Genomic DNA, 57,487 nt, shown 5'->3' on the forward strand with positions numbered 1-57,487 from the left:
CTCGCCCCGGGGCCGGCCGGCCCCGGGGCGGCCCCGCACCCACGGCGCCCAGCACCCACGGCCCGCCCGCACCCACGCATCGTCTGCGGCGGGCCCTCGCGAGCCGGCCCGTGCGCGGCCGGCTCGCGCGTCTTCGGGAGCCCGGCAGGCGTCCCGGGAATGGCGGCGGCCCCCGGATGCGTTCCACCGCGAGCGGAGGTCCCTCCGCGCTGCGGGAGCAGTCGCCACGAAAGCCTGGAGAGTAGAAGAGTCATGCGCGTCGAGATCTGGAGCGACATCGCCTGCCCGTGGTGCTACATCGGCAAGGCCCGGTTCGAGAAGGGCCTGGCAGGGTTCGCCCATCGCGACGAGGTCCAGGTGGTCCACCGCTCCTTCGAGCTCGACCCCGGACGTGCCAAGGGCGACACCGCGCAGGTCATCGACATGCTGGCGCAGAAGTACGGGCGCACCCGTGAGGAGGCGCGCTCCATGGAGGCGAACGTCGCGGCCAACGCGCAGGCCGAGGGGCTCGGCTACCGCACCGAGGGACGCGACCACGGCAGCACCTTCGACATCCACCGGCTGCTGCACCTGGCCAAGGCGCGCGGCCGCCAGGACGAGCTGCTGAGCCTGGCCTACCGGGCGAACTTCGCCGAGGAGCGTTCCGTCTACGACGACGAGGTGCTGGTCGAGCTGGCCGTCGAGGCCGGTCTCGACGCCGACGAGGCGCGTGCGGTGCTCGCCGATCCGCAGGCGTACGCGGCGCAGGTGCGGGCCGATGAGCAGGAGGCGGCCGAACTGGGTGCCAACGCCGTGCCGTTCTTCGTGCTCGACCGGCGCTACGGGATCTCCGGCGGCCAGCCCGCCGAGGTCTTCGCCCAGGCACTGGAGCAGGCGTGGAAGGACCGCCCCCTGACCGCGATCGGCGGGGACGCGGCGGCCTGCGACGCCGAGGGAGCGTGCGAAGTTCCGCAGGCCGGCGGCCTCGCCTGACCCCGGTGGAGCTGCACGCATAAGCGTTGCTTGGGTGTACCCCTTAACTCTTCGTGATTGACTATGAGTCGTGGGGGACCCAGGCTGGCCCCATGATGATCTCTACGCTCAGCCGTGCGGTGGCCGCCGAGTTCGCGCCGGAGACCGCCTACCTCAACACCTCCACCTGCGGGCTCCTGCCCCGCCGTACCGTCGACGCGGTGCGGGTCCTCGCCGAGGAGAACACCACCGGCCGCCGGAACGGGGCGGGCGACTTCGAGGCGGTGGACCGCGCCCGGGACGGTTTCGCCCGGCTCGCCGGCGTCGACGGAGGCCGCGTCGCGGTCGGCAGCTCGGTCACCGTCCATGTCGGCCTGATCGCCTGCTCGCTGCCGGCCGGTTCCGAAGTGCTGGCGCCCGAGGGGGAGTTCAGCTCGGTCGTCACGCCCTTCGCAGTGCGTGGCGACCTCCGGATGCGGTACGTCCCGCTGGCGGAGCTGGCCGCAGCGGTGCGCCCCGAGACCGCGCTCGTCGCCTTCTCCTCGGTCCAGTCCGCCGACGGCCGGCTCGCCGACCTGGACGCGGTGCGGGCGGCGGCCGCCGCCCACGGGGCCCGGACGCTGCTGGACGCCACCCAGTCAGCGGGCTGGCTGCCGCTCGACGCCGGGGCGTACGACTACACGGTCGCGGGCGGCTACAAGTTCCTGCTCTGCCCCCGGGGCACGTCGTTCCTCACCGTCACCGAGGAGGCTCAGCACTCCCTGCCCCCCGCCTTCGCCGGCTGGGTCGCGGCCGAGGATCCGTGGGGCAGCACCTACGGGCCGGTCGCCAAGCTGGCTCCCGACGCCCGCCGTTACGACGAGCCGCCCGCGTTCCTCGCGTACCACGGCGCCGAGCACTCCCTCGCGCTGCTGAACGAGATCGGCATCGACGCCGTCCACGAGCACGCCACCGGGCTCGCGGCCCGCTTCCGCGACGGACTGGCCGCGCTGGGGCGGGAGGCGGTGCCGGCCCCGACGGCCGTCGTCGCGGCGCCGGGGCTCGGTGACCGGGCGCCCGAACTGGCGCGGGCCGGGGTGATGGTGTCCAACCGGGCCGGCAGTCTGCGGGCGGCCTTCCACCTGTACAACACCGAGGCCGACGTGGACCGTGCGCTGGACGTGCTCGCGCGCTGAGGCCGTCAGCGGAACTCCGGGCAGTCGGACGTCTGTCGGCACAGGTTCTCCTCGACCCTGCCCAGCAGCCTGGCCAACTCCGCGCGTTCGCCCGCGTCCAGCCCGGCGAGGGTGTGCTCCTCCAGATTCGTCCAGGCCCGTTCCACGTCGGAGAGCAGCGCGCAGCTGCTGTCGGTGGCCTCGACCAGGACGGCCCTGCGGTCGTCCGGGTCGGGGCTGCGGCGGACGTGCCCGGACTGCTCCAGGCGCTGGAGCATCTTGGTGACCGTGGACGGGTCCAGGTCGACCGCCTTGATCACCTCGGACTGGCGGACCGCCCCCGCCTCCCAGAGGTACATCATCAGGAACTCCTGGCCGGGGTAGAGGCCGGCGCCCTTGAGCAGCTTGCCCGCCGCGATCCGGTGCAGCCGCGCGACCCGTGACACGGCATGGCTGACCGGGCCGCCGCGGGCGGCGCCGGGCAGCTCGGTACAAGGGGGTTCGGAGGTCATCGCGGGCTCCTCGGGTGGAGAGGGGGCGGCCTTCCGGCTGCCGGGTGCGGTCCCCGCAACTTTACCTTGGTCGGCCAAATAAATGCGCTACAGTGGCACACGCCGCAGATGGTTGGCCGACCACATAGTTTTGTTTGGCCGACCACGTATCTCTCTCCCTGGGGGCTTCCGATGTCCACCGCATTCGACTCGCTCGATCTGGCCGGCACACCGCTCGCCAACCGCATCGCGCTCGCGCCGATGACCCGCAGCCGGGCCGGCGAGGGCGGGGTGCCCACCGAGCTGACGGTCGAGTACTACGCCCAGCGCGCCTCCGCCGGGCTCCTCATCACCGAGGGCATCCAGCCGTCGGCCGTCGGCCAGGGGTACCCCAGCACCCCGGGGCTGCACAGCGACGAGCAGATCGCCGCCTGGCGCAAGGTCACCGACGCCGTGCACGACAAGGGCGGCAGGATCTTCGCGCAGCTCATGCACGCCGGCCGCATCGGCCACCCGGTCCTGCTGCCGGACGGACTCACCCCGGTCGGCGCCTCCGCGGTCGCTGCCACCGGGCAGGTCTTCACCCATGAGGGCCCGAAGGACTTCGTCACCCCGCGCGAGCTGACCGACGCCGAGGTCCGCGAGACGATCGCCGACTACGCCGCCGCGGCCCGGGCCGCCGTGGACGCCGGCTTCGACGGAGTGGAGCTGCACGGCGCCAACGGCTACCTGATCCACCAGTTCCTGGCGCCCAACTCCAACCTGCGCACCGACGCCTGGGGCGGCTCCGTCGAGGGCCGGATCCGGTTCGCCCTGGAGACCGTGCGCGCGGTCGTCGCCGAGATCGGCGCCGCACGCACCGCGATCCGCCTCTCGCCCGGGAACCCGTACAACGACATCGACGAGCCCGCGCCGGAGTCCACGTACAGCGCGCTCGTGCAGGCGATGGAGCCGCTCGGGCTCGCCTATCTGCACCTCGTCGAGGCCGCGGCCGAGGACCGGACGCTGACCGAGATCCTGCGCAAGCAGTTCAACGGGACCCTCGTCCTCAACCCGGCGAGCGAGGGCCCGACCGGGCCCGGGGCGCTCGCCCTGATCGAGGACGGCGTGGCCGACATCGTCTCGTACGGCGTACTGTTCCTGGCCAACCCGGACCTGCCGGAGCGGCTGCGCGCGGGCGGTCCCTTCAACACCCCGGACGGCGCCACCTTCTACGGGGGCGACCACCGCGGCTACACGGACTATCCCGTGCTGGGGGCGTGACGTCCGGCTGAGGGGGCGTGGGGGCAGGTCGCCCGCACCCCTGACTCACGGGACCTGCGGTGTGCGGGTCCCGGCGCACGGCGGGCCCGTCCTCAGGACGGGCCCGCCGCGTCTGTCCGCGAGGCCGCTAGGCCTTCTTCAGGGTGAAGTCGGTGGTCACCGTTCCCTTCTTGACGACCTTGACGGTGGCCACCGTCGGGGCGTAACCGTCCTTGGCGACGATCACGGTGAGGGGGTTGTTGCGGGCGTCGAGCCAGAGGGCGTAGTGGCCGTCCTTGTCGGTGATCAGGGTGTACGAGGACGCCCACGAGTCGATCTGGACGGTCGCCCCCTTGAGGGGTGCCGTGGTGCCGGTGGACGACTTGCCGAGCACCGTTCCGGTGATCTTGCCCCAGGTGTTCGGCGGGGCCACCGTCATCGTGACGGGGACCGACGCCACCGGGTAGGGGGTGTTGGCCGAGATGCCGATCTGGGCCGTGAACTCACCCGGCTGGGTGATCTCGTCGACCGAGGCGTTCACCGCCACCGCGACCGAGACGCTGTCTCCCGGAGCGAGTTTGACCTCCGAGGGGTCCAGCGACAGCCAGCTGACGTCCGAGCCGCTGGTCTGGTCGTAGCCGGCGAGCAGTTCCACGGCGGTGGACGGGGTGCTGGGAGCGTTGGCTCCGCCCACCTTGTAGAAGCCCGGGGCCCCGCCCCCGCGGTAGGTCGCCACGTCGGCGTTGGGCAGGGACGACCAGGTCCCGGCGGCCGGGTCGTAGGCGTACCCCGCGTTGGTGAGGGCGCCGTCGCTGACGCCGGACGAGATCAGCAGCAGACCGTTGGCCGCCGTGGAGGACGAGGCCCACAGGGGCTCCGGCATGTCCGGCAGGGCCGACCAGGAATCGGCGGCGGGGTCGTAGACGTATGCGGACTGCAGCTCACCGGCGCTGGTGGTACCGCCGGAGCAGTACAGCAGCCCGCTGATGGCGCCGCAGGACTGCCAGGCGACGTTCTCCGGGTAGTTCGCCGCGGTGGACCAGGAGTTGTCCGCCGGGTCGTACACGGTCACCGACCCGGAGCCGCAGGTGGTGGTGCAGCCGCCGACGGAGTAGAGCTTGCCGTTCAGCACCGCGGAGCCGGAACCCGCCAGCGGAGCCGGGGAAGGGGCGCCGGTGGTCCAGGTGTTGGAGGCGGGGTCGTAGATCTCCAGCTTGGCGTCCGGGGCCCCGTTGGCGCCCCAGCCGCCGACGGCGTACAGCTTCCCGCCGATGAAGCCGCGGGCCGGAGCCTCCCGGGTGTCGGCCGCGTCGGCCAGCCGGTTCCAGCCGCTCGCCGCGTCGTAGGAGTAGAGCGAGCGGGTGTCGTCCGCACCGTCGTAGCCGAACGCCGAGTAGATCTTGCCGCCGTCGGCGACGACCGCGTTGTCCATGATGGCGTCGGGCAGGTCGGCCACCGTCTGCCAGGCGTCGCCGCCTTCGGCCGGAGCGACCGCGGCGGACTTGCCGGCCCGGCCCTTCGCCGACAGGGGTGAGTAGTCCCCCTTCTTGCTGATCAGCGGCGCACCCGAAGCGGCCGGTGTGAAGGCGCCGCTCTTCTCGGCCAGCTTGACGGTGGCGTCGGCGCCACCGGTGTTCTTGATCGTGACGGTCCTGGTCGCCGAACCGCCCCAGGCGACCGGGGCGGTGACCGCGGCCGGGGTGACCTTCAGACGCCCGGCCTTGAGGGAGAAGTTCTTGGTCACGGTCGAGTCGGCGGCGAAGGTGACGGCCTTGGAGGCGCTGGTGTACTTGGGTTTGGCGGCGGTCACGGTCTGCTTGCCGACCGGTGCGAAGGCCCAGTAGAAGCCGTCGCCGAGCGCCGCGTCGTCGGGGGTGGCGGCCGAGGTCGCGCTCACGGCGCCGTCGCCGGTGCCGTCGAGCGTGCTCCCGGTGATGCCGTCACCGGTGTTGGCGTCGGTGACCTGCCCGACCACCAGACCGCCGGGGACGGCCGAGACGCCGCGGGAGCCGAGGAACACGTCGTCGAGTTGCCACCACCAGCTGAACTTGCCGGTGAAGTGGAACCGCACCCGGACGTCGGGCTTGCCCGCGTAGTCGGTGAGCGGGAGGGTGACCTTGGACCCGGTGACGGCGGTGGTGTGCGAGGAGACCGTGGACCAGGTGGCGCCACCGTCCGAGCTCACCTCGACGTCGGCCTTCTGGCCGGAGTACGGCTTGTAGCTGGTCCGGTAGCTCAGCTCGGGCAGATCCGTGCCCGAGAAGTCGTAGGACGGGCTGGTCAGCGTGGAGTTCTGGACCTTTCCGCTGCCCGCCTTGTCGCTGTCCACGATGGCGAAGGCGCCCTTGCCGCCGGTGGTGTTCGTGCGCTTGCCCGGGTCGTCGAACTGCCAACCGCCGGTGGTGCCCTCGGCGTTGGTGACGGTCCAGCCCTCGGGGGCCGACGTGGTCGAGTCGAAGGGCTCGGTGGTGCCCTCGTCCGACACGGTGTACCCGGCCGCGGTGCCCGCCCAGGCGTCCACCGGCAGGCCGACGTTGGCGGAGACCGCCGAGTCGCCCACGGTGATGTCCTTGGTGGCGCTCCGGTAGCCCGGGTAGTTGCTGGTGACCTTCAGTTTGTACGACGTGCCGGCCGGAAGGTCGACCGAGTAGGCGCCGGTGACCGGATCGGTCTGGACGGGCGCGCCGGGCATGTTGTCGACAGTGACCGCGGCGTAGAGCGGCCAGCCGTGGCCGGACCCGTCGGTGACCTTGCCGGAGACGGTCCGGGTCGGCACCGGGGTGAGCGCGAGGCTCTTGGTCACCGAGCCGCCGTCGGTGATCTCGACGCCGGAGAAGGTGGCCGTGGTGTAGCCGTAGGCGGCGACCGTGAGGTCGTAGGTGCCGGGGGTCAGGGTCAGCGCATAGGCGCCGTCCGCGCCGGACGTGGCCCGGGAGTCACCCGCAGTGATCTCCGCGCCCGCGACCGGGGCGCCGGTGGCGCTGCTGGTGACGGTGCCGCTCAGGGCGCCGTGCGGACCGTTGCGGAAGGCCTGTACGCCGTTGGGCGTGCCGAGGCCGGTCGGCCCGTCCCAGCCGGCACCCGCGGTGCACAGCTTGGCCGGGGTGCAGGAACCGTTGTCGCCGTCGACGACGTCGTTCAGACCGCTGCCGTCGGCCGCGTAGGGGTAGGCGGCCGGGTAGGAGCCGGCGGTCGGCGTGCCGGCCGCGGCGTACACCCCGGCGATGATCGGTGACGAGGCGCTGGTGCCGCCGTAGACGGCCCACCCGTCGCCGCCGTAGGTCTGGTAGACCGAGACCCCGGTCAACGGGTCGGCGACCGCGGAGACGTCGGAGACCGCGCGCTTGCCGCAGTCGGTGCCGACGTCCTCCTGCCAGGCGGGCCTGGCCTCGTAGACCGAGCAGCCCGAGCCCGGGCCGCCGTAGCTGTTGAACCAGACCGACTCGGTATAGCCGCGAGCGGTGGAGGAGTCCTGCTCCAGGGCGGTGCCGCCCACGGAGGTCACGTACTGGGACGCGGCGGGGTAGGAGACCCCGTAGGCGCTGTCGCCGGAGGAGGCGACCACGGCCACACCCGGGTGGTTGTAGTGGGCGTCGAACTCGGTGGTCTCCGACGGGTCCTCACCACTGCCCGGAGTGCTGGAGTAGCCCGTGCCGTACGAGTTGGAGACGTACTTGGCGCCCTGCGCGACCGCTTGGTCGACGGAGGCTCCCATGTCCTCGAAGCTGGCGGAGTCGGCCTCCACCAGGACGATCTTCGCGTACGGCGCGGCGGCCGAGACCATGTCCAGGTCGAGCGAGATCTCACCGGCCCAGCCGCTGTTGGGCGAGGGGTAGTCGGTGCCGCCCCGCTGGTCGACCTTCTTGAAGCAGCCGTTGTCCGTGGTGCAGGCCGGCAGCCCGTACTGCGCCCGGTAGACCGCGAGGTCCTGCTCGGCGGTCGGGTCGTCGTAGGCATCGACGATGGCGATCGTCTGCCCCGCCCCGCCGTCGGCCGGCAGGTTGTAGGCGCCCTGGAGCGCGGTCGCGCCCCACCCGCTCGGGGTGGCGGCGAGGGGCTGAACGCCCTTCTCGCCCGCCACGTCGGTGCGGCGCAGCGCGAAGCAGCGCACCTGGCCGGGCCCGGGTTCGGCGCAGGAGGCCTCCACGGACGGTTTGGCACTGATGTCAGCGTTCGCGGAAGCCGCCGCGGTCGCCGCCGGGGCGGTGAGACCCAGGACGGCGAGTGCTGAAGCGCCCACCAGGGCGGTCAGCCCTGTCCAGGCGGGTCTGGCGCGTCTGAAAACCGGTCTGGATATGCCGGTGACAGTCAATTGCGTGTCTCCCATGTGATGCACGGGTCGACCACACGCTTTTCAGGTCGACGGCGAATGGTTTTCGCCGGTCACCACTTAGCCGTTATTCGGCAGGCATATGTCAATGAGGCGATCGTTAATTATTTATTTCTCGCGGATCGAAGTGGATCATTTTCGAGCGAATCGAGAGGAAAGAGACGCCCGGTCGATTTCAATGGTCTAGGCATGGGGCTTGTCGTCCTCGGCGCCCCGGGCGCGGGGGCCGGGCGGGCGGCGTGGATCCGGCACCAGGGGGAGCGATGCGCCTCATTTCGGCCCCAGGTGGGGCCCTGGCGGGCGACATCGGGCCCCTCGCGGCCGGCGGCGCCTGGTCGCAAAGCGCTCCGAAGTCGCCAGGGTGAGGGGTGTCGTTCCGGCCACTCGGCGACGGTTCCACCGGTCCGGGCGCGCTGCGAAGGGGCGGCGACCGGCGCACTCGCCTTGGGCGCACGGTTGTGGTGAGCATTTTCGGACATCATCTGTGTATGGGGCACGGGTGCGCCGGATATCTGCTTGCCGAAAATTAATGGAGAATGCGACTCCGCTTCGTGGATTCTGCGGGTCGGTCCACCGTCCGGGCGGAACTGCGCTAAAAGGCGGAAGCGTCGAAAGGTTTATCCGCGGCGGTCCGGTGAAGATACCGGCAGGGCGGCGGCGTCAAACCCGGCTCGGCGGACCTCTGCGCGGGAAGGGGTGCGCCCGGTGCGCGCGAGCCCGGTGCGGGCCGGAACGGCCGCGCCGCGCCCTCCCCGCGGGCCGCGGGCGGCAGGCCTCGGTAGGGGTGGGGCGCCGCTCGCCGTTTAATGGTCTGGACCACTTCGCTGAAGGCGTACGGGCGGCCGTGGTCGGGGGCGGCGCCGCGACGCCGTCGGCAGCTTCGAGTTCCTCCGGACCGGCCGGCGCCCTGGGCGCTGACGGAAACGGCCCCGGCCGGCTGGAGCGGCGCACCGCCGAAGGACTTTCCAGCCCCGGCCGTGACGATCCGCCGTCGGCGCGGCCGGGCGGGGCCGTGGCGACGCCCGCCCCCTCGCGCGGCGCCGGGGCTCCGCCGCTACGCCGAGTCGCGGCGCACGAGCTCCGTGGGCAGGATCACCGCGGCCGGGTCCTCCCCGCCGATCTGCGCCAGCAGCACCCGTACCATCTCGGCGCTGATCCGGTCCCACGGCTGACGGATCGTCGTCAGCGCCGGCCGGGAGGCGAGCGCCGCGGGGGAGTCGTCGAAGCCGCCCACCGCCACGTCCTGCGGCACCCGGCGCCCGGCCTTCTCCAGCGCCGCGAGCACGCCCTGCGCCATCAGGTCGGAGGCGACGAACACCGCGTCCAGGTCCGGGGCCCGCTCCAGCAGCAGCCGGGCCGCCGCCTCGCCGCCGGCCCGGCTGTAGTCGCCCGGCACGATCAGCGCGTCGTCGGCGGGCAGCCCGCGGTCGGCCAGCATCTCGCGGTAGCCCGCGAGCCGCTCCACCCCGCCCGGGGTGTCCAGGGGGCCGCTGACCGTGCCGATCCGGCGGCGCCCCGACTCGTACAGGAAGCGCACCATGTCCCGGGCGCCGTCCCGGTCGTCGGCCGCCACATAGCTGACCTTCGAGCCCTGCCCGAGCGGCTTCCCGCAGGCGACCAGCGGGACCCCTGCCTCGTGCAGCTGGGCGGCGACCGGGTCGCCCGAGTGGCTGGAGACCAGCAGGACCCCGTCCACGTGGCCGGCGATGTACCGCATGTTCCGGCGGCGCTCCGCCTCCGTACCCGCGATCATCAGCAGCAGGGGGATGTCGTGCGCCGCGAGCGCGCTGGTGCAGCCGCGCAGCAGCACATTGAAGTTCGGGTCCTCGAAGAACCGCTCCTGCGGCTCGGTGAGCAGGAAGGCCACCGAGTCGGAGCGCCCCGTGATCAGCGACCTGGCGTGCCGGTTGACCGTGTAACCGGTCTTGCGGATGGCGGAGTTGACCGCGTCCAGCGCGGTCGGGCTGACGTTGTGACCGCCGTTCAGCACCCGGGAGACCGTGCCCCGGGAGACCCCGGCCTCCCGCGCCACGTCATGGATCGTCGGCGGCCGGCGGCGTCCCGTACCGGTCTGTTCTGTGCGGCTCATGGTGCGTGATCTTTCATCAAGTGGCTTCCTGGCGGGGCCCGTCAGGACTTTACGGCCCCGGAGAGCAGGTCGAGGCTCCAGAACCGCTGGATGACCAGGAACAGGGCGATCAGCGGGACGATCGCCAGCAGCGCCCCCGTGATCACCAGCGTATAGAGGGCAGGGGTGGTGGACCCCTGCTGGAGCAGCGTGAACAGCCCCAGCGTGACCGGGAACTTCTCGTCGTCGCCGAGCATGATGTACGGCAGCAGGAAGTTGTTCCAGATCGCGACGAACTGGAAGAGGAAGACGGTCACCAGGCCCGGCAGCATCATCGGCAGCGCGATGGTCCGGAAGATCCGCCACTCGCCACCGCCGTCCATCCGGCCCGCCTCGATCACATCGCCCGGCACGGCGGCCGCCGCGTAGATCCGGGCGAGGTACACCCCGTACGGGGAGAGGATCACCGGCAGCATGACCGACAGGTAGGAGTCGGTCAGGTCGGCCTTCGCCATCAGCAGGTACTGCGGCACGGCCAGGATCACCGGCGGCATCAGCACCCCGGCCAGCAGGATGTTGAAGATGCTCTCCCTGCCGCGGAAGCGGTACACCGCCAGCGCGTACCCCGACACCGCGGAGACACCGGTGGACAGCAGTGCCCCGACGCCGGCGTAGAGGGCCGAGTTGGCCATCCACTTCCAGTACACGCCGTCCCGGTACGCCGAGAGGTCGGCGACGTTGTCCGCGAAGCCGGAGCCGGGCAGGAAGGTGAAGGTGGAGAACAGCTCGCTGCCGGACTTGGTCGAGGCGACCAGGATCCAGGCGACGGGCAAAAGACAGTAGAGGGCGCCGAGCAGCAGGGCGGCGGTGGGCACGAGGGCGAACCGGCGGGGGGCCGCGGGCAGGCGCCTCAGGTGCGGCGTGGTCACTGGGATGCTCCCTGCTTCGTACGGGAGTTGGCCGCCTTGAGGAAGCCGAAGGACAGGGCCAGGGTGACGACGGCGATGATGACCGCCTGGGCGGCCGCCGTGTAGATGTCATTGTTGACGAAGGCGTCCTGGTAGACCTTCATCAGCGGACTCCACGTGGTGGACAGGGAGTTGGTGAGCGGCTTCAGCGTCGTCGGCTCGTTGAAGACCTGGAGCGTCGCGATGATCGAGAAGAAGAAGGTGAGCACCAGGGACGGCGCCACCATCGGGACCTTGATCCGGAGCGCGATCTGCCACTGCGAGCAGCCGTCGAGCCGGGCCGCCTCGAAGATCTCGGCGGGGATCGCCCGCAGCGAGGTGTAGATCACGATCATGTTGAAGCCGGTGCCGCCCCAGACCGCGATGTTGGCCAGGGCGAGGTAGAGCGGCCCGCCGTCGAGCAGATCGGGCTGCGGCAGCCCCGCCTTGTCCAGCAGGAAGTAGAACGGACTGACGTCGGGCAGGTAGAGGAAGCCCCACATCAGGGCGGCGACGACGCCCGGGATCGCGTACGGGAGGAAGATCGCCAGCCGGGTGAAGCCGCGCAGCCGGAGCCGTTCGGTGTCCAGGAGCAGGGCGAAGAGCAGCGCGAGGCCCAGCATCACCGGCACGACGATCGCGCCGTAGCCGAGGATGCGCAGCGCGCCGTGGAGCAGCTCGGAGTCGGAGAGCGCGTCGGTGTAGTTGGCGAACCCGGCCCAGATCTCCTGACGGGCGCCCTTGCCGAGGCCGAGGCCGCTGACCTCGGTACGGCGGAAGCTGAGGTAGAGCGCGTAGCCGATGGGCAGGGCGAAGAAGAGCAGGAACAGCACGGTGGCGGGGATCAGGAAGGCGTACGGGGCGCTCTTGACCCCGTACGGCTTCCGGCGGCGTGCGCGTGTCACTCGGAGACTCCGAAGCCCTGCTTCTTCAGGTCGGCGACGGTGGCGTCCTGCATCGCGGTGAGGGCGGGCGCGAAGTCCGACTTGTTCTTGGCGGCCTCGGCGAAGTTGTCCTTGAAGGCGGTGTACGCGACGTTCACGTTCGGGCCCCAGGCGGCCGGGGCGGTGCCCCGGGCGATCTTCGCGGCCTCGGTGTAGAAGTCCGGCTGGTTGGCGAAGTAGGCCGGCGGCTTCGCGAGTGCGCCACCGGTCTGGGCCGCCGTGGCGGCGGGGTAGACGCCGCTCTCCTTCACGAGCGCGGCGAGCGCGGCGGAGTCGGTGTTCAGCCACTTCGCGAAGGTGGCCGCGGCCTCCTTGTGCTTCGAGTCGTTGGTGACCGCCGTGGAGGAGCCGCCCCAGCTGCCGGTGGCGCTCTCGCCCGCCTTCCACTGGGGGAGCGGGGCCATGGCCCACTTGCCCGCGGTGTCGGGGGCGGCGGTGGTCAGCGTGCCGGGCGCCCAGACCGCGCTGACCCAGGCGATCTGCTTGCCGGTGTCGAGCGCCTTGTTCCAGGCCGGGGTGTACATCGGCTGGTTGTCGATGGCGCCCTCCTTGACCAGTCCGCCCCAGAAACTCGCGACCTTCCGCGTGGCCGGGTCGTCGATCGCGACCTTCCACGTGTCGCCGGAGGTGGTCCACCACTGGGCGCCGGCCTGCTGGGCGAGGCCCGCGAAGAGGCCGGAGTCGTTGGAGGAGAAGGTGGTGAGGTCCTTGTCCGGCGCCTTCTTCTTCAGCGCCCGGGCGGTCCCGGCGAACTCTTCCCAGGTCGTGGGCACGGACAGGCCGTACTGCTTGAACAGGTCCTGGCGGTAGTAGAACATCAGCGGGCCCGAGTCCTGCGGCAGCGCGTACAGGGCGTCCGAGCCCAGCGTCGCCTGCTGCCAGACTCCGTCGGCGAACTCGCCCTTGGCGTCGCCCGCCTCCTTGGATATGTCGGCCAGCACGTCGTTGGAGACCAGGGTGGGGAGCGCCTGGTACTCGGCCTGCACCAGGTCGGGGGCCTTGTGCGCCTTCGCCGCGGTGATGATCTTGGTGACCAGGTCGTCGCCCGACGCCTGCTTCTTCACCGTGACCGTGATCCCGGCCTTCTTGCCCTCGCCCTTGTTCCAGATGTCCGCGACCTTGTCCAGGCCGGGGGCCCAGGCCCAGTAGGTGAGCGATACGGGGCCGGAGGCGGCCGGGCCGTCGCCGCTGCCGTCGTCCGACGAGCCGCAGCCCGTGAGCAGGGCGGTGGCGGCGAGCACGGCGGCCGTGGACGCCGCGACGATGCGGTACTTCATGGATGTCTCCCCTGACGAGAAGCGAGGGTGCAGCGCTGAAGTGCGCTGTGAGCGTTCACAGTAGAGAAACGAAACCGACACTTGTCAATGGTTGATGCTGTGCGGTTATGTTGGCTCTGCGCCGCCGAGAGGGTGTGTGCACGTTCCCAGAAGTTGTACCAAAGAGCCCAGGAGACGCCCATGCCGCACACCCCTCGCGCGACTGCCCCGCAGGGTCTGCACCAGCTGGCCTTCGGCGGCGACTACAACCCCGAGCAGTGGCCGGAGGAGGTCTGGCACGAGGACATGCGCCTCATGCGGGAGGCCGGCGTCACCATGGTCAGCGTCGGCATCTTCTCCTGGGCGCTGCTGGAGCCCGAGCCGGGCCGTTACGACTTCGGCTGGCTCGACCGGCTCCTGGACCTGCTGCACGTCAACGGCATCCGCGCCGACCTCGGCACCCCCACCGTCGCCCCGCCCGCCTGGTTCTACCGCGCGCACCCCGAGGCCCTGCCGGTGAGCAGGGAGGGCGTCCGCTACGCCTTCGGATCACGCGGCGCGATCTGCCACAGCAACGCCGACTACCGGGCCGCCGCGGCGAACATCACCGAACAGCTCGCCCGCCGGTACGGCGGCCACCCGGCCCTCGCCCTGTGGCACGTCCACAACGAGTACGGCGTCCCCGTCAGCGCCTGCTACTGCGAGAGCTGCGCCGCCCACTTCCGCCGCTGGCTCACCGCCCGCCACGGAGACGTCGAGGCCGTCAACGCGGCCTGGGGCACCGCCTTCTGGGGCCAGCGCTACCGCGGTCTCGACGAGATCGACCCGCCCCGCACCACCCCCACCGTCGGCAATCCGTCGCAGCAGCTCGACTACGCCCGCTTCGCCGACGCGACCATGCGCGAGAACTTCTGCGCCGAACGCGACATCCTGCACCGGCTCGCCCCCGGCATCCCCGTCACCACCAACTTCATGACCGCCCTCAGCCAGTGCGACTCGGTGGACTACTGGGCCTGGGGGCGCGAGGTCGACCTCGTCACCAACGACCACTACCTGATCACCGACGGCCGCCGCACCCACGTCAACCTGGCCATGGCCGCCGACCTCACCCGCTCGGTCGCGGGCGGCTCCCCCTGGCTGCTCCTGGAACACTCCGCCGGCGGCGTCAACTGGCAGCCCCGCAACCCCGCGAAGCGCCCCGGCGAGATGGCCCGCAACAGCCTCGCCCATGTCGCCCGCGGCTCCGACGGCGCGATGTTCTTCCAGTGGCGGCAGTCCCTGCGGGGCGCGGAGAAGTTCCACTCGGCGATGCTCCCGCACGCCGGAACGGACTCCCGCATCTGGCGCGAGGTCACCCGCCTCGGCGCCGACCTCGGCCTGCTGAACGACATCCGGTCCACCCGGACCGTCGCCGACGCGGCCATGGTCTGGGACTGGCAGTCCTGGTGGGCGCAGTCCCTGGAGTGGCGCCCGAGCCAGGACCACGACGCCCGCGAGCGGGCCGACACCTTCTACGCCTCGCTCTTCGACCGGCACCTCACCGTCGACTTCGCCCACCCCGACGCCGACCTGTCCGGCTATCCGCTGGTCGTGGTCCCGGCCCTCTACCTCGCCACCGAGGAGACCGGCCGCAACCTCCGCCGCTACGTGGAGGGCGGCGGCACACTCGTCGTCTCGTACTTCTCCGGCATCGTCGACGCCGACGACGCCGTGCACCCCGGGCCGTACCCGGGCGCGCTCAGGGACGTCCTGGGCCTGACGGTCGAGGAGTTCTCCCCGCTCGCCGAGGGCGGCACCGTCCGCCTGATCACCCCCGAGGGCGCCCCCGAGGGCCCCGAGCTGACCGGTGACCTCTGGTCGGACGTGGTGATCCCGCGCGGCGCCGAGACCATGTGGTCCTACGCCGACGGCATCCCGGCGGGCCGGCCCGCCGTCACCCGCCACCGCCTCGGTGAGGGCGCCGCCTGGTACGTCTCCACCCGGCTCACCGGCGCCGGCCTGGACGCCGTGCTCGACCGGGCCTGCGAGGACGCCCGCATCGCACCCCGCACCGGCCTCCCGTACGACGTCGAGGTGGTCACCCGCACCGGCGACAGCGGCACGTACCTCTTCGTCATCAACCACACCGGGGGCGACGCGAAGGTGCCGCTCGACGCCCCCGGCACCGAACTCCTCACCCGGGAACCGGCCACGGGCCACCTCGCCGTCCCGGCGGGCGCCGTCCGGGTGGTCCGCCTCGACGGCTGAGGACGCACGACCCCGCTTCCCCACGCACTTCCCGCGCAACGGTCGAAGGGACATCGACGATGTACGGAACGACGCACGGCAAGAAGAGAGCGGCGGTGCTGGCGGCCTCGCTCTCCGGCATCCTGCTGGCCGCACTGCCCGCACACGCGGCCACGACCGCCACCACCCCCGTCAACACCGGTTTCGAGTCCGGCGGCTCCGGCTGGTCGACCTACTCGGCCGGCGGGCAGAACGCCGCCTCCTTCACCGAAGCGGGCGGCCACAGCGGCAGCACCCGGCTCAGTCACTGGTCCGCCTCCGCCTACACCGTGGAGACGTACCAGCACCTCACCGGGCTCGCCGGTGGCACGTACACCCTGAGCGCCTGGGTCCGCTCAGGGGGCGGGCAGAACTCCGCCTACATCGCCCTGCGCGACTGCGGCGGCGCCGAACAGCGCACCGACCTGCAGCCCACCGCGAACGGCGCCTGGATCCGCCTCGTCACCTCGGTCAAGGTCACCGGAGGTTCCTGCACGATCAGCCTGAACTCGGACGCCCACGCGGGGGAGTGGGCCAACTTCGACGACATCACCTTCGGCAAGGGGTCCACCGGCATCAGCGTGAAGGGCGGCGACCTCTCCACCCTCCCGAAGAACGAGGCGCACGGCGCCGTCTACCGCGGTGCGAGCGGGAACACCGGGGACGCCATGGGCCTGCTGAAGTCCGCCGGGATGAACTACGTCCGCCTCAAGGTGTGGGTGAACCCGGCCGACGGCTACAACGACAAGGCGCACGTCCTGGCCATGGCCAAGCGCGCCAAGGCGCTCGGGATGAAGATCCTCGTCGACTTCCACTACTCCGACGCCTGGGCCGACCCGGGCAAGCAGAACAAGCCCGCCGCCTGGGCCGGCCACGGCTACGCCCAGCTGAAGAAGGACGTCTACGACCACACGTACGACGTGCTCGACGCGCTGAAGGCCCAGGGCACCACCGCCGACATGGTCCAGACGGGCAACGAGATCAACGGCGGAATGCTCCGGCCCGAAGGGTCCACCGACAACTGGACCCAGCTCGCCGGTCTCCTCACCTCCGGCGCGAACGCGGCGAAAGCCGTCTCGTCCGGCACGAAGGTGGCCCTGCACCTCGCCAAGGGCGGCGACAACGCGGGCACCCGCTGGTGGTTCGACAACGCGGTGGCGCAGAAGGTGCCGTTCGACGTCATCGCCCTCTCGTACTACGGGTACTGGCACGGATCGCTCTCCGATCTCCAGACCAACCTCGACGACGCCGCCTCCCGCTACGGAAAGCCGGTGATGATCGCCGAGACCGCCTACGCCCACACCCTGGCCGACGCCGACGGCCTGGAGAACAACATCGCCACCGCGGACCAGCTCGTCCCCGGCTACCCGGCCACCCCCGGCCGGCCAGGCGGCCAACCTCCGCGACGTGATGAACGTCGTCGAGGCCGTCCCCGGCGGCCGGGGACTGGGCGTCGTCTACTGGGAGCCTGCCTGGACCGCCGTCAGCGGCAGCGGCTGGGACCCGGCCGACCCCGCGTCCGGCAACGCCTGGGAGAACCAGGCGCTGTTCGGGTACGACACGAAGCTGCTGCCGGCGGCGAAGTGGTTCTCCCACCGCTGACGGCTACAGCGGGGCGCCGTGCCACTTCCACGAGGTGACCCGCTCCCGGCCCGGCAGATCCGCGCGGCCGGTGGACCAGAGCAGGACGGTCCACCGGTCCTCGTCGTCCGGGGCGCCGGGGAAGAGCCGGGCCAGCACCCGGTCGCACAGATCCCGGGGCGGGGCCCAGGAGAGCGACAGACCGGCAGCGACGTCGTACGTGTGCACGAGGGTCTCCACGATGCCCATCGCGGCGAAGCCCTCCGGGTCGGAGACGCCGTAGGAGTGGAAGGAGCGGACATCGGGCGAGGCCGTCCGCACCATCGCGGCCAGGAGGGCGCCGCTCGCCTCCAAGGTCTGCAGCAGTCCGGTGGTTCCCGCCTCCGGGTCCGCGAAGATCGCGTTCCAGGGGCCGCCCTCGCGGTCCGGAGCCCAGCGATAGGGCACCTCGCTCTCCAACGAGGGCTTGCGCGGCCCGAGTTGAACGGCATACGCGAAGAGGTCGTCGCTCAGGTGCTCCACGGTCTCCCAGCAGTCCCAGGTGAGCGTCCCCGCGGGTACGTGCCAGTCCCCGGCCGGCGACTCCTGGAGCGTGTCCACCGCCAGCCGCACCGCGGCCGTCACGTCGTCCGCCGTGACCGGCAGCCTCGTCCCGGTCAGCCGCGCGCGCTCACGCGCACCGCACTCCACGCAGAACTCGTTGCCCTCCGGATCGGCCAGGGTCACCCACCCCCGCCCGTTCGGCCTGCGGTGGTCACCGACGAGGGTGGCGCCGAGGGCCAGCAGCCGCTCGACCTCCTCGTCCCGGGTGCGGTCGGGCTGGACGTCGAGGTGGACGCGGTTCTTGGTGCTCTTCGGCTCGGGCACGGTGACGAACAGCAGGGCGGCGCCGGGCGTCTCGACGAGGGCCTCGGGGTCTCCGGGGAAGTCGTCGTCGGCGAGGGACGCGCCCAGCACCTCGGCCCAGAACGTGGCGAGTTGGTAGGCGTCGGCACAGTCGACGGTGATGTGGTGTACGTGTGAGGTCATGCGGTCACTGTCTCCGCTGACCCGTCCGCAGTCCAACGAGTTGAGACGCCAGGCCTCATCCGCGTCGGTCCGGAACCCGTTGCGCACCCGCTCGGATGCCGCCCGCTGACGGTCCCGGGCGCACGTGCTGGGAGACCGGCCCGATATCGGCCGGGAGCCGGTCCGCAGCCCGTGCCTCGGTCATTCCCTCTCCTCCCGGGTGTACAGCCGCCGCTTCCTCCCCTCCTTCTCCGGGCCCCAGTAGTCGGCGTATTCCTTGTCGTCGACCCTGCCGGAAACCCGGAAGATGCCGACGCCGGAACTGGGATCCTTCACCTCGAGGGAGCGTTGACTGCCCTTTTTGTCAATGTAATCCACCTTCAGGTGGTATTCGACATACTCTTTGCCCAGGAGTTTCGCCTCCACGGCCATGACGAAACCCTCTCCCGCCTTGAGGACCTGTGACTGACGGGTGAAGTAGGGCTTTCCGTTCTGGGTGAATCTGGGGTACCGGTTGTCCAGGTTCAACTGGACCGGAACCGTGTCCGAGGCGACACCGCCCAGGGGTTCGATCATCGTGGTGCGGATCGCCTCGGAGCGGCGGGTGATCACGGGGACGATGTCCACCACCCGGACCGGGGAGGCCGATACGTTGGTGACAGCGACCTTGTACGCGGTTGTCGTGGTCGAGGTGGCCTTGATCTTCCGGAGCAGGTGGTCCCAGGCCTCCGGCGTCGTCGCTCCATTGATCAGCACGGCTCTGTCCGCGGCGCTGGTCACGCGCTGCTCCGAAACCAGGAAGGTGCCGCCCTCTTCCGGTATGACCACCACCTTGACCGGTACCGCAGGCTCCGTGTGGGGCGCTGCCGAAGCCGCCGGCTTCTTCTCGTCCGACAGCACGTCGACGACGAATCCCTGAATCGACGAGCCCAGGCCCGTGATGAAGCTGACGATCACGGCGGACACGCCGGCCAGAACCGATGCGGCGATCACCGTACGTGCCGAGTTCCGGTCGGGGTCCGGCCTTCCCGCGGTTCGCCTTCGTTCGGACACCCGCCGCAGGCGGTCACGCTGATCGGTCCGTCGCACCATGCTGCCCCCGCCTCCGGAAAAGTGTTGATCCTAACGCGGTGCACGACGGCGGCGCCTGGATTTGTGGAGGGGGAGCGCGCGGCGAAGGGGCGGGACACAGGGATGTGTCCCGCCCCGACCAGCCTTCCTGCGGGCCTACTTCACCGGCGTGAAGTCACGCGCCCCGATGAACTCCGGGCGCCGGATCGGCGCCGCGAAGGGCTCCTGGGCCGTGTTCTCCACGCTGTTGAACACGATGAAGACGTTGCTGCGCGGGTACGGGGTGATGTTGTCGCCCGAGCCGTGCATCGCGTTGCAGTCGAACCAGGTCGCCGAACCGGCCTTGCCCGTGAAGAGCTTGATGCCGTGCCGGTCGGCCATCTTCGTCAGCGCCTCGTCGGACGGGGTGCCGGCGTCCTGCATCTGCAGGGACTTCTTGTAGTTGTCCTTCGGCGTCTCGCCCGCACAGCCGAGGAACGACTTGTGCGAACCGGGCATGATCATCAGCCCGCCGTTGGTGTCGTAGTTCTCGGTCAGCGCGATCGACACGGACACGGCCCGCATGTTCGGCAGACCGTCCTCGGCGTGCCAGGTCTCGAAGTCCGAGTGCCAGTAGAAGCCCGAGGCGCCGAAACCGGGCTTGACGTTGATCCGCGACTGGTGGACGTACACGTCCGAGCCGAGGATCTGCCGGGCCCGGCCCACCACGCGCTCGTCGCTGACGAGCCGGGCGAAGACCTCGCTGATGCGGTGGACCTCGAAGACCGACCGTACGGAGTCCGACTTCGGCTCGATGATCGAGCGCTCGTCGGCCCGCACCACCGGATCGGCGATCAGCCGCTCCAGCTCGGCGTGGTAGCCGGCCACCTCGTCCGGGGTGATGAGCTGGTCGACGGTGAGGAAGCCGTCGCGCTCGAAGCCCTGGAGCTCCTTTGCGGAGACCGGACCCGGCGCGCCCGGCGCGGACCAGATGACCGGGTCCTGGCGGGGAGTGGTCATCTCGGCGGCGCCGCGCGAGGGGTACAGATCGGCACGTACGTCAGTGGTCATGGGCATTCAGCCCTCCTCGGTCAGCAGCGGGTAGACACCGTTCTCGTCGTGCTCCTCCCGTCCGGTGACGGGAGGGTTGAAGACACAGATACAGCGGAAGTCCGTCTTCGGGCGCATGGTGTGGTGCTCATGGCCGTTGAGCAGGTACATCGTGCCGGGAGTGATCCAGTGCTTCTCACCGGTCTCGTCATCGGTGAGCTCGGCCTCACCCTCGACGCACAGGACCGCCTCGATGTGGTTGGCGTACCACATGGACGTCTCGGTGCCGGCGTACATCGTGGTCTCGTGGAGCGAGAAGCCCACCTTCTCCTGGGCGAGCACGATGCGCTTGCTCTCCCAGGTGCCGGAGGCGGCCTTCACATGCCGGTCGGTGTTCTCGATGTCACTGAACGATCGGACGATCACGGGGGGTCGGTGCCTTTCTCTCTACGGTGTTTCTCATCGGGCCCGCCCGGGGCGGGCCCGGGTCAGGCGGTCTCGCGGACGCAGCGGGCCAGCGTGCGCAGGCCCTCGTCCAGTTCCTCGGGGGAGATGGTCAGCGGCGGCAGCAGCTTCACGACCTCGCTCTGCGGGCCGGAGGTCTCCAGCAGCAGCCCCAGCTCGAACGCGCGGGCACAGACGGCGGACGCACGCGTCGGGTCGTCGAACTCCAGGCCCCACACCAGTCCGCGCCCGCGGAACCGCGCGCTGTCGTGCTCACCGCAGACCGCAAGCAGCGCCTGCTCGATCTGCTGGCCGCGGGCCAGCGTCTGCTTCTCCATCTGGCCGTCGGCCCAGTAGGCGTCGAGCGCCGCGGCCGCGGTGACGAACGCCGGGTTGTTGCCGCGGAAGGTGCCGTTGTGCTCGCCCGGCTCCCAGACGTCCAGCTCGGGCTTGAACAGGCAGAGGGCCATGGGCAGTCCGTAGCCGCTGATGGACTTCGACAGCGTCACGATGTCCGGGGTGATGCCGGCCTCCTCGAAGGAGAAGAAGCCGCCGGTCCGGCCGCAGCCCATCTGGATGTCGTCGACGATGAGCAGCATGTCCTGGCGGTGGCACAGCTCCTGGAGCGCGCGCAGCCACTCGGCGCGGGCGACGTTGATGCCGCCCTCGCCCTGCACGGTCTCCACGATCACCGCGGCGGGCTTGTTGAGCCCGGAGCCCTGGTCCTCCAGGAGCCGTTCGAACCAGAGGAAGTCGGGGACCTGGCCGTCGAAGTAGTTGTCGAACGGCATCGGCGTGCCGTGCACCAGCGGGATGCCGGCCCCGGCCCGCTTGAAGGCGTTGCCGGTGACGGCGAGTGAGCCGAGGGACATGCCGTGGAAGGCGTTGGTGAACGAGACCACGGACTCGCGGCCCTTGACCTTGCGGGCCAGTTTCAGCGCGGACTCGACCGCGTTGGTGCCGGTCGGGCCGGGGAACATCACCTTGTACGGCAGGTCGCGGGGCCGCAGGATCACGTCCCGGAACGTCTCCAGGAAGGCCCGTTTGGCGGTGGTCGCCATGTCGAGGCCGTGCGTGATGCCGTCGCGCTCGATGTAGTCGATCAGCGCGCGCTTCAGCACCGGGTTGTTGTGGCCGTAGTTGAGCGAACCGGCTCCGGCGAAGAAGTCGAGGTAGGAGTGGCCGTCCTCGTCGGTCAGCCGGCTGCCCTGCGCGCGGTCGAAGACGGCCGGCCAGCCGCGGCAGTAGCTCCGCACCTCGGACTCCAGCGTCTCGAAGACGCTCAGGTCCGGGGGAGTCATGCCGTAGGTCTGCCGGTTGAGAGCGGAGGGGGTCATGGTCACAGCGGGTCTCCTGCGTGAGGGGGGTGTGACGGGCGGCGGTGAAGGTGACTGCGACGGGCGGCGCCCGCCGGAAGAGGTACCTGCTCAGGCGTGGAACGGGCCGATGCTGTAGAGCACTTCCGGCAGGTGAGCGCCGTCGGGGAACAGGCCGCCGTCGAAGAGCACCTCACGCTCCAGGCCCACGTCGTGGCGCTGCGCGTAGGAGGTGAACAGGCGGTCCGATGCCTTGTTGTCCGGGGTGACGGTCGTCTCGACCGAGGCGAGGCCCTGCTCAGCCGCGACGCGCGCGGTCAGGGCGTCCAGGAGCTTCCCCGCCAGGCCGGTACCGCGGTGGCCCCGGTCGACGGCCACCTGCCAGACGACGAGCGTCTCGGGGCGGTCGGGCCTGATGTACCCCGTCACGAAGGCGACCGGGGAGCCGGTCTCGTCGCGGGCGACCACGGAGGTCGCCGCGAAGTCACGGCACCACAGCAGGTAGCTGTACGAGGAGTTGAGGTCCAGGACCTCGGAGTCGCGGGCTATGCGCCAGATCGCGGCTCCGTCCTCCACTCGCGGGGTGTCGATGGTGATGAATTCGCTTCGGGCACGGGCAAAATCTGCTGGTGCGGCGGTCATGCGAATTGAATTTACCCAGCAAATTTCTAAATTGCATCGGCCCAGAGGGTTGGGCGGTGCGATGTGTTGTGTTATCACGCGTGCGGGTGCACCGGCGCGAAACCGTTGCGCTTTCTTCCGATTTGAGGGGTATTTTTCCGGCATAACGCCGCCTGTGTGGAGTCGGTCACAAGGGCGTAACTCTCTCAAGACGCAACCGAATTGTGGAGATCGAGCACCCGGAAAACTGGGGTGTTTAGCCTGCGGTAAAGCGGGCAGAAGAATGCGGGGAGCTGCCCCGGATAAGGCGGCTCCCCGCATAAGTGGATGACATCGGAATTCAGGCGGTGGCCCAGGTTTCCGAAACGGCTTTACGGGCAGCCTCCAGGTCGACCTGCCGGCCGGTGTCGGCCAGCGCCGCACCCAGAGCCGCGAGCGAGGAGAGCACCGCGCCCCGCGTCGCGTCCACCCCGTAGTGATTGACCCGGATCATCTCCTTGGACAGCGCCCCGCCCCCCGCGATCAGCGGCAGCGACGGGTCGGCAGCGAGGGCCTGGGCCACCAGGCCCGCGGCGTCCACACCCTCCGGCGCGCGCAGGGTGGTCGCCACCGGCGCCGCGTCCCGGGCCTCGTGCACATACGGGGCCAGACCGCCGCCCAGCGCCACCGCACCGGCCCGGGTGGCCGCGGCGGCGGCCGCGTGACGGGCCATCAGCGCGTCCAGGCCCTCCGTCTCGATCCGCTCCACGCAGGCCTCCAGGGCCAGCATCTCCAGCTGGGCCGGGGCGTGCGGCAGGGCCTTGCGGCCGACGTCGATCCAGCGCTCCTTCCAGTCCAGCAGGGAGAGGTAGGAACGGCGCGGCGCCCGCGGGTTGGCGGCCATCCGCTCCCAGGCGCGTGCGCTGACCGACACCGCGGACACCCCGGCCGGACCGCCCATCGCCTTCTGCGCCCCGATCACGCACAGGTCCACGCCCCACGCGTCCGGCAGCAGCGGCTCGGCGCCCACGGAGGCGACGGCGTCCAGCATGAACAGCGCCCCGTGCGCCCGGACGGCCTCACCGATCTCCGCGACCGGGTTGGTGTTGCCGGTGGCCGCCTCGGCGTGCACCAGGGACACGAAGTCGATCTCCGGGTGCGCGGCCAGCGCCTCGGCGACCTGGCCGGCGGTGACGGCCGTGTGGAAGGGCACCACCAGGTCGACGACCTCGGCGCCGCAGTCGCGCAGCCAGTTGCCGAACGTCTGTCCGTACGGCCCCGTGACCACGTTCAGCGCCGTCGAACCGGGACGGGCGCCGCCCCTGATGCAGCCTTCGAGGGGGAGGAGCGCCTCGCCCTGCATGATGACGACGTCCTGCTCGGTGGCGAGGAGACCGGCCACGCGCCGCTCGATCGCCGCGAAATGCGCGGCCGTGAGCGGGGTCAGGTCGAGGAAGGGGTGCGTCACGGTGGTGCTCTCTTCGGGATCGGATCGGTGTGCGGCCCGGCCTGGGGACCAGGCCTGGACCGAGGGTACCGAGCCCCTGACGGAGAGCCCGGGCCCGGCCGCCGGAACGTGCCGGACGGGGCGCGGCGCCCGGCCCGGTGCCTCGTACAGTGCTGTCCATGAGCGATCACGAGGCGCCGCGGGTGCTGCAGGTGAAGGGGCGGGTGCTCGTCGGACCCGAGGAGGTGAGGGACGAGCTCTGGGCGGTCGACGGACGCGTCTCGTACGAGCGGCCCGCCGGTGCGGACGACGCGGTCGTCGTCACCGGCTGGGCCCTGCCGGGACTGGTCGACGCCCACTGCCACGTCGGACTCGACCACCACGGTGCCGTCGACGCGGCGACCACCGAGAAGCAGGCCCTCGACGACCGGGAGGCCGGCGCGCTGCTCCTGCGCGACGCGGGCTCGCCCGCCGACACCCGGTGGATCGACGACCGCGAGGACCTCCCCAAGATCATCAGGGCCGGCCGCCACATCGCCAGGACCCGGCGTTACACCCGCAACTACGCCCACGAGATCGAGCCGGACGAACTGGTGGCGTACGTCGCGCGCGAGGCACGGCGCGGGGACGGCTGGGTGAAGCTCGTCGGCGACTGGATCGACCGCGAGGTGGGCGACCTGACCGCCTGCTGGCCGCGCGCGGAGGTGGGGGCGGCCATCGCCGAGGCGCACCGGCTGGGCGCCCGCGTCACCGCGCACTGCTTCGCCGAGGACTCGCTGCGCGATCTCGTCGAGGCCGGCATCGACTGTATCGAGCACGCGACGGGGCTGACCGAGGAGACCATCCCGCTCTTCGCCGAGCGCGGGGTCGCGATCGTCCCCACCCTGGTCAACATCGCCACGTTCCCCTCGCTCGCGCTGGGCGGGGAGGCGAAGTACCCCCGCTGGTCCGCCCATATGCGCCGGCTGCACGAGCGCCGCTACGACACGGTGCGCGCCGCGTACGACGCCGGAGTGCCGGTGTTCGTGGGCACCGACGCCGGCGGGGTGCTCGCCCACGGCCTGGTGGCCGACGAGGTCGCGGAACTCGTCAAGGCGGGCATCCCGGCCCTGGAGGCGCTGTCGGCGACGACATGGGGTGCCCGCGCCTGGCTCGGCAGGCCGGGTCTCGAGGAAGGCGCCCCCGCCGACCTGGTGGTGTACGACGAGGACCCGCGGGCGGACGTGCGCGTGCTGGCGGCCCCGCGCCGGATCGTCCTGAACGGGCGGGTGATCGGCTGACCCGGGTGCCCCGGGCACGGACGCGCGCCCGGGACGCGCGGGGTTGACCGGCAGTTACCCGGAGCGCTCCGGCTCGTTGAATCACTTCCCCGCACTTCCCTGGAAGGGTCGTCCGGGCCGTCCGCGCTCGGTGAAACGGGTGAACTCAAGGAACGCACGTGCCGGAATAATCGAATACAGACGCGAAAACCCCCCTTTGGGGTGAACTCACCTCAGGTATCTGCCAGTTCACCCTCTGTGCGTAAAGATTCACGGAGTCGAGGCCACCGGTGCCCGCGATGTCCCCCATTGGACGGCGCCGGTGGCTCCATGTCTCTTGTGGGGGTTCCACCATCTTGAACAGCAACACCTTCCGCCTCGCCGCCCTGGCGGTCGCCGCCGCTCCCGTCGCCCTGCTGGTCGCCGTCCCGGCACAGACCGCCACCGCGGCCACTGCCGCGACCACCACCCCGACCACCGGCGACGGGAAGGCGAGCGCGGTCGTGCTCCGTACCGCACTCGACGTCTCGCTCCTGAACAAGGCGATCGATGTGCCGCTCAAGGCCACGCTCAACGAGGTGCGGGCCCCGCGCAGCGCCGAGGAGACCGCGCTCACCGTGAAGCTCGACGGGGTGGACCACGGAAGGCCGGTCGACGTGCTGCGGGCCGATGTGGCCACGGCGAAGGCGACCGTGAACAGGCACCGGGCCGAGGGCTACAGCAACGTGGTGAAGGCCCGGTTGCACCTGCCCGGCCTGCGGGTGCTCTCGCTGGTCGAGGTCGAGCAGGTCACCTCCAAGGCGGTCTGCGAGGCCGGCCGCAAGCCGGTCGCCGAGTCGAACGTGCTGGGGCATGTGAAGGTCCTCGGCCAGCGCGTCACCCTGACCGCCGGAGGCACCACGAAGATCGCGGTGAAGGGGGTCGGCGCGGTGACGCTCGACCTGTCGAAGACGAGCACCACCTCGCGCACCGCGGCCGCGGTGGCGCTCCGGCTGAAGGTGTCGGTCAACCCGCTCGACCTGAACGTCGCCGACGTGAAGGGCGAGGTCACGCTCGCCGAGGCCACCTGCGAGACGCCGAAGGGGGGCGGCACGGGCGGCGGTGACAACGGAGGCGGCCACAACGGCGGCGGTGACAACGGAGGCGGCCACAACGGTGGGGGAGACAACGGGGGTGGCCACAACGGTGGCGGAGACAACGGCGGTGGTGACAACGGGGGTTCGACCGACGGCGGGGCCGGTGACGGCGGGTCCACCGACGGGGGTTCGAGCGACGGCGGGTCCACCGAGGGTGGTTCGAACGGCGGCGGGTCCACCGGCGGCGGATCCGGCACCGCGGGTTCCACGGCCGGTGACACCGGCGGTGACGGCGGCGACGTGAAGCCCCAGACCGGTACAGGTCACGCGCCCCAGGCCTCCGACGCCGATCTCGCCGAGACGGGCAGCAGCTCCACCACGCCGTACATCGCGGGCGGAGCCGCCCTGCTGCTGGCGGCCGGCGCCGGTGCGACGGTCGTGGCCCGGCGTCGCGTGCGGGACTGACCCGGGGGGCGAGCACCGGAGCCCGAGGGGGACGGCCGGGGGGCCGTAGGGGAAGAAGGGGGGATGGGGGTCGGTGCTCCGAGAACGGAGCACCGCCCCCCGCCAAGTCCCGTGAGACAGCGGTCAGCGGGTCACCGGGTCAGCGGCCGTCCGCGGCCGCAGGTCGCCGGCCGCGCCCGCCCCGGCCCCTCACCGGCTGACGGTGGACAGTGCCTGGAGGGCCTGGTCGAACGCCTGCAGGAAGCGATTGGTCGTCGCGCGGTCCCGCACCGCCAGCCGCAGCCACTCGTCGCCGAGCCCCGGAAACGTATCGCCACGCCGGGCGGCGAAGCCCAGCATCCGCAGCCGCTCGCGTATCTCGGCGGCCCGCTCCAGCCGGACCAGCACGAACGGCCCCTGCGCCGGTTCCACCACCCGTATCTCGGTGAACTCCCGCAGGCCCGCCACCAGATGGCATCGGTCCACCGCGATCCGGTCCGCCGCCGCGGCCGCCTCGGCCAGCGCCCGCCGCTCCACACACGCCTCGGCCGCCGCCAGCGCCGGGGACGACACCGGCCACAACGGCTGCGCCTCCTCCAGCGCACGGATGATCTCCGGCGCAGCCGCCACGTAACCGATCCGCAGCCCGGCGAGCCCCCACGTCTTGGTGAGGCTGCGCACGACCACGAGCCCCGGGACGTCCGTACGGCCGCACAGCGCCTCGCGCTCGCCCGGCACCGCGTCCATGAACGCCTCGTCGACCACCAGCGTCCGCCCGGGACGGGCCAGCCGCTCCAGCACGGCCGCGGGATGCAGCACGGACGTCGGGTTGGTCGGATTGCCGACCACCACCAGGTCCGCGTCGGCCGGCACGTCCGCCGGATCCAGCCGGAACCCCTGGCCGGCCCGCAGCAGTACCCGTTCCACCTCGTGCCCGGCCGCGCGCAGCGCCGCCTCCGGCTCGGTGAACTGCGGGTGGACCACCACCGGCCGCCGGGCCGGCAGCGCCCGCGCGATCAGCACGAAGGCCTCCGCCGCCCCCGCCGTCAACAGGAGCCGCTCCGGCGACAGGCCGTGCCGGGCGGCGACCGCCGCACGCGCCGAGCGCCCGTCCGGGTACGCGGCGAGTGAGCCGAGGGACGCGGCGATCCGCTCCTTCAGCCAGGCCGGCGGGGTACCGGCCCGTACGTTGACGGCGAGATCGGTCAGATCCCGGCCCCGTCCCCGTACTTCCGCGTCCCCGTGATGACGCAGATCGTGCGTGCCCGCGCCTGTCGCGTCGGGGCTCTCAGTGGGAGTGTGCATGACCGCCATGGTGAGTGTGGGGGTGATGGCCGTCGTCGTCAGGGTGGAAGTGCGGCTGCTGCGGCAGTCCCACCTTGTCCTCGAAGCCCGGCAGCGCGATCCGGTACACGCAAGTGTCGCAGTTCATCCGCAGATCGCCCTTGACGGCCTCCCGGTAGCGCTCCATGACCAGATCGAGCAGTTCCTCCGCGGCACCGATCACCTCGGCGGGCCGGACGTCCAGATCCGGATGGGCGGCGGCCCACTCCGTGGTCTGACGACGCACCCGGTCCGGCAGGATGCCGGTGAAGAGGAAGTACGGCAGAACGACTATGCGCCCCGCACCCAGCTTCACGCAACGGTCGAGACCGGACGGCACGTCAGGGGCGGCCAGCGAGACGAAAGCGGTTTCCACACCGGCGTAGCCCCGGCCCTCCCAGAACAGCCGCGCCGCCTTGTACACCTCGGCGTTGGCGTCCGGGTCGGTGGAGCCGCGCCCCACCAGAAGGATCGTCACCTCGGACCGGTCCGTGTCGCCGAGCACCTCGTCGACCCGCCGCTCCAGCACCCTCAGCAGCGCCGGATGCGGGCCGAGCGGGCGTCCGTAGGTGTACGAGATGCCCGGGTGGCGCTCCTTCTCCCGGGCCAGCGCCGCCGGGATGTCCCCCTTGGCGTGGCCGGCCGACACCAGCATCAGGGGGACGGCGGCGAAGTGCCTGACGCCCTGTTCGACGAGCTCGGTCACCGCGTCGCCGAGCGGCGGCGGCGAGAGCTCGATGAAGCCGCCCGTGACGGGCAATTGCGGGTTGCGGGCGCCGAGCTCGGCCACGAAGCCGCGGAAGGCGTCGGCCCCGCCCTCGTCCCGGGTGCCGTGGCCGGCGATGAGCAGTGCGGGCTGGGTGGACGGGGTGTTCACGGGTTCTCCTCGGTGTTCCTGGGGGACGGGGCGCGGGGCGGCGGACCGGTTCACGGGGCCGCCGGCGCTGCGGGGGCGGCCGTCGCCGACTGCCAGCGGTAGCCGCGCGGGGTGACCATGCGGCCCGCGATCTCACGGGTGGCGGTGTTGCCGACGGTGACGACGGTCATCATGTCGACGGTCGCCGGGTCCAGGGCGGCGAGCGAGGTCACCCGGCTGGACTCGTCGGGCCGGGAGGCGTTGCGTACGACACCCACCGGCGTGGCGGGGTCCCGGTGCCCGGACAGGATCGACAGCGCCTTCGGGAGCTGCCAGTCGCGGCCCCGGCTGCGCGGGTTGTAGAACGTCACGATGAGGTCGGCCTCGGCGGCGGCCCGTACCCGGCGCTCGATGACCTCCCACGGGGTGTGCAGGTCGGAGAGGCTGATCGACACGTGGTCGTGACCCAGCGGGGCTCCCAGGATCGCGGCCGCCGCCAGCGCGGCCGTCACACCCGGAACCCCCACCACGTCGATGTCGGCGCCCGCCTCGGCAAGCGCCGGCGAGGCCATCGCGTACACGCCCGCGTCACCACTGCCGATCAGTGCCACCGCGTGTCCCTTGCGGGCCTCGGCGACGGCGGTACGGGCCCGCTCCTCCTCGGCGCCGAGCCCCGACTCCAGGATCGTGGTGCCCGGCCGCAGCAGGTCCCTGATCTGGTCGACGTACTGGTCGAGCCCGACCAGCACCGACGCCCGCCGCAGTTCGTCGCGGGCGCGCGGCGTCAGCAGGTCACGGGCGCCGGGGCCGAGCCCCACGACGGCGAGCCGCCCACGCGGCGCCCGGCGCACCACCGCGCAGGTCGCCATCGCCGCCCGCCCCTCGGGGGCCGACTTCCGCTTCGGTACGAGGAGTTCACCGCCCCCCGCGAGCGCCGCGGCCTCCGCCACCGAGGGCGTGCCGACGGCGGCGAGCGGCGCGTCGGACGGGTGCGGCACCTCGATCCGGGCCAGCTCGTCGGCCGGGTACGTCCGCAGCGGCACACCCAACTCCGCGGCGGCCGCCACGATCCCGGGCTCTCCGGCCTTCGCGTCGACGGTCACCAGCTCCGCGACGCTCAGCGGCGAGAGCCCCGCCTCCTCCAGCGCGTCCCGGATCAGCCCCAGCACCTCGCCGGCGGGGGCGCCCTTGGACGCGCCGACCCCGACGACGAGCGAGGCCGGCCGCAACACGGCCTCCCGGGGCCCGGGTTCGCCCACCCGGTCGGTGAGGTGCAGCACCGCGGCGCTCGCAACCCCGGGGCCCACGTTCGGCGGCAGCGCGGGCAACGGCCAGACCGCGTCCGCCCGCAGCGCCACCGGCGCACCGTCCAGCATCGCCCGCGACACCCCCGCGACATCGCCCTCCACGGGGAGCTCCAGCATGTCCAGACCGGGCACGCCCACCGCGTCCGTCGCCGTCGTCACCACCGGCGCCGCACCCAGCACCTCGCCGACCGCCACCGCCAGGGCGTTCGCCCCGCCGCCGTGGCCGCCGAGCAGCGCCACCGCGTGACGCCCCGCCTCGTCGACACAGACGACGCCGGGATCGGCCGACTTGTCGCCGAGCAGCGGGGCGACCAGCCGCACCACGGCCCCGGTCGCCAGGAAGCACACCACCTGCTCGCACTCGGCGAACGCCCGCCGTACCGCCTCGCGCACCGGGCCGTCGTAGACCACGGCACGGCCGGGCCAGGCCGCGGCCAGCCGGTCACGGGCGACGGCGCCCGCCGCCGTCGCGGAGATCAGGCCGATCACTGGGTTGCTCCTTCGCTTGCACCGGCCGCGGAGCGGACGCCCCACAGCAGAAAGACCGGATTGGCCGCGGCGAGCCGGGTCACGTCACCGGGCAGCGGCGCCAGCCGGGACGACTGCAACAGCACGCCTTCGGGCTCGAACCCGGCCGCCGCCAGCGCCGAGCGCACCTGCCCCACCCGGTCCAGGGCCGCCACCGCGACCACCACGGCACGCCGCGCCCGCCGGGCGCACGCCGTCACGATCGCGGGCAGCTCACGCCCGCCGCCCCCGATGAACACCGCGTCGGGGTCCGCCAGGTCGGACAGCACGGTCGGCGCGGCGCCGTGCACCGCCCGCACGTACACCCCGTGCGCGGCGGCGTTCGCCCGGATCCGTCCGACGCCGTCCGTCGTCTTCTCGACGGCCACGGCGGCGGCGCCGAGCCGCGCGCACTCCACCGCCACCGACCCCGAACCGGCGCCGACGTCCCACACCAGGTCCCCCGTGCGCGGCCCGAGCCGGGCGAGCGCCAGCGCCCGCACCTCGAACTTCGTGATCATCGAATCGCGGTGCTCGAACTCCGCCTCGTCCAGCGCCCATCCGGCCGGCCCGGCGGCCGGACCGGCCACCGTGCGCACCGGGGACAGGGCCCGCGACTCGTCCAGGCACAGCACCACGCTCACCGGATCCGGCCACTGACGGCCCGCCGCCTCCCGGGGCGTCAGCCGCTCGACGCGCTCGTGCTCCGGGTCCCCGAGCGCCGTCGCGACGACCAGGGTCCGCTCCTCGCTCCGGTACAGCAGCCCGGCCGCCAGCTCCGCGGGCCCGGCGCCGGGCCCCGTCAGCACGGCGACCTTGGGGTGCGCGAAGCACACGTTCACCGCCGTCCGCGGATCACGCCCGTGGGCGCTGACGACGACCGCGTCGTCCCACGGCAGGCCCAGCCGGGCGAACGCCACCGCGATCGACGGCGCGCCCGGCCGTACGTCGAGCGCGGCCGGCCCGAACCGGTCGGCCAGCGCCCGGACGATCCCGAAGAACCCGGGATCGCCGGAGGCCAGCACCACCACGCGCGCCCCGTCCTCGGCGAGGTGCTTGCCGATCCGGTCCAGGGCCGGGGCCAGCGGCCCCAGCACCACCCGCCCGGCGCCCGCCGGCAGCGCGGCCCCGTCCAGATGGCGCCGGGCCCCGGCCACCAGCGTGGCCCCGGCCAGCGCCCGCACGGCGTCGGGGGCGAGCGGCGCCCCCGTCCCCGTACCGAAGACCCGGATCACGAACCGGACCGCTGGGCGCGCAACTCCGCGCGCGCCGCCTTGTCGGCCTTGCGGTATCCGTGGAAGTGCCCCGGGTGGTACAGGTGCGAACGCGTTCCCGACGCCGACAGGGCGGGGCCGACCAGGAAGAGCGTGTGCTTCCAGAGCTTGTGCTCCTTGACCGTGGCCTCCAGCGTCTCGATCGTGCAGCGCAGGATCAGTTCCTCCGGCCACGTCGCCTGGTACGCGATCACGACCGGCGTCGAAGTCGGGTAGCCGCCTTCGAGGAGCTCCTGCGTCAGCTGACCGGACCGGGCGGCCGACAGGAACAGCGCCATCGTCGTGCCGTGCCGGGCGAACTCCCGTACCTCCTCGCCGGGCGGCATCGGCGTCTTGCCGCCGCCGAGCCGGGTCAGGATCACCGACTGCGCCACCTCGGGGATCGTCAGCTCGCGCTGCGCGATGGCCGCGACCGCCGAGAACGACGAGACGCCGGGCACGATCTCCACCGCCACCCCCAGTTCGCCGCACCGGTCGACCTGCTCCTGCGTGCCGCCCCACAGCGCCGGGTCGCCGGAGTGGATCCGTGCCACCTTCAGCCCCTCGTCGGCAGCACGCCGGTAGACGGCGACCACCTCTTCGAGGGACATCTGCGCGGAGTCCAGGATCGCGGCGCCCGCCCGGGCGTGGTCGAGCACCTCCGCCTGCACCAGGCTGGCCGCCCAGATGACGACGTCGGCGTCCGCGATGGCCCGCGCCGCCCGGAAGGTCAGCAGGTCGGCGGCGCCGGGGCCGGCGCCGACGAACGTGACGGTGCCGCGGGTGGGCGCGGCGACCGCGTCGACTGCTTCGGACATGGAACGGTCCTTTCAGGACGGAAGACAACGGGACATGACGGTGGGCGCCCGAAGATGCGGGCACCGGGGTCAATCGGCTAGCAAGAGCCCATGGCGGTGTTCGTCGCGCTCGGCGCGTTCCTGATGACCCTGGCCGGCGGGTGGGTCGCCCAGCGCGTCACCGACCGCCGCCACCTGGTGCTCGGATTCGCCGGCGGACTGATGCTCGGCGTCGTCGGCCTCGACCTGCTGCCGGAGGCCATCGAAGCCGCGGGCGGCCTCGTCTTCGGGGTACCGGCGGCCCTGCTGCTGTTCGTGGGCGGCTTCCTCTTCGCGCACCTGGTGGAGCGCCTGCTCGCCGGGCGCCAGGCGGCACACGGCGCGAGTGAGGAACGCGTGCCCCAGGTCGGCCTGACGGCGGCGGCCGCGATGGTCCTGCACAGCCTGATGGACGGCGTGGCACTCGGCGCGGCCTTCCAGGTCGGCGGCGGCATGGGAGCGGCCGTCGCCCTCGCCGTCATCACCCACGACTTCGCGGACGGCTTCAACACGTACACGATCACCAGCCTGTACGGGAACGCCCGCCGCAAGGCCCTGACGATGCTGTACGCGGACGCGGCGGCGCCCGTCGTCGGCGCGGCGACGACGCTCGTGTTCACCCTTCCGGAGGAACTCCTCGGCTGCTATATCGGCTTCTTCGGCGGCGCGCTGCTCTACCTCGCGGCCGCCGAGATCCTGCCCGAGGCGCACCACGAACACCCGGCTCGCTCCACCCTGCTGTGCACGGTCGCGGGAGTGGGCTTCATCTGGCTGGTGGTGGGCCTCGCGCAGTGACCGCCTCACAGCTTGCCGCCCCGCCCGCCGTCGCGCGGCGCCGGTGCGATCAGCGTGGAGAGGTACGGCAGCGGGCCGTCGGCCAGCTCCGCCGCCGGCCGGATCGACTCCTCCGGCAGCCCGAGCGCCGAACCCCACACCGCGTCCTCGGTCCGTCCGGTCTCGCGCAGGGCCGTGGCGACCTCCTCGGCCAGCCGGCCGAACTTGTACGCGACGACCGTCCCGGGCCCCTCCAGGGCCTCCTTCAGCACCGCCGCCCCGGCGGTCACCGGCACCAGCGTCAACGGCTCGGTGCCCTCGGTCAGCACCGCGCCACTGCGCGCGGCCAGATCCTGCATCGCAGTGATCCCCGGCACCGTCACCACGGCCGTGCCCGGCAGCAGCTCACCGATCGTGTGCGCGAGATAGGTGAACGTCGAGTACACGTTGGGGTCGCCGATGGTCGCGAAAGCCACCGAACCGTGCGTACGCAGCAGCTCGGCGACCCGCGCCCCCGCCGCGTCCCATGCCGCCTCCCGGCGCGCCCGGTCCGTCCGCTCGTTGAGCGCGAACACGACCCGGACGACCTTCTCGGCCCCGACGTAGTGCAGCACCGTCGCCTCGGCGCGCCCCCGCTCACCGGTGTCCATCACGGGCACCACGACGACAGCGGCGTCCCGTAGCGCGTTGACGCCCTTGACGGTCACCAGCTCCGGGTCCCCGGGCCCGACCCCGACCCCGACCAGCGTCCTCGTCCCGCTCCGACCGTCGTTCATCCCATGCACCTCTCCACGAACCGGCGGGCCGTACCGGGCGCCGAAGCCCAGTGCGTATGCAGATAACTCGCGTGCACGCCCTGGTGCACGAACCCCTCCACGCGCCGTTCCGGCTGGTGCATGCCCCAGGCCGGCACGTCCCCGGCGCCGGGCTCCAGCACGGTGCGGTGGAACTCGTGCCCCCGCGTCCGCGTCCCCGCAGCCGCCAGCACGCTGTCGGAGAGCGCCACGGCGTCCCGGTAGCCGAGCGTCAGCCGCTGCGACATCCGCGCCTCGGCGTCCAGCACCCCGCACATCGGCAGCCCGTCGAGCGACCGCGCCAGGTACAGCAGCCCGGCGCACTCGGCGGCCACCGGCGCACCGCAGGACGCCAGTTCCGCGACGGCCTTGCGCAACGGCTCGTTGGCCGACAGCTCCGGCGCGTACACCTCGGGAAACCCGCCCCCGATGACGAGGCCGCGCGTCCCCTCGGGCAGCGCCTCGTCCCGCAGGGGATCGAACGGCACGACGGTGGCCCCGGCAGCGGCGAGCAGCTCGCTGTGTTCGGCGTAGGAGAAGGTGAAGGCCGCCCCGGAGGCGACGGCGACCACCGGAGCCCCGAGCGCCGGCCCCTCCGGCGCACTTCCCAGCCCGTCCGGCGTTCGTGGAGCGGGGTCCGGGGCGGAGCCCCGGCTGCGGGAAGGGCCGGGAAGGGGAACGCGCCCGCCGCAGGCGCTCACAGCCACCGCCGCGTCCCAGCTCTCACCCGGCACCTCAGGCGCGGACCGCGCCAGAGCCAGGATCGCGTCCAGGTCACACCCGGCCCGCACTCGGTCCCCCATCGCCGCGACAGCGGCCACCGCGTCGCCCCGCCGCTCGGCGACGGGCACCAGTCCCAGGTGACGCGACGGAACCGCCACCTGCGCGACCCGCCGCAACACCCCCAGCACCGGGACCCCGGACTCGTCCAGGGCCTCCCGGAGCAGCGCCTCGTGCCGGTCGGAGCCGACCTTGTTCAGGATCACGCCGCCGATCCGCACCTGCGTGTCCCACGAGGCGAAGCCGTGCACCAGCGCGGCCACGGACCGGGACTGCGACGACGCGTCCACGACCAGCACCACCGGCGCCCGCAGCAGCTTCGCCACCTGAGCGGTGGACGCGAGCTCCCCGTGCCCCGACGCCCCGTCGTACAGCCCCATCACGCCCTCGACGACCGCGAGGTCACAGCCCTGCGCACCGTGCGCGAACAGCGGAGCGATCAGCTCCGGCCCGCACATGTACGCGTCGAGATTGCGCCCCGGCCGCCCCGTGGCGAGGGTGTGGTAGCCCGGATCGATGTAGTCGGGGCCCACCTTGTGCCCGGACACGGCGAGGCCCCGCCCGGCGAAGGCGGCCATCAGGCCCGTCGCGACGGTGGTCTTGCCGCTGCCGGACGACGGCGCGGCGATGACCAGGCGCGGAACGTTCACCACTCGATGCCCCTCTGGCCCTTCTGCCCGGCGTCCATCGGGTGCTTGACCTTCGCCATGTCGGTCACCAGGTCCGCCGCGTCCACGAGCGCGGGGGGCGCGTTGCGGCCGGTGATCACCACGTGCTGGCTGCCCGGCCGGTTCCGCAGCACCTCGACCACCTCGTCGGTGTCGACCCACCCCCAGTGCATCGGATAGGCGAACTCGTCGAGGACGTACAGCCGGTACGTCTCGGCGGCCAGATCGCGCTTGACCTGCTCCCAGCCCTCGCGGGCCGCCGCCTCGTTGTCCAGCTGCTGATCGCGCTGGACCCAGGACCAGCCCTCGCCCATCTTGTGCCAGGCGACGGACCCGCCCTCGCCGCTCGCACCGAGGACCTTCAGCGCGTTCTCCTCGCCGACCTTCCACTTCGCCGACTTCACGAACTGGAAGACCCCGATCGGCCACCCCTGATTCCAGGCGCGCAGAGCGAGCCCGAAGGCCGCCGTCGACTTCCCCTTGCCGATGCCGGTGTGCACCACCAGCAGCGGCCGGTTGCGCCGCTGGCGGGTGGTGAGTCCGTCGTCCGGCACGCTGACCGGCTGTCCCTGCGGCATTACGCGGCCCTCCTGCTGTAGCCCTGAACGTCCTTGACCAGCCCGGCGATCGCGTCGGCCCGCAGCTCGTCGAGCGTGACGGCGGTGCCGCCCAGCTCACCCGCGAGGCTCCCCGCGAGTCCGAGCCGCACCGGACCGGACTCGCAGTCCACGACGACGGACGCCGTGCCGTCCGCCTCGTGCAGCCGCGCGGCCCGCGCGGCCAGCGCCACGGGCTCCGGCCCCCCGGTCGCCCGCCCGTCGGTCACCACGACCAGCAGCGGACGCCGCGAAGGATCGCGGAGCCGCTCCACCCGCAGCACGTCATGGGCCTTCAACAGCCCGGCGGCCACCGGGGTGCGCCCGCCGGTCGGCAGCATCTCCAGCCGGGCGGCGGCGGCGTCCACCGACGACGTCGGAGGCAGCACCACCTCGGCGTCCTTGCCCCTGAAGGTGATCAGCCCGACCTTGTCGCGTCGCTGGTAGGCATCCATCAGCAGCGACAGAACGGCCCCCTTCACCGCGGTCATCCGCTGCCGGGCGGCCATCGACCCGGAGGCGTCCACGACGAACAGCACGAGATTGCCCTCGCGGCCCTCGCGCACCGCCTGCCGCAGATCGGCCCGCCGCACCACCAGACCCCGGCCGGACCGGCCTCGCGCCCGCTGATGCGGGGCGGCAGCCAGCACGGTCGCGGCCAGGTGCAGCTTGGTCAGCGCGCCCTGCGGCCGCCGCGCACCCGTCGTCCGCCCGTGCTCGGTACGCGCCCGGGACCGCCGCCCCGCCGCGCCCTCACCGAGCCCCGGCACGCTCAGCATCTTCGTGCGGAACGGCTCACCGGCCCGCACGGGCTGCTGCTCGCCACCCCCCGAGGACTGCCCCTGCCCCGGCTCCCCGCCCTGCTCGGGCACGGACTGCGCGGGCGTGTCGTCGGCCCCGCCCTCGGGCTGCGGCGGCGTGTCGGGCCCGTCGCCCCGCGGCGGCCGGCCGCCGCCACCCGGGCCGTCCGGATCCGGATCGTCGTCCTCGCCGCTGTTCTGCTCCAGCGTGTCGTCCAGCTTGTCCTCGTCCAGGCCCGGCGCGTCGAACGGATTGCGCCGACGCCGGTGGGGGAGCGCGAGCAGGGCCGCCTGCCGCACGTCCTCGGCCAGGACACCGGTCCGTCCCGCCCAGGCGGCCAGCGCCGTGGCGGTCCGCGCCATCACGATGTCGGCCCGCATCCCGTCGACCTCGAAGGCCGCGCAGGTCGCCGCGATCTGACGCAACGCGCCGTCGCCCAGCACGACGTGCGGCAGCAGCGCCCGCGCGGCCACGATCCGGGCCCGCAGCGCGCCTTCCTCGTCGGCCCACCGGGCGGCGAAGGCGGCCGGATCGTCGTCGTACGCGAGCCGGCGCCGCACCACCTCGACCCGCAGGTCCGTCTCCCGGGACGCGGCGACCTCGACGGTCAGCCCGAACCGGTCGAGCAACTGCGGCCGCAGTTCGCCCTCCTCGGGATTCATCGTCCCGACGAGCAGGAAGCGTGCGGCATGGCGTACGGAGACGCCCTCGCGCTCCACGTACGAAGCGCCCATGGCGGCCGCGTCCAGCAGCAGGTCGACCAGGTGGTCGTGGAGGAGGTTGACCTCGTCGACGTACAGGATTCCGCGGTGCGCGTCGGCGAGCAGCCCCGGTTCGAAGGCCTTCACGCCCTCGGCGAGCGCCCGCTCGATGTCGAGCGCCCCGACGAGCCGGTCCTCGGAGGCGCCGACGGGCAGCTCGACGGTCCGTGCCGCCCGCGACACGCCGGACCCGGTCTCGTGGGGGCCGTCGGGACACGCCGGATCGGGTGAGGCCGGGTCGCAGGAGAACCGGCATCCGGGGACGACGGCCACCTCCGGCATCAGCGCGGCGAGCGCGCGCACGGCGGTGGACTTGGCGGTCCCCTTCTCGCCGCGCACGAGGACACCGCCGACGGCCGGCGAGACCGCGTTCAGGAGCAGTCCGAGCCGGAGGTCGTCCTGTCCGACGATGGCGGTGAAGGGGTACGGCGTACTCACGAGGCCTCCTTGGGGGTGGCGGATTCCAGCGGCTCCGGCGGGCGTCCCAGCCCCTCCGGCGATCGAGGAGCGGGGGTGCGGGGGCTCGCCCCCGGGTCGGGCCCGCTCACGCGTCCCCCTCCAGGTCGCCCTCGAGCTCCAGATACGTCGCCCGCAACCGCTCCAGCGTCCGTGCGTCCGGCTCCGCCCACAGCCCGCGCTCCGCCGCCTCCAGCAGCCGTTCCGAAATCCCGCGCAGGGCCCAGGGGTTCGACTTCCGCATGAACTCCCGGTTCTCCGGGTCGAAGACGTACTCCGCCGACAACTTCTCGTACATCCAGTCGTCGACGACCCCCGCCGTGGCGTCGTACCCGAACAGGTAGTCCACGGTCGCCGCCATCTCGAAGGCGCCCTTGTACCCGTGCCGCCGCATGGCCGCCATCCAGCGCGGGTTCACGACCCGGGCCCGGAACACCCGGTGCGTCTCCTCGCCGAGCGTCCGCGTCTTCACCTGGTCGGGCGTGGCGCTGTCACCGACGTACGCCTCGGGCGACTCACCCGTCAGGTGCCGCACCATGGCGACCATGCCGCCGTGGTACTGGAAGTAGTCGTCGGCATCGACCAGGTCGTGTTCCCTGGTGTCGACGTTCTTCGCCGCCACGGCGATCCGCCGGAACGCCGTCTCCATGTCCCCGCGCGCCGCCCGCCCCTCAAGGCCCCGCCCGTACGCGTAACCGCCCCAGACCGCGTACACCTCGGCCAGGTCCGCGTCCGACCGCCAGTTGCGCGCGTCGATCAGCGGCAGCAGCCCCGCCCCGTAGGCCCCCGGCTTCGAGCCGAAGATGCGTGCCGTGGCCCGGCGGCGGTCACCGTGGGCCGCCGTGTCCTCGTCGGCGTGCGCCCGTACGTAGTTGGCGTCGGCCGGCTCGTCCAGCTCCGCCACCGCGCGCACCGCGTCGTCGATGAGGCCCACCACGTGCGGGAACGCGTCCCGGAAGAAGCCGGAGATCCGGACCGTCACATCGACGCGCGGCCGCCCGAGCTCGCTCAACGGCACCACCTCGAAGCCCGTCACCCGGCGCGAGGCGTCGTCCCAGACCGGGCGGCAGCCGAGCAGCGCCAGGATCTCCGCGATGTCGTCGCCCTGGGTGCGCATGGCGGACGTGCCCCACACGGTCAGGCCGACCGACTTCGGGTAGGCGCCCGTGTCCGCGAGGTACCGGGCGATCAGCGAGTCGGCGAGCGACTGGCCGACCTCCCACGACAGCCGGGACGGGATCGCCTTCGGGTCCACGGAGTAGAAGTTGCGGCCCGTCGGCAGCACGTTGACGAGCCCGCGGGTGGGCGAGCCCGAGGGCCCCGCCGGGACGAAGCCGCCGTCCAGCGCCTTCAGGATGTGGTCGATCTCGTCCGTGGTCCGCGCCAGCCGCGGCACGACCTCCGCACAGGCGAATCCCAGGACGGCCACGGCGGCCGGGAGTGCGAAGCCCAGCACCTCCTGTACGAGGTCCGCTGCCGCCGTCACGTCCCAGCCGCGCGCCTCCATGCCCTCCGCGAGGCGGCGGCACAGCTGCTCCAGCAGGTCGATCGCGTCCGCGCCCGTCCGGGCGGGACCGTCCACCAGCGCACTCAGCTCGGCCGGCACCTTCACGGCGGCGCCGGGCTCGCCCAGCAGTTCCTTCTCGACGAGCCCGAAGTGCTCGGCGATCGCCGCCCGCAGACCCGGCAGCGCGTTCGCCGTGCCGCCCCACACCTGCGAGGCGCGCAGGACCGCCAGCACCAGGTTGACCCGCGCCTCGTCGACCGGGCCGCCGCCCAGGACGTGCAGGCCGTCGCGGATCTGGACGTCCTTGATCTCGCAGAGGTAGCCGTCGATGTGCATGACGAACGAGTCGAAGTCGTCGTCGCCCGGCTGCTCGTCGACGTGCAGGTCGTGATGGAGTTCGGCGGCCTTGACCAGGGTCCAGATCTGCGCCCGCACCGAGGGCGCCTTCGTCGGGTCCAGGTCGCTGACCAGCGCGTACTCGTCGAGCAGCTGTTCCAGCTTGGCCAGGTCGCCGTAGGTGTCGGCGCGCGCCATCGGCGGCACCAGGTGGTCCACCACCGTGGCGTGGCCACGGCGCTTGGCCTGGGTGCCCTCGCCCGGGTCGTTGACGATGAACGGATAGATCAGCGGCAGCTCGCCGAGCACGGCGTCAGGTCCGCAGCCGGCGGACAGGCCGAGGCCCTTGCCGGGCAGCCACTCCATCGTGCCGTGCTTGCCCATGTGGACGACGGCGTCCGCGCCGAAGCCGCCCTCCGACGGCGCGGCCTCCAGCCAGCGGTACGTCGCCAGGTAGTGGTGCGAGGGCGGCATGTCCGGGTCGTGGTAGATCGCGATCGGGTTCTCGCCGAAGCCGCGCGGCGGCTGGATCAGCACCACCACGTTCCCGAACCGCAGTGAGGCGAGGACGATGTCGTCGCCGTCCACGTACAGCGAGCCCGGCGGCTCGCCCCAGTGCTCCAGCATCGAGTCGCGCAGCGCCGGTTCGAGCTTCGCGAACCACTGCCGGTAGTCCGCGAGCGACACCCGGGCGGGGGCCGCCGCGAGCTGCTCCTCGGTCAGCCACTCCACGTCGTGGCCACCGGCGTTGATGAGGCGGTGGATGAGCTCGTCACCGTTGTCCGGGTGGCCTTCGACGCCGTAACCGGCGTCGCGCAGGGCGTCCAGGACGCGGACCGCGGAGGCGGGCGTGTCCAGGCCGACGGCGTTGCCCACGCGGGAGTGCTTGGTGGGGTAGGCGGTGAAGACCAGGGCGAGCTTCTTCTCGGCGTTGGCCTTGTGCTTGAGGACGGCGTGGCGCACCGCGATCCCGGCGACGCGCGCGGCCCGTTCGGGGTCGGCACGGTACACCGGCACCTCGTCCGGGCCCTGCTCCTTGAAGGAGAACGGCACCGTGACGAGGCGGCCGTCGAACTCGGGGATGGCGACCTGCATTGCCGCGTCCATGGGGGACAGGGCGGCGTCCGACGCCTCCCAGGCCGCACGCGAGGAGGTGAGGCACAGCCCCTGCAGCACCGGCACGTTCAGATCGGCGAGCGCGCCGATGTCCCAGGCCTCGTCGTCGCCCCCGGCGGAGGCGTCCGAGGCGCGGGTGCCGCCGGCCGCGAGCACCGTGGCGACCAGGGTGTCGGCCCGGCCGAGGAGCTCGTACAGTCCGGCGTCCGCGCCACGCAGTGAACCGCAGTACACGGGCAGGGCGTTGGCGCCGCGCGCCTCGATCGCGTCGCACAGCACGTCGACGAACGAGGTGTTGCCGGAGAGGTGGTGCGCCCGGTAGAAGAGCACACCGACGGTCGGACGGCCCTCGGTGTACGTACGGCTGCCGTGCGGGCCCCACTCGGGCATCTTCTGCGGCTCGGCGAAACCGTGCCCGGTCAGCAGGACGGTGTCGGAGAGGAAGCGGGCCAGCTCGACGAGGTTGCCCGGGCCGCCCTCCACCAGGTAGCGCAGTGCCTCCGCGACGACTCCGGCGGGGACCGAGGACTCGGCCATCAGCTCCGCGTCCGGCACGGCCTCGCCCCCGAGCAGCACGGTCGGGATGCCCGCCGCCTTCAGGGCCGCGAGCCCGTCCTCCCAGGCGCGCCTGCCGCCCAGGAGGCGGACCACGGCGACGGACGCGTTCTCGATCAGCGCGGGCAGTTCCTCGTGGACATCGATCCGGGTCGGGTTGCCGATCCGGTAGGGCGCGCCCGAGGCGCGGGCGGCGAGCAGGTCCGTATCGGCGGTCGACAGCAACAGCACGGTGCTCATCGGGGCGTTCAGCGGGGCGTTCATGCGCGTGCTCCAGGTGCTCCGGGGGCGATGAAGGGAAGTCCTGCCGGTGCGCCCGACTCGATGAGTCGCCACAGCGCATCGGTGTCCGCGTGTTCTTCGACGAGGTCGCCGAGGCGGTCGAGCTGTTCCTCCCGCAGTCCGGCGAAGCAGGTGTCGGGGGCGGGCACGAAGCGGCGCCCCGCGGCCCGCGCGATCTCCGTCAGGAAGCGGCGGCGGAAGGCGTCGCTCTCCAACGAGCCGTGCCAGTGGGTGCCCCACACGGCGCCGGACCGGCAGCCGTCGAGGCGCTTGCCCCGCCCGTCGGTGAGGAACGGTTCGCCGCCCCGCACGTCCGCGACGCCGTGGTGGATCTCGTACCCCTCGACCGGGGCGCCGAGCGCCTCGCCGGCCGGCCGGGCGAGGGTCTTCTCCCGGTCGAACCGGATGCGGACGGGCAGCAGTCCGAGCCCGTCGACCGTCCCCGCGCGCGACTCGACGTCGTCCTCGATGCGTTCGCCGAGGATCTGGTAGCCGCCGCAGACGCCGAGGACCGGGCGGCCTTCGGCGGCGCGCCGCAGCAGCGCGTCGGCGAGCCCGCGCTCGCGCAGCCAGGCGAGCGCCTTCACGGTGCCGCGGGTGCCGGGCACGATGACGAGGTCGGCGTCGGCGAGTTCCTCGGCGCGGTCCACGAACCGCACCACGACGCCCGGTTCGGCGGCGAGGGCGTCCACGTCGGTGAAGTTGGACATCAGCGGCACGGCGCACACGGCGACGCGCAGGATGTCCTCGCCGTGCGGCGGGGCGACGGCCGACTCCCGTACGGTGCCGCGCAGCGAGACCCGCAGGCCGTCCTCCTCGTCGATCCCGAGGCCGTGGGCGAACGGAAGCACCCCGTACGTCGGCCGCCCCGTCAGGTCGCGCAGCATGTCCAGGCCGGGCTCCAGCAGCGAGACGTCGCCCCGGAACTTGTTGACCAGGTAACCGGCGATCAGCGCCTGGTCCTCGGCCGAGAGCAGCGCCGTCGTACCGAAGAACGAGGCGAAGACCCCGCCGCGGTCGATGTCGCCGACGACCACCACCGGGAAGCGTGCCGCCCGCGCGATGCCCATGTTCACGATGTCCGTGCGCCGCAGGTTGATCTCGGCCGGACTGCCCGCCCCTTCGCAGATCACCGCGTCATACGTGCCCCGGAGCTGGTCGAGGCAGTCCACGACGGTGGACAGGAGCGACTCCTGCCGGCCCCCGTGGTAGCCGCGGGCGCTCATCTCGCCCACCGGACGCCCCATCAGGACGACCTGGCTGGACCGGTCGCCGCCGGGCTTGAGCAGGACCGGGTTCATCAGCGCGGTCGGCTCGACCCGGGCGGCCTGCGCCTGCATGGCCTGGGCGCGGCCGATCTCGGCGCCCTCGCGGGTGACGAAGGAGTTGAGCGACATGTTCTGCGCCTTGAACGGCGCGACCTTCACGCCCTGGCGCACCAGCCAGCGGCAGATGCCCGCCGTGACGACGCTCTTGCCCGCGTCCGAAGTGGTCCCGGCGACCAGCAGTCCGCCGCTCATGTCGGTCTCCGTCCTGAGAGTCGAGGTCCCGCCGTACGAGTTCCCGCCGTGCGGGGTCCTGCCGTGCGAACTGCTGCCGTGCGGGGTCCTGCCATCCGTCGTGCCGCGAACCCCGCTCCCAGCCGCGCCGCGACGCTCACGCCGAGGGCCAGCGCACTCACCCGGCGCGACAGCCGAACGGCCCGCTCGATGTCCTCGGGCTCCACGGCGCGGCCCGTCTCCCCGTTGAGCACCGGACGGTGCTCGACCCGGCCGCCGTAGGCGAGCGTCCCGCCGAGCCGTACGCCGAGCGCCCCCGCGAACGAGGCTTCCACCGGGCCCGCGTTGGGGCTCGGGTGCTTGGCCGCGTCAGCCCGCCAGGCCCGGACCGCACCGCGCGGCCGGCCTCCGGCGGTGACGGCGAGCAGGGCCGTCAGCCGGGCGCCCGGCCAGCCCGCGAGGTCGTCGAGGCGGGCGGAGGCCCAGCCGTAGCGCCGGTAGCGGGGCGACTTGTGGCCGACCATCGCGTCGAGCGTGTTGGCGGCCCGGAAGCCGACGAGTCCGGGGACCCCGCCCAGCGCGCCCCACACCAGGGCGCCGACCACGGCGTCCGAGGTGTTCTCGGCGACGGACTCCACGACGGCGCGGGCGATCTGCGGGCCGTCCAGGGCCTGCGGGTCGCGCCCGCACAGGTGCGGCAGCCGTTCACGCGCCAGGGCGAGGTCCCCGGCGGTCAGGGCGTCACCGATGGCCCGGGCCTCGCGCCCCAGCGACGTACCGCCGACGACGGACCAGGTGGCGGCGGCGGTCAGGGCGACGGACGCGGCGGGGTGGCGGCGCAGCGCACGGGCGGCCAGCGCGGCGCCCCCGGCGGCGCCTCCGGCGCAGACCAGGGTGTGCAGTGCGCCCCACCCGCGGTGGTCGCGCCACAGACGGCGTTCGACGCCTGCCGCGGCCCGCCCGAAGGCGGCGACCGGGTGGCCCCTGCGGGGATCACCGAGCAGCAGATCGCCGATCAGACCGGCCGTGGCGCCGTACGCGTAGATGCGATCGGCACGCACGGTTCAGCCGGCCGTCGTGCCTCGAAGGACCTTCGTACGGGCAACTGCTGGCAGGAGCGGTACGGATACGGACGCACGGCGGCCGGGCATGGCGATATGTCCTCACTCAGGGTCCGCGCCCTGGTTCGACGTGACGGCGACGAGAGTCTCCTGGCTTCCGGATCCGCAGTTCCCCCGGCCTTCCAGTCCGCTTGCGTGGACCGTGACTTCCGTGGTGGGGGACTGCTCCCCGGTGACAGTGGCGGGACCGCGCCGGATTCGCACCGGCTTCCTCTGCTGTCGCCGTAATGGCTCCGGCAGTCCACCACGCTGCGCGAACGCCCGTCAACTTGCCGTTGACCTGCGGCGGCGCAGTGTGCTCAGACGCACATCGGGCCGGACGCACACGAGGTGCGCCCGGCCCGATGCGGATGAGCGGGGAGGTAACGGTGGGGCTCAGGGTTTCCCGTCCGGCCAGGAGTCCGCCGTCCGGACCTGCCGGAATCCGGACACGGGCCCCTACGCGACGATCAGGTAGATGCCGTAGGCCACCGCCGCCGCGCACAGCCCGAAGCAGGCGTAGGCGCCGGTGCGGGCCAGCGCGGTCGAGCCGCCCGTGGAGCCGCCCTGCGCGGCCGGTTCCGGCTGCTTGGAGAGGCCGACGATGCCGAGGGTGAAGAGTCCCACGAGCGCGACGGTGGCGACGAGGGAGACGCCGAAGACGGTGCCGAGGGCTGCCCAGTCGATGTTCATGTGGATGCGTCCTTACCGGAGGCTCTTAGACCGTGGCGGGTCGGGCCGGGTCGGTGACCGGTCCGGCCGGGGCCGGGATGGTGGCCGTGAGGCCGAGGGTCTGGGCAGCGGTGGTGGGCGGCGGGCTGACGGCCGCGATGGCGGTGGTGACGACGCCCGCGGGCTCGGCGTCGGGGGCGGCCGCGTCCTCGTCATGGCCGCCGGGTGCGACGTCCCCGTGCCCGACGGGCTTGCGGCGCGACAGCAGCCAGATCGCACCGGAGCCCGCGATCAGCAGCGCCGCGACGACCACGACGCCCCAGGTGCCCTGCTGCGTGAGGAACTCCGCTCCCGCACCCACCAGACCGGCGGCCGGCAGGGTCAGACCCCAGGCGACGAACATCCGGGTGGCGGTGGACCAGCGGACCACGCCGCCCTTGCGGCCGAGGCCCGCGCCCATGACGGCGCCGGAGCAGGACTGGGTGGTGGAGAGGGAGAAGCCGAGGTGCGAGGAGGCCAGGATGACGGTGGCGGCACTGGTCTGGGCGGCGAAGCCCTGCGGCGGCTTGAGCTCGGTCAGGCCGCTGCCCATGGTGCGGATGATGCGCCAGCCGCCGAGATAGGTGCCGAGTGCGATGGCGAGGCCGGCGCACATGATGACCCAGACCGGCGGGTTGGAGCCGGGGGAGAGGACGCCACCGGTGACCAGGGCGAGCGTGATGATGCCCATGGTCTTCTGCGCGTCGTTGGTGCCGTGCGCGAGGGACACCAGGCCGGCCGAGGCGATCTGGCCGGCGCGGTACCCCTTCGCGGTGGCCTTCTCCTGGGCGTCGCCCGTGGCCTTCCCGCCGATGCGGTACGTCAGCTTGGTGGCCAGCAGCGCGGCCAGGCCGGCGACGACGGGCGCGGCGACCGCGGGGAGCAGCACCTTGGTGACGACGGTGCCGCCGTCGACCGACGACCAGCCGGCGGACATCACCGCGGCGCCGATCAGGCCGCCGAACAGTGCGTGGGAGGAGCTGGACGGCAGTCCGACCAGCCAGGTCAGCAGATTCCACAGGATGGCGCCGACGAGCGCCGCGAAGATGACCTCGGTTCTGAGCCCGTCTTCGTTGATGATCCCGCCGGAGATCGTCTTGGCGACCTCCACCGACAGGAACGCGCCTACGAGGTTGAGAACGGCGGACATGGCCACCGCTGTCTTGGGTTTGAGTGCGCCGGTCGAGATGGTGGTGGCCATCGCGTTGGCGGTGTCGTGGAAACCGTTCGTGAAATCGAACACTAGAGCTGTCACGATCACAATCGCGAGCAGCAGCGTGATGTGTTCCATTTACCCAGGCAATCGTTCGACGTCAGTGGCACGTGGACCGTAGGCAACCTGAGTGAACGGAAGATGAACTGAGCAGGGCGTCGCGGTGACCCCAACCGGAGTGCCGCCGCCCTTTTCGCCCGCGGTGTGACGGCGGGATTCCGGCACGGGCCGGTGTGGGCCCGGAATCCGGGGCCCGGACGGGTCATCGCGGGAGGGGCGGCAGGGGGCCGCTCATCCGTTGAAAGGATCTTCGTATGAGCGATGAATGGCGGGATTCGATCGAACGGGCCTGGGGCGCGGTCGTCGCCACGGCCCGCAGGACGGCCTCCGAGGGCCTGGTGGTGGGAACCTCGGGCAACGTGTCGGCGCGGGTCGGCGGGACCGTGCTGGTGACGCCGAGCGGAGTGCCGTACGACCGGCTCCGGCCCGAGGACCTGACCGGCGTCGATCTGGAGGGCAGACAGGTCCTCGGTGAGATGGCCCCCACCAGCGAGCTTCCGCTCCATCTCGCGGTGTACCGGAACACCGGCGCGGCAGCCGTCGTGCACACCCACGCGGTGCACGCCACGGCCGTCTCCACGCTGGTCGCCGAGGTGCCGTCCGTCCACTACGCGGCCGCGATGCTCGGCGGCCCCGTCCGGGTCGCCGCCTACGCCCGGTACGGCACGGACGAACTGGCCGAAAACATGCTCACGGCCCTGCGGGACCGCACCGGCTGCCTGCTGGGCAACCACGGCACGGTCACCTACGGCGCCACCCTCGACGAGGCGTACGACCGCACCGCCCAGCTCGAATGGCTGTGCCGCCTCTGGCTCACCGCGAGCTCCGTGCCCGGCCGCACCCCGTCCCTGCTCACACCGGAGCAGCTGAACGATGTCAAGGAAGCGCTGAAGGGGTACGGGCAGCCGGGCTGAGCGCGGGGCGGCGGCGGGCTCGCGGCGGGTGGCCGGGCAGGGGCCGGACGGGGCGGAGGCGGGGGCGCGGGGGAGACCGGGCGGGGCGGGGGCGGGCCACCGGACGGCCCCGTCCGCTGGCCATGTGCGGCGGGAGCCACGACACTGATGCCGTGCGCCCGGCTACAGCAACGGCAACTGCCGTCACCACGATCCTCGGCGTCGGCGCGGCAGCGGTCGCCGCCGGCCGGTACGCAGGCGACGTCGCCCTCAAGGTGCCGTCCCGACGTCCCCTCCCCGCCGACCGCAGACTCACCGTGCACGCGACGGCGGCCGGGCAGGTCACCCTGACCCGGTCCCTCACCTCGCTCCGGCCAGGCACCTACGGGCTGGTGGGAGACGACGTCCACGCCGTCGTGGGGCCGGTCATCGACCAGGCCCACCAGGCCGCCGACACGGTCGTACGCCGACTGGAACGCGTGAACCACGGCATCCTGCACCCCGGCGCCAAGGTCCGCGTCACACCGGAGGTCCACAGCGGCGATCCCACGACCGCCCTCGGCCTCGCCTTCAGCGAGGTGGAGATCCCCGGCGAACTCGGCGGCCTGCCCGCCTGGTTCGTGCCGGGCCACCGCGACACCTGGGTCATCACCGCGCACGGCCTCGGCACCACCAGGGAGCACCCGCTGAACGTGGCGGGCTTCCTGCACGAGCAACAGCTGCCGGTGCTCGACCTCGCCTACCGCGGCGACCCCGGAGCCCCCCGCTCCCCGGACGGACTCGCCCACCTCGGCGAGTCCGAGTGGCGGGACCTGGACGCGGCCATCCGCTTCGCCGTGCGCTACGGCGCCGAACAGGTCGTCCTGTACGGCTGGTCCACCGGCGCCTCGATGGCCCTGCACGCCTGCGTCAACTCGGCGCTGAGGGACCGGATCTGCGGGCTCGTCCTGGACTCGCCGGTGCTGGACTGGGCCACCACCCTGCGCGCCCTGGCCACCGCCCGGGGCGTCCCCTCCGCCCTGCTGCCCCTCGCCGTCCGCGCCGCCCAGGGGCAGACCGGACTGCACGGGGCCCGGCTCCTGGACACGTCGCTCCCCTGGACCCTGCACGTCCCGACGCTGATCTTCCACGGACCCGACGACACCCTGGCCCCCTGGCGGCCGTCCCGGGAGCTGGCCGCCCGCCGCCCCGACCTGATCGCCCTGCACGCGGTACCCCAGGCTCCGCATGCGGCGATGTGGAACGCCGACCCGGCCGGCTACGAGGAGACGCTGCGACGCTTCCTCACGCCCCTGATGTGAGCTGATGTGCCGGTTCGGCCGGTTGGTCCCGGCCGAACCGGCCGGGCCCGAAGCCGGTGTTGAGGGTTCCGTTTGGGCTTTCGGGCCGTCAGAGGCAAGACTGCTCCCCGTGACGTCCCGTACCCCGCGCGACTCCAGGCTGCGACTTGTCCGCCCGCGACCCCTCGCCACCGCTCGCAAGGCCGTGACCGCCCGGCGCACCAGGCCGGCGCCCCGCCCGCCCGAGGGCACCCCGCCCCGGGCCGAACTGGCCCGCCAGGCCAGGGCCGCTCTCGCCGACGCCGTACGGATCGCCCGCTGGGCGGCCGACGGCGTGAGCCCCGGCACGCCCCCGCTGGCCGCCCAGGCCCTCGAACGGGCCGCGACGGCGCTGGAACTGTCCCCCGCGCAGGTGCGCTCCGGCTGGGACCGGGCCCGGCTCGCCGGCCTCGTGGAGCTGCACGGCGAGACCGCCCGGCCCGGCTGGCGGCTGCGCGCCTGGGACCGCGACGACTCCGCCGTGCTCCGCGGCTGGGTGGCGCTCTTCGACGCCTGGTCGCTCGTCCACCCCGCCCCCCAGGACATCGAGTCCACGGCGGTCGCCGAGGCCGTCGAGGCCGTGCCGCAGGTGCTGTCCCTCCTCCAGCTCTCGGCGGGCCCGGTCACGGTGCCCGCCCTCCTCGACCTGCTCGGCCAGCGCGTGGCGGAACTGCACGAGGAGCGCTGCGAGGTGCCGTACGGGCCCCAGCCGCTGCCCGCTCCCACCGCACCGGCGCCCGCCGCCCACCCCGCCGCCCTCGTCGCCCTCCTGCTGGACTGGGCCCTGGAGGGGCTGGCCGCCGTCGGTGCGCTCACCCTCGGCGCCGGCACCGCCACCCTGACCCCGCTCGGCAACTGGGCGGTGTGGGTCAAGCTGGAGCAGATCTGCGTCGCCGCCCAGAGCCCGGCCGGGAACATCGAGCAGTCCGCCGCCGACATGCTGCTCGGCTGCGCCCGCCTCACCCCGGGACCGGCCCGCGCCGAATACCGCGCCTGGCTGGCCGCCCGCCCCGTCGGCAGCGCCGTCGCCGAACTCCTCGGCGTCGCCCGCGGTGAGGACGCCCTGCTGCGGGGGCTCGCCTTCGAGGCGCTCCGGGTGGTCGGCGCACCGGCCGAGCCCGAGGTCCGCTCCGTCGTCACCGACCCGTCGCTGCGCCCCTACGCGCTGCTCTGGCTCGCGGAGTACGAGGGCAGGGACCCCGAGGACGCGCAGGAGGTCCTCAGCCGTGAGGAGGCGACCTGGCTCTGGGTCGACACCGCGGCGGCCGTCGCCGACCACGGAGAGACGGGACTGCTGGTCCGCCACCTCGACTCGGCCGTGCAGGGCACCGTCCCGGCGCTGCTGGACGAGGTGAGGGCCGTGGGCCACCCACGCACCGTCCAGGTCCTGGTGGCGCTGGCCGCCGCGCACCCCGACCCGGCACTCGCCAAGGCGGTCCGCAAGGCCGCGTTCCAGGTGCACACCGGCGGAGCCTGAACCGCCGGGCGGGCCCGCTGCCCGGCGCCCACCTGGACGCGGACCCCGGCCCGCGGGGCGCCGGGCCGCCCGAAGCCGCGGCAGGGAAGCACCGGCCGCGGCAGACGGCCGGCCTCACGCCGCCCCGCGGCCTACGTCCCCAGCCGCTCAGCCGCCCTGCCCAGCGCCGCCCGGTGGGCGGCCTTCCCCGTCCGGCCGCTCCCCGTACGGCCGCTCAGCCGGCCGAACCCGGGGCGTACGTCCCGAAGCTCCACACATTGCCCTCCGCGTCGCGCGCCATGTAGTCCCGGGAGCCGTAGTCCTGGTCGGTGGGCGGCATCAGGATCTCCACCCCGTGCTCCACGGCCCGGGCGTGGTGGGCGTCGACCTCGTCGACCACCACATAGACACCGGCCGGACCGCCCCCCTGCATCGCCTTGGCGAAGACGCCCTCGCGGCCCTTGGAGCCCAGCATCACCCTGCCGTTCCCGTAGGACAGCTCCGCGTGCATCACCGTGCCGTCCTCGCCCTCGTGCACCGCTTCCTCGGTGAAGCCGAGGCCCTGGGTCAGCGTCTTGATCGCGGCCTTCGCGTCCTCGTAAAGAATCGTCGGACAGATCGTCGGAACGCCCGCCGTCGCGTCTGCCATCGCACTCATCCTCTCTTCGCCGTACCGGCCCCCACGGGCCCGTCTGTGATCTGCGTCTCAGTCTTCCACCCGATACTGACAATGCCCTGCGCGAACCGCCCCCCGAACTCCTCCCGGATGCGGACAAGGCCGTGGCGGGCGGCCCCGCACGTTTCGGCGCGTGCGGTCCGAGCGGGCGGAAAAGCGGCTGGACACCGCCAGTAGACTGGTCCTCATGGCAATTCTCCTTGTGCGTGTGCGTGAGTAACGGCGTCGAGTCGTGAATCGCTAGCCGTTCCTCCGCCTTCCATACCGCTCTGGAGTTTTCCCCCGTGATCACCGCCTCCGGCATCGAGCTGCGCGCCGGCGCCCGCATGCTCATCGAATCCGCCTCCTTCCGTATCGCCAAGGGCGACCGCATCGGCCTCGTCGGCCGCAACGGGGCGGGCAAGACCACCCTCACCAAGTGCCTCGCGGGCGAGGGCACCCCGGCGGCCGGCACCATCACCCGCTCCGGCGAGGTGGGCTACCTCCCGCAGGACCCGCGCACCGGCGACCTCGACGTGCTCGCCCGGGACCGCATCCTGTCCGCACGCGGCCTCGACGAGATCCTGCGCAAGATGCGGGAGAACGAGGAGCGCATGGCGAACGGCAAGGGCGCCACCCGCGAGAAGGCGATGAAGAAGTACGAGCGCCTGGAGACGGAGTTCCTCACCAAGGGCGGATACGCGGCCGAGGCCGAGGCGGCCACCATCGCCGCCGCCCTCAGCCTCCCCGACCGGGTGCTCGCCCAGCCGCTCCACACGCTCTCCGGCGGTCAGCGCCGCCGGGTCGAGCTGGCCCGGATCCTCTTCTCGGACGCCGACACCCTGCTGCTCGACGAGCCCACCAACCACCTCGACGCGGACTCGATCGTCTGGCTGCGCGACTACCTCAAGAGCTACCGCGGCGGCTTCATCGTGATCTCCCACGATGTCGATCTCGTCGAGACGGTCGTCAACAAGGTCTTCTACCTCGACGCCAACCGCTCGCAGATCGACATCTACAACATGGGCTGGAAGCTCTACCAGCAGCAGCGCGAGGCCGACGAGAAGCGCCGCAAGCGCGAGCGGCAGAACGCCGAGAAGAAGGCCGCGACCCTCAACGCGCAGGCCGACAAGATGCGCGCCAAGGCCACCAAGACCGTGGCCGCGCAGAACATGGCCAAGCGCGCCGACCGGCTGCTCTCCGGGCTGGAAGCCGTGCGGGTCTCCGACAAGGTCGCCAAGCTGCGCTTCCCCGACCCCTCGCCGTGCGGCAAGACCCCGCTGATGGCCGAAGGTCTCTCGAAGTCCTACGGGTCGCTGGAGATCTTCACCGACGTCGACCTCGCGATCGACAAGGGCTCCCGGGTCGTCATCCTCGGCCTCAACGGCGCCGGCAAGACCACCCTGCTCCGGCTCCTCGGCGGCGCGGAGAAGCCGGACACCGGCGAGATCATCGAAGGGCACGGGCTGAAGCTCGGCTACTACGCCCAGGAGCACGAGACCCTCGACCCGGACCGCACGGTCCTGGAGAACATGCGCTCCGCGGCGCCCGATCTCGACCTCGTCGCCGTCCGCAAGACGCTCGGCTCGTTCCTGTTCTCCGGGGACGACGTGGACAAGCCCGCCGGAGTGCTCTCCGGCGGAGAGAAGACCCGGCTCGCCCTGGCGACGCTGGTGGTCTCCTCCGCCAACGTGCTCCTCCTCGACGAGCCCACCAACAACCTCGACCCGGCCAGCCGCGAGGAGATCCTCGGCGCGCTGCGCACGTACAAGGGCGCGGTCGTCCTCGTCACGCACGACGAGGGAGCGGTCGAGGCCCTCCAGCCCGAGCGCATCATCCTGCTGCCCGACGGCGTCGAGGACCTGTGGGGCGCGGACTACCGGGACCTGGTCGCCCTGGCCTGACGGACCGGCCCCCGGCGCGCATCGCATCCGGACGTCGCGCCTGCGCCGGCCGCCGGGCCCACCCGGCCGCCGCGCCCACCCGGCCGCCGGGCCCGCGCGGCGGCCGGATACCGGCCGCCGCGGTCCGCTGATCCGCTCTCGCTGGATCATTCGGCCTACGCGTGATCCATCATCTGTGTGAGGGCGTCTCGTACCCCGGCGCGGCATCCGGCAGATACCTGCCAGATGCACGCATGAGGGACATCGTTGCCCGCGCGGCTCTGACCTGGACGTTCCTCCGGCGGGGCCGCCCCGATTCCTCCGCCGACCTGCGGAATATGTGATTCCGCTCGTGTCGATGCCGTCCCGGGGCGCCGATCCGCTCGCACGGACCTTGCCGAATGGGTGGCCAGGACGGCCCCGAGGGGTGATCATGAGAGTCCAGAGCGCACTTCCCACGAGGAGGCACGGGTGGCCGAGACTCTGAAGAAGGGCAGCCGGGTAACCGGCGCCGCGCGCGACAAGCTCGCGGCAGACCTGAAGAAGAAGTACGACTCCGGTGCGAGCATCCGGGCGTTGGCCGAGGAAACCGGCCGCTCCTACGGATTCGTCCACCGGATGCTCAGCGAGTCCGGAGTGACGCTGCGGGGACGCGGCGGAGCGACACGAGGCAAGAAGGCCGCGGCGGCCTGACGGCTCTCCGCGGACCGGGGCGGGTCGCAGGACCTGCCCGGGGCTCACCGGTTTCGGCGGTGGCCACCCGGTCGATCGTGCGGTCGACCGGGTGGTTACTGTTCAGTCACTTAGCTCCATGTGCTGACTGCACCCGATCCGGAGGCGCTCCATGACCTCGCTCGACACTGTGCTCGACAAGGACGGCGTACGACTCACCGTCGACGACGCGGTTGCCACGGTGACCCTCACCAACCCGGCCAAGCGCAACGCTCAGTCCCCCGCTCTGTGGCGGGCGTTGACAGAAGCCGGACGGGCTCTGCCCGGCAGTGTGCGGGTCGTCGTGCTGCGTGGCGAAGGTGTGTCCTTCTCCGCCGGTCTCGACCGCCAGGCGTTCACCCCCGAGGGATTCGACGGTGAGCCGTCGTTGCTCGACATGGGGCGTGGGCCGGAGGCCGACCTCGACGCGGTCATCGCCGAGTACCAGGAAGCGTTCACCTGGTGGCGCCGCAACGACCTCGTGTCGATCGCGGCCGTCCAGGGGCATGCCATCGGCGCCGGCTTCCAGCTCGCTCTCGCCTGCGATCTGCGGATCGTCGCCGAGGACGTGCAGTTCGCCATGCGCGAGACCAGCCTCGGGCTGGTGCCCGACCTCACCGGCACGCACCCCTTGGTGCACCTGGTGGGGTACGCGCGCGCGCTCGAAATCTGCGCCACCGGCCGCTTCGTGCACGCCGCCGAGGCCGAGCGCACCGGCCTGGCCAACCTGGTGGTGCCCGCCGCGGAGCTCGAAGGAGCCGCCCGTGACCTGGCCGGCGCCCTGCTCGCCGCCCCGCGCGACGCCGTCGTCGAGACCAAGGCCCTGCTGAGCGGCGCCGTCTCGCGTACGTACGAGGAGCAGCGCGCCGCCGAGCGGGCCGCGCAGGGCCGTCGGCTGCGTGACCTGGCGGGCACGGCCGACTGACGGCCCCACCCCGCCGGTGGCGGAGGGCCGTCACGGACCCGACGCCGCCACTGACGTACCTCCCGTTCACCGGGCCCGGGGCGCACCGCCCGGGGCCCGGTGCCACGTCAGCCGGCCGGCGAGGCCCCCGGCCCGGGCTCTCCCGTCACGGCGGTGACCAGAACCGCGACCGGCGGATGCCCGTCCACCGCCTCCGTCACCACCGCCCGTACCGCGCGGGCCACGTCCAGCGCCCGATGACCGCCGTCCGTCGCCAGCTCGACCCGTACATGGTCCGGGCCGGTGTGCACGGAGGCGCCCAGCACCCGCGTCAGCGTCGCGACCCCGGTCACTCCGGCGGCCGCACGACCCGCCGCGTCTTCCGGATCCGCGGGGTGCACCTCGGCAGGCGGTGGTTCGGCCCGTTCCGGCTCGGTCTCCAGCAACTCCGTCACCTGGACGTCCACCTCGTCGACCACCAGGCCGAGCCGCCGCGCGGCAGCCGTCAGCAGGGCCGAGCGCAGCGCCGCGGCGGCGGCCGGCAGCGGCAGGCCGGCCGTCGCGGCCACCGTGGCCTCGATCCGCAGCGGGCCGGGCGGCAGGGCGCTCGGAGGCCGCGGCACCTGCGGGGCGGGAGCCGCCTCGGCGTCGGCCACGGCGATCCGCAGCCGCAGGAGCACCGGCCCCGACCCGCCCGCCGCCCGGTGCAGCACGCCGACCGCCGCCCGTTCCGAGATCCAGGCCCCGTCCGCCGGACCACCCAGCGGGAGCAACCGTCCCAGACCGAGCCGCAGCCGCACCGCGGCGGTCCATCCTTGGGCCCTGTGCGAGCCGTCAGCCGTCGTCATTGCTCCACCCTGCCGCATCCACGGCGCGAGTCGGGGCAAGCGCACTTAATGTGGGCAAGGAAGTCCAATCCGCCCCCCCCGAAGGGAACAACGGCGATGACCGACACCCCACAGCGGAACCGGCCCGACAGCTTCGACCACGACTCGACGGGCGGCGACAGCAGGAGTACCCCCCTTACCAAGCGCGGCGGGGGAGCCCCCGCCACCCGCGGCCGCACGACGATCGCCGACGGCGTCGTCGAGAAGATCGCCGGAATGGCCGCACGCGACGTGATGGGCGTGCACGCGATGGGAAGCGGGCTCTCGCGGACCTTCGGAGCGGTGCGCGACCGGGTCCCCGGCGGTTCCAAGTCCGTCACCCGCGGCGTGAAGGCCGAGGTCGGCGAGTCCCAGACGGCCCTCGATCTGGAGATCGTCGTCGACTACGGCGTGTCGATCTCCGACGTCGCCCGTGAGGTGAGGGAGAACGTTGTCGCGGCGGTCGAGCGGATGACGGGACTCGAAGTCGTCGAGGTCAACATCGCCGTGAGCGATGTGAAGCTGCCCGACGAGGACGACGACGAAGACCAGCCCGAGCCACGTCTCCAGTAGTCCTCCGTCCGAGGCAGTTGAGGAGCGCACGATGAGCATGGCTGTGGTCGGCATGGTGGCCGGCATGGCGCTCGGATTCGCCGGGTACTTCGGCGGGTTCGGTGCCTTTCTGCTGGTGGCCGCCCTGGGGGCGATCGGTTTCATCGCCGGTCGCTTCGTCGACGGTGACCTGGAGCCCGGCGACTTCTTCCGGAGTCGCGATCGCGGCGACCGGCGGCGGTGACGGGAGTGCCGGGGGCGGGCGGCCGGGTCGCCGCCGCGGAGCGAGGGGAGACCCGGATCGCCGACCGGGTCGTCGCGAAGATCGCCGCGCAGGCGGCGAAGGAGGCGGTCGACGAGCCCGCGAAGGACGCGGCGTCGCCGCGGGCCACGGTCACGGTGCACCGTGACACCGCTCGCGTACGGGTGAGCCTGGAGCTCGGCTATCCCAGCGACATCGGGCGCCAGTGCGGCGCCGTGCGTCGCCGGGTCGCCGAACGGGTAGAGGCCTTGGCGGGGATGGAAGTGCCCGAAGTGGCCGTACAGGTCGAGCGCCTGCACCCCACAGGAGGAAGCCTCGCGGCGCAGGGGAGGATCCGATGACCGAGCCCCAGGACCCGGACCACGGCACGGAGCGTCAGCCCGCAGCCGGTCCGGGGGAACACGGGCACGCGCTCGCACTCGACCAGTCGGCGTCCTCCGCGGCGTACGAACCGTCCCCGGCCGGGGAACGCGGCAAGGGCCGAGCGGGCCGCTTCTGGTCCGCCCGCCGCATTCCGGCGGGCATCACGGCCCTGGTGGTCCTGGGCGCCGCCGGGCTGTTCCTCTACGACGTGGCGGCCGTCCGCGCCGACCACCCGGCGATGCAGTGGCGCCGCTCGCTGGCCGACGAGCTGGCCCGGCGCCGGCTGGACGACGTCTGGGTGCTGACCGGTGCCTCGGTCGCCGCGGCGATCGGCCTGTGGCTGCTCGTCCTCGCGCTCACGCCCGGACTGCGCGATCTGCTGTCGATGCGCCAGGACCGCCCGGGCGTACGGGCGTCCCTGGACCGCAGGGCAGCGGCCATGGTCCTGCGCGACCGGGCCGTGGAGGTCTCCGGTGTGCAGTCGGTCCGGGTCCGGATGGGCCGGGGCAAGGCGAAGGTGCGGGCCGCCTCGCACTTCCGTGAACTCGACGACGTACGGGCCGATCTGGACTCCGTGCTCACCACCGGCATCAAGGAACTCGGGCTGGC

General features: G+C 72.6%; 45 protein-coding genes, 2 pseudogenes and 1 riboswitch (1 of these 48 cut by a window edge). Of the genes and pseudogenes, 18 read left to right on the plus strand and 29 right to left on the minus strand.

Annotated elements, in window-relative coordinates; translation table 11 throughout:
* The first annotated feature begins 252 nt into the window (after positions 1 to 252).
* Positions 253 to 972, plus strand: coding sequence for a DsbA family oxidoreductase (locus tag ABZ454_RS32170; protein WP_356323618.1), 720 nt, complete (start codon positions 253 to 255; stop codon positions 970 to 972).
* 92 nt (positions 973 to 1,064) lie between these two features.
* Positions 1,065 to 2,126 (plus strand): aminotransferase class V-fold PLP-dependent enzyme, encoded by a 1,062-nt coding sequence (locus tag ABZ454_RS32175; RefSeq protein WP_359543118.1) that lies wholly within the window; start codon positions 1,065 to 1,067, stop codon positions 2,124 to 2,126.
* 5 nt (positions 2,127 to 2,131) lie between these two features.
* Here the strand turns inward: ABZ454_RS32175 and ABZ454_RS32180 are convergent, their stop codons facing one another.
* Entirely contained in the window at positions 2,132 to 2,617 is a 486-nt protein-coding gene (locus ABZ454_RS32180) for a MarR family winged helix-turn-helix transcriptional regulator (RefSeq protein WP_356323614.1), read from the minus strand.
* Positions 2,618 to 2,788: 171 nt separating this feature from the next.
* Here ABZ454_RS32180 and ABZ454_RS32185 point away from each other — a divergent pair, with 171 nt between their 5' ends.
* Positions 2,789 to 3,859, plus strand: coding sequence for an alkene reductase (locus ABZ454_RS32185; RefSeq protein WP_359543120.1), 1,071 nt, complete (start codon positions 2,789 to 2,791; stop codon positions 3,857 to 3,859).
* Positions 3,860 to 3,986: 127 nt separating this feature from the next.
* Here ABZ454_RS32185 and ABZ454_RS32190 read toward each other — a convergent pair whose 3' ends face one another.
* The 5 genes from ABZ454_RS32190 to ABZ454_RS32210 form a co-directional block, all read right to left on the minus strand.
* Positions 3,987 to 8,078, minus strand: coding sequence for a carboxypeptidase regulatory-like domain-containing protein (locus ABZ454_RS32190; protein ID WP_359543122.1), 4,092 nt, complete (start codon positions 8,076 to 8,078; stop codon positions 3,987 to 3,989).
* Between the two features lie 1,144 nt (positions 8,079 to 9,222).
* The gene (locus tag ABZ454_RS32195; protein ID WP_359543123.1) at positions 9,223 to 10,257 is read right to left on the minus strand and encodes a LacI family DNA-binding transcriptional regulator; all 1,035 of its coding nucleotides are present in this window, start codon (positions 10,255 to 10,257) and stop codon (positions 9,223 to 9,225) included.
* 41 nt (positions 10,258 to 10,298) lie between these two features.
* Positions 10,299 to 11,165 (minus strand): carbohydrate ABC transporter permease, encoded by an 867-nt coding sequence (locus ABZ454_RS32200; protein WP_356323606.1) that lies wholly within the window; start codon positions 11,163 to 11,165, stop codon positions 10,299 to 10,301.
* A complete protein-coding gene (locus ABZ454_RS32205; RefSeq protein WP_356323604.1) occupies positions 11,162 to 12,088 on the minus strand; it encodes a sugar ABC transporter permease in 927 nt (308 codons plus the stop codon). The genes ABZ454_RS32200 and ABZ454_RS32205 overlap by 4 nt, the downstream gene beginning before the upstream one ends.
* Entirely contained in the window at positions 12,085 to 13,404 is a 1,320-nt protein-coding gene (locus ABZ454_RS32210) for an extracellular solute-binding protein (RefSeq protein WP_359543125.1), read from the minus strand. Before ABZ454_RS32210 ends, ABZ454_RS32205 begins: the two co-directional genes overlap by 4 nt.
* Before the next feature lie 180 nt (positions 13,405 to 13,584).
* On the opposite strand from ABZ454_RS32210, the gene ABZ454_RS32215 reads away from it, so the two are divergent.
* Together ABZ454_RS32215 and ABZ454_RS32220 are read left to right on the plus strand one after the other, a co-directional pair.
* The gene (locus tag ABZ454_RS32215; RefSeq protein ID WP_359543126.1) at positions 13,585 to 15,630 is read left to right on the plus strand and encodes a beta-galactosidase; all 2,046 of its coding nucleotides are present in this window, start codon (positions 13,585 to 13,587) and stop codon (positions 15,628 to 15,630) included.
* A gap of 59 nt (positions 15,631 to 15,689) precedes the next feature.
* A pseudogene (locus ABZ454_RS32220) lies at positions 15,690 to 17,250 on the plus strand (arabinogalactan endo-1,4-beta-galactosidase).
* A gap of 3 nt (positions 17,251 to 17,253) precedes the next feature.
* On the opposite strand, the gene ABZ454_RS32225 reads toward ABZ454_RS32220, so the two are convergent.
* The 7 genes from ABZ454_RS32225 to ABZ454_RS32255 all read right to left on the minus strand — a co-directional run bounded on the left by ABZ454_RS32225 (position 17,254) and on the right by ABZ454_RS32255 (position 24,165).
* Entirely contained in the window at positions 17,254 to 18,258 is a 1,005-nt protein-coding gene (locus ABZ454_RS32225) for a VOC family protein (protein ID WP_359543128.1), read from the minus strand.
* Positions 18,259 to 18,438: 180 nt separating this feature from the next.
* Positions 18,439 to 19,230 (minus strand): hypothetical protein, encoded by a 792-nt coding sequence (locus ABZ454_RS32230; RefSeq protein WP_359543130.1) that lies wholly within the window; start codon positions 19,228 to 19,230, stop codon positions 18,439 to 18,441.
* A gap of 234 nt (positions 19,231 to 19,464) precedes the next feature.
* A complete protein-coding gene (gene thpD, locus ABZ454_RS32235; protein ID WP_359543131.1) occupies positions 19,465 to 20,358 on the minus strand; it encodes an ectoine hydroxylase in 894 nt (297 codons plus the stop codon).
* Between the two features lie 6 nt (positions 20,359 to 20,364).
* Entirely contained in the window at positions 20,365 to 20,763 is a 399-nt protein-coding gene (locus ABZ454_RS32240) for an ectoine synthase (RefSeq protein ID WP_356323589.1), read from the minus strand.
* 62 nt (positions 20,764 to 20,825) lie between these two features.
* Complete coding sequence (gene ectB / locus ABZ454_RS32245; RefSeq protein WP_356323621.1) at positions 20,826 to 22,082, minus strand: diaminobutyrate--2-oxoglutarate transaminase; 1,257 nt, start codon at positions 22,080 to 22,082, stop codon at positions 20,826 to 20,828.
* A gap of 126 nt (positions 22,083 to 22,208) precedes the next feature.
* Complete coding sequence (gene ectA / locus ABZ454_RS32250) at positions 22,209 to 22,739, minus strand: diaminobutyrate acetyltransferase (protein ID WP_356323587.1); 531 nt, start codon at positions 22,737 to 22,739, stop codon at positions 22,209 to 22,211.
* A gap of 319 nt (positions 22,740 to 23,058) precedes the next feature.
* Positions 23,059 to 24,165: an aminotransferase class V-fold PLP-dependent enzyme gene (locus ABZ454_RS32255; protein ID WP_359543133.1), complete on the minus strand. Its 1,107-nt coding sequence runs from the start codon at positions 24,163 to 24,165 to the stop codon at positions 23,059 to 23,061.
* 158 nt (positions 24,166 to 24,323) lie between these two features.
* Here ABZ454_RS32255 and ABZ454_RS32260 point away from each other — a divergent pair, with 158 nt between their 5' ends.
* Together ABZ454_RS32260 and ABZ454_RS32265 are read left to right on the plus strand one after the other, a co-directional pair.
* Positions 24,324 to 25,424, plus strand: a complete 1,101-nt coding sequence (locus ABZ454_RS32260; RefSeq protein WP_356323583.1) for an amidohydrolase family protein — start codon at positions 24,324 to 24,326, stop codon at positions 25,422 to 25,424.
* 335 nt (positions 25,425 to 25,759) lie between these two features.
* Complete coding sequence (locus ABZ454_RS32265; protein ID WP_359543134.1) at positions 25,760 to 26,944, plus strand: SCO1860 family LAETG-anchored protein; 1,185 nt, start codon at positions 25,760 to 25,762, stop codon at positions 26,942 to 26,944.
* Positions 26,945 to 27,133: 189 nt separating this feature from the next.
* On the opposite strand, the pseudogene cobC reads toward ABZ454_RS32265, so the two are convergent.
* From cobC to cobM, 5 genes and pseudogenes are all read right to left on the minus strand, one after another.
* A pseudogene (gene cobC, locus ABZ454_RS32270) lies at positions 27,134 to 28,240 on the minus strand (Rv2231c family pyridoxal phosphate-dependent protein CobC); the annotation flags it as partial.
* Positions 28,212 to 29,123 carry a sirohydrochlorin chelatase gene (locus tag ABZ454_RS32275; protein ID WP_356323579.1) on the minus strand — a complete coding sequence of 304 codons (912 nt, stop codon included), beginning with the start codon at positions 29,121 to 29,123 and terminating at the stop codon, positions 28,212 to 28,214. The gene ABZ454_RS32275 and the pseudogene cobC, both read right to left, overlap by 29 nt.
* Positions 29,124 to 29,173: 50 nt before the next feature.
* Positions 29,174 to 30,898 carry a precorrin-3B C(17)-methyltransferase gene (gene cobJ, locus ABZ454_RS32280; RefSeq protein ID WP_359543135.1) on the minus strand — a complete coding sequence of 575 codons (1,725 nt, stop codon included), beginning with the start codon at positions 30,896 to 30,898 and terminating at the stop codon, positions 29,174 to 29,176.
* Positions 30,895 to 32,151: a precorrin-6y C5,15-methyltransferase (decarboxylating) subunit CbiE gene (cbiE, locus tag ABZ454_RS32285; protein WP_359543137.1), complete on the minus strand. Its 1,257-nt coding sequence runs from the start codon at positions 32,149 to 32,151 to the stop codon at positions 30,895 to 30,897. The genes cobJ and cbiE overlap by 4 nt, the downstream gene beginning before the upstream one ends.
* Positions 32,148 to 32,987, minus strand: a complete 840-nt coding sequence (gene cobM / locus ABZ454_RS32290; RefSeq protein ID WP_359543139.1) for a precorrin-4 C(11)-methyltransferase — start codon at positions 32,985 to 32,987, stop codon at positions 32,148 to 32,150. The genes cbiE and cobM overlap by 4 nt, the downstream gene beginning before the upstream one ends.
* 90 nt (positions 32,988 to 33,077) lie before the next feature.
* Between cobM and ABZ454_RS32295 the strand changes: the two genes are divergently transcribed.
* Positions 33,078 to 33,800: a ZIP family metal transporter gene (locus ABZ454_RS32295; protein ID WP_356323570.1), complete on the plus strand. Its 723-nt coding sequence runs from the start codon at positions 33,078 to 33,080 to the stop codon at positions 33,798 to 33,800.
* 5 nt (positions 33,801 to 33,805) lie between these two features.
* Here ABZ454_RS32295 and cobI read toward each other — a convergent pair whose 3' ends face one another.
* From cobI to ABZ454_RS32340, 9 genes are all read right to left on the minus strand, one after another.
* Positions 33,806 to 34,555: a precorrin-2 C(20)-methyltransferase gene (gene cobI, locus ABZ454_RS32300; RefSeq protein WP_356323568.1), complete on the minus strand. Its 750-nt coding sequence runs from the start codon at positions 34,553 to 34,555 to the stop codon at positions 33,806 to 33,808.
* Positions 34,552 to 36,006: a cobyrinate a,c-diamide synthase gene (locus tag ABZ454_RS32305; RefSeq protein ID WP_359543141.1), complete on the minus strand. Its 1,455-nt coding sequence runs from the start codon at positions 36,004 to 36,006 to the stop codon at positions 34,552 to 34,554. The genes cobI and ABZ454_RS32305 overlap by 4 nt, the downstream gene beginning before the upstream one ends.
* Positions 36,000 to 36,599: a cob(I)yrinic acid a,c-diamide adenosyltransferase gene (cobO, locus tag ABZ454_RS32310; protein WP_356325976.1), complete on the minus strand. Its 600-nt coding sequence runs from the start codon at positions 36,597 to 36,599 to the stop codon at positions 36,000 to 36,002. The genes ABZ454_RS32305 and cobO overlap by 7 nt, the downstream gene beginning before the upstream one ends.
* The gene (locus ABZ454_RS32315; RefSeq protein ID WP_359543142.1) at positions 36,599 to 38,617 is read right to left on the minus strand and encodes a putative cobaltochelatase; all 2,019 of its coding nucleotides are present in this window, start codon (positions 38,615 to 38,617) and stop codon (positions 36,599 to 36,601) included. Before ABZ454_RS32315 ends, cobO begins: the two co-directional genes overlap by 1 nt.
* 106 nt (positions 38,618 to 38,723) lie before the next feature.
* The gene (gene cobN / locus ABZ454_RS32320; RefSeq protein WP_359543176.1) at positions 38,724 to 42,389 is read right to left on the minus strand and encodes a cobaltochelatase subunit CobN; all 3,666 of its coding nucleotides are present in this window, start codon (positions 42,387 to 42,389) and stop codon (positions 38,724 to 38,726) included.
* Between the two features lie 20 nt (positions 42,390 to 42,409).
* The gene (locus tag ABZ454_RS32325) at positions 42,410 to 43,951 is read right to left on the minus strand and encodes a cobyric acid synthase (protein ID WP_359543143.1); all 1,542 of its coding nucleotides are present in this window, start codon (positions 43,949 to 43,951) and stop codon (positions 42,410 to 42,412) included.
* Positions 43,948 to 44,991 (minus strand): cobalamin biosynthesis protein, encoded by a 1,044-nt coding sequence (locus ABZ454_RS32330; protein ID WP_359543144.1) that lies wholly within the window; start codon positions 44,989 to 44,991, stop codon positions 43,948 to 43,950. Before ABZ454_RS32330 ends, ABZ454_RS32325 begins: the two co-directional genes overlap by 4 nt.
* A 143-nt stretch (positions 44,992 to 45,134) precedes the next feature.
* A riboswitch (cobalamin riboswitch) is annotated at positions 45,135 to 45,266 on the minus strand.
* A 223-nt stretch (positions 45,267 to 45,489) separates the two neighbouring features.
* Positions 45,490 to 45,723 carry a hypothetical protein gene (locus ABZ454_RS32335; RefSeq protein WP_356322543.1) on the minus strand — a complete coding sequence of 78 codons (234 nt, stop codon included), beginning with the start codon at positions 45,721 to 45,723 and terminating at the stop codon, positions 45,490 to 45,492.
* A gap of 25 nt (positions 45,724 to 45,748) precedes the next feature.
* A complete protein-coding gene (locus ABZ454_RS32340; RefSeq protein WP_359543146.1) occupies positions 45,749 to 47,032 on the minus strand; it encodes an inorganic phosphate transporter in 1,284 nt (427 codons plus the stop codon).
* A 236-nt stretch (positions 47,033 to 47,268) separates the two neighbouring features.
* Here ABZ454_RS32340 and ABZ454_RS32345 point away from each other — a divergent pair, with 236 nt between their 5' ends.
* From ABZ454_RS32345 to ABZ454_RS32355, 3 genes are all read left to right on the plus strand, one after another.
* Positions 47,269 to 47,928, plus strand: coding sequence for a class II aldolase/adducin family protein (locus ABZ454_RS32345; protein WP_359543147.1), 660 nt, complete (start codon positions 47,269 to 47,271; stop codon positions 47,926 to 47,928).
* A 152-nt stretch (positions 47,929 to 48,080) separates the two neighbouring features.
* Entirely contained in the window at positions 48,081 to 49,208 is a 1,128-nt protein-coding gene (locus ABZ454_RS32350) for a hypothetical protein (RefSeq protein ID WP_356322540.1), read from the plus strand.
* A 184-nt stretch (positions 49,209 to 49,392) separates the two neighbouring features.
* Positions 49,393 to 50,703, plus strand: a complete 1,311-nt coding sequence (locus ABZ454_RS32355; RefSeq protein ID WP_356322547.1) for a hypothetical protein — start codon at positions 49,393 to 49,395, stop codon at positions 50,701 to 50,703.
* 214 nt (positions 50,704 to 50,917) lie between these two features.
* On the opposite strand, the gene ABZ454_RS32360 is transcribed toward ABZ454_RS32355, so the two are convergent.
* Positions 50,918 to 51,331, minus strand: a complete 414-nt coding sequence (locus ABZ454_RS32360) for a VOC family protein (RefSeq protein WP_359543148.1) — start codon at positions 51,329 to 51,331, stop codon at positions 50,918 to 50,920.
* 311 nt (positions 51,332 to 51,642) lie between these two features.
* Here ABZ454_RS32360 and ABZ454_RS32365 point away from each other — a divergent pair, with 311 nt between their 5' ends.
* From ABZ454_RS32365 to ABZ454_RS32375, 3 genes are all read left to right on the plus strand, one after another.
* Positions 51,643 to 53,241: an ABC-F family ATP-binding cassette domain-containing protein gene (locus ABZ454_RS32365; protein ID WP_356322538.1), complete on the plus strand. Its 1,599-nt coding sequence runs from the start codon at positions 51,643 to 51,645 to the stop codon at positions 53,239 to 53,241.
* 450 nt (positions 53,242 to 53,691) lie between these two features.
* On the plus strand, positions 53,692 to 53,913 hold the full coding sequence (locus ABZ454_RS32370) for a helix-turn-helix domain-containing protein (RefSeq protein WP_007263382.1): 222 nt from the start codon (positions 53,692 to 53,694) through the stop codon (positions 53,911 to 53,913).
* 151 nt (positions 53,914 to 54,064) lie between these two features.
* A complete protein-coding gene (locus ABZ454_RS32375; RefSeq protein ID WP_359543149.1) occupies positions 54,065 to 54,856 on the plus strand; it encodes an enoyl-CoA hydratase/isomerase family protein in 792 nt (263 codons plus the stop codon).
* 107 nt (positions 54,857 to 54,963) lie between these two features.
* Here the strand turns inward: ABZ454_RS32375 and ABZ454_RS32380 are convergent, their stop codons facing one another.
* Positions 54,964 to 55,683, minus strand: coding sequence for a hypothetical protein (locus ABZ454_RS32380; protein WP_356322536.1), 720 nt, complete (start codon positions 55,681 to 55,683; stop codon positions 54,964 to 54,966).
* A 96-nt stretch (positions 55,684 to 55,779) separates the two neighbouring features.
* On the opposite strand from ABZ454_RS32380, the gene ABZ454_RS32385 reads away from it, so the two are divergent.
* The 4 genes in view from ABZ454_RS32385 to ABZ454_RS32400 are tightly spaced (at most 31 nt apart) and all read left to right on the plus strand, a layout consistent with a single transcriptional unit that may run on beyond the window.
* Positions 55,780 to 56,274 (plus strand): Asp23/Gls24 family envelope stress response protein, encoded by a 495-nt coding sequence (locus ABZ454_RS32385; RefSeq protein WP_356322535.1) that lies wholly within the window; start codon positions 55,780 to 55,782, stop codon positions 56,272 to 56,274.
* 31 nt (positions 56,275 to 56,305) lie between these two features.
* The gene (locus ABZ454_RS32390) at positions 56,306 to 56,497 is read left to right on the plus strand and encodes a hypothetical protein (protein ID WP_356322534.1); all 192 of its coding nucleotides are present in this window, start codon (positions 56,306 to 56,308) and stop codon (positions 56,495 to 56,497) included.
* Entirely contained in the window at positions 56,494 to 56,856 is a 363-nt protein-coding gene (locus ABZ454_RS32395) for a hypothetical protein (protein WP_359543151.1), read from the plus strand. The genes ABZ454_RS32390 and ABZ454_RS32395 overlap by 4 nt, the downstream gene beginning before the upstream one ends.
* On the plus strand, positions 56,853 to 57,487 hold the 5' portion of the coding sequence (locus ABZ454_RS32400; protein WP_356322532.1) for a DUF6286 domain-containing protein. The gene runs 52 nt beyond the window's last position; 635 of the gene's 687 nt are visible here — the first part of the coding sequence; it begins with the start codon at positions 56,853 to 56,855; the stop codon falls past the right edge of the window. Before ABZ454_RS32395 ends, ABZ454_RS32400 begins: the two co-directional genes overlap by 4 nt.

Origin of the sequence: Streptomyces sp. NPDC005803, assembly GCF_040630435.1 — a bacterium.
Classification (GTDB): Bacteria; Actinomycetota; Actinomycetes; order Streptomycetales; family Streptomycetaceae; genus Streptomyces.

What these genes read in the sequence shown, in the direction of transcription:
- ABZ454_RS32170 (WP_356323618.1), top strand. Translation starts at nt 253, where the DNA reads ATGCGCGTCGAGATCTGGAGCGACATCGCCTGCCCGTGGTGCTACATC.
- ABZ454_RS32175 (WP_359543118.1), top strand. Translation starts at nt 1,065, where the DNA reads ATGATGATCTCTACGCTCAGCCGTGCGGTGGCCGCCGAGTTCGCGCCG.
- ABZ454_RS32180 (WP_356323614.1), bottom strand. Translation starts at nt 2,617, where the DNA reads ATGACCTCCGAACCCCCTTGTACCGAGCTGCCCGGCGCCGCCCGCGGC.
- ABZ454_RS32185 (WP_359543120.1), top strand. Translation starts at nt 2,789, where the DNA reads ATGTCCACCGCATTCGACTCGCTCGATCTGGCCGGCACACCGCTCGCC.
- ABZ454_RS32195 (WP_359543123.1), bottom strand. Translation starts at nt 10,257, where the DNA reads ATGAGCCGCACAGAACAGACCGGTACGGGACGCCGCCGGCCGCCGACG.
- ABZ454_RS32210 (WP_359543125.1), bottom strand. Translation starts at nt 13,404, where the DNA reads ATGAAGTACCGCATCGTCGCGGCGTCCACGGCCGCCGTGCTCGCCGCC.
- ABZ454_RS32215 (WP_359543126.1), top strand. Translation starts at nt 13,585, where the DNA reads ATGCCGCACACCCCTCGCGCGACTGCCCCGCAGGGTCTGCACCAGCTG.
- ABZ454_RS32225 (WP_359543128.1), bottom strand. Translation starts at nt 18,258, where the DNA reads ATGACCTCACACGTACACCACATCACCGTCGACTGTGCCGACGCCTAC.
- thpD (WP_359543131.1), bottom strand. Translation starts at nt 20,358, where the DNA reads ATGACCACTGACGTACGTGCCGATCTGTACCCCTCGCGCGGCGCCGCC.
- ectB (WP_356323621.1), bottom strand. Translation starts at nt 22,082, where the DNA reads ATGACTCCCCCGGACCTGAGCGTCTTCGAGACGCTGGAGTCCGAGGTG.
- ectA (WP_356323587.1), bottom strand. Translation starts at nt 22,739, where the DNA reads ATGACCGCCGCACCAGCAGATTTTGCCCGTGCCCGAAGCGAATTCATC.
- ABZ454_RS32260 (WP_356323583.1), top strand. Translation starts at nt 24,324, where the DNA reads ATGAGCGATCACGAGGCGCCGCGGGTGCTGCAGGTGAAGGGGCGGGTG.
- cobM (WP_359543139.1), bottom strand. Translation starts at nt 32,987, where the DNA reads ATGTCCGAAGCAGTCGACGCGGTCGCCGCGCCCACCCGCGGCACCGTC.
- ABZ454_RS32295 (WP_356323570.1), top strand. Translation starts at nt 33,078, where the DNA reads ATGGCGGTGTTCGTCGCGCTCGGCGCGTTCCTGATGACCCTGGCCGGC.
- cobI (WP_356323568.1), bottom strand. Translation starts at nt 34,555, where the DNA reads ATGAACGACGGTCGGAGCGGGACGAGGACGCTGGTCGGGGTCGGGGTC.
- cobO (WP_356325976.1), bottom strand. Translation starts at nt 36,599, where the DNA reads ATGCCGCAGGGACAGCCGGTCAGCGTGCCGGACGACGGACTCACCACC.
- cobN (WP_359543176.1), bottom strand. Translation starts at nt 42,389, where the DNA reads ATGAGCACCGTGCTGTTGCTGTCGACCGCCGATACGGACCTGCTCGCC.
- ABZ454_RS32325 (WP_359543143.1), bottom strand. Translation starts at nt 43,951, where the DNA reads ATGAGCGGCGGACTGCTGGTCGCCGGGACCACTTCGGACGCGGGCAAG.
- ABZ454_RS32335 (WP_356322543.1), bottom strand. Translation starts at nt 45,723, where the DNA reads ATGAACATCGACTGGGCAGCCCTCGGCACCGTCTTCGGCGTCTCCCTC.
- ABZ454_RS32340 (WP_359543146.1), bottom strand. Translation starts at nt 47,032, where the DNA reads ATGGAACACATCACGCTGCTGCTCGCGATTGTGATCGTGACAGCTCTA.
- ABZ454_RS32345 (WP_359543147.1), top strand. Translation starts at nt 47,269, where the DNA reads ATGAGCGATGAATGGCGGGATTCGATCGAACGGGCCTGGGGCGCGGTC.
- ABZ454_RS32360 (WP_359543148.1), bottom strand. Translation starts at nt 51,331, where the DNA reads ATGGCAGACGCGACGGCGGGCGTTCCGACGATCTGTCCGACGATTCTT.
- ABZ454_RS32375 (WP_359543149.1), top strand. Translation starts at nt 54,065, where the DNA reads ATGACCTCGCTCGACACTGTGCTCGACAAGGACGGCGTACGACTCACC.
- ABZ454_RS32380 (WP_356322536.1), bottom strand. Translation starts at nt 55,683, where the DNA reads ATGACGACGGCTGACGGCTCGCACAGGGCCCAAGGATGGACCGCCGCG.
- ABZ454_RS32385 (WP_356322535.1), top strand. Translation starts at nt 55,780, where the DNA reads ATGACCGACACCCCACAGCGGAACCGGCCCGACAGCTTCGACCACGAC.
- ABZ454_RS32390 (WP_356322534.1), top strand. Translation starts at nt 56,306, where the DNA reads ATGAGCATGGCTGTGGTCGGCATGGTGGCCGGCATGGCGCTCGGATTC.